This is a genomic window from Paraburkholderia solisilvae, assembly GCF_902859875.1.
GTDB lineage: Bacteria > Pseudomonadota > Gammaproteobacteria > Burkholderiales > Burkholderiaceae > Paraburkholderia > Paraburkholderia solisilvae.
The window spans coordinates 1-43,078 of sequence record NZ_CADIKF010000060.1 but is presented as its reverse complement, the minus strand read 5'-3'; the positions used below and the strand labels follow the sequence as shown (position 1 = coordinate 43,078).

At 58.1% G+C, this 43,078-nt stretch carries 36 protein-coding genes and 4 pseudogenes; 19 read left to right on the top strand and 21 right to left on the bottom strand.

The window, feature by feature from the left end:
* The coding region (locus HV675_RS27385) for a ComEC/Rec2 family competence protein (protein WP_175114585.1) at positions 1 to 744 on the top strand (744 nt) is incomplete at its 5' end.
* On the opposite strand, the gene HV675_RS27380 is transcribed toward HV675_RS27385, so the two are convergent.
* Together HV675_RS27380 and HV675_RS27375 are read right to left on the bottom strand one after the other, a co-directional pair.
* Entirely contained in the window at positions 723 to 1,796 is a 1,074-nt protein-coding gene (locus HV675_RS27380) for a tyrosine-type recombinase/integrase (RefSeq protein WP_175114584.1), read from the bottom strand. The genes HV675_RS27385 and HV675_RS27380 overlap by 22 nt on opposite strands.
* 1,039 nt (positions 1,797 to 2,835) lie before the next feature.
* Entirely contained in the window at positions 2,836 to 3,096 is a 261-nt protein-coding gene (locus HV675_RS27375) for a helix-turn-helix domain-containing protein (protein ID WP_175114583.1), read from the bottom strand.
* Positions 3,097 to 3,586: 490 nt separating this feature from the next.
* On the opposite strand from HV675_RS27375, the gene HV675_RS27370 reads away from it, so the two are divergent.
* The 4 genes from HV675_RS27370 to HV675_RS27360 all read left to right on the top strand — a co-directional run bounded on the left by HV675_RS27370 (position 3,587) and on the right by HV675_RS27360 (position 7,163).
* A complete protein-coding gene (locus HV675_RS27370; RefSeq protein ID WP_246270576.1) occupies positions 3,587 to 4,396 on the top strand; it encodes a class I SAM-dependent methyltransferase in 810 nt (269 codons plus the stop codon).
* 428 nt (positions 4,397 to 4,824) lie between these two features.
* Positions 4,825 to 4,956 (top strand): hypothetical protein, encoded by a 132-nt coding sequence (locus tag HV675_RS32810; protein ID WP_281364148.1) that lies wholly within the window; start codon positions 4,825 to 4,827, stop codon positions 4,954 to 4,956.
* Positions 4,957 to 5,323: 367 nt separating this feature from the next.
* Entirely contained in the window at positions 5,324 to 6,220 is an 897-nt protein-coding gene (locus HV675_RS27365) for a hypothetical protein (RefSeq protein WP_175114582.1), read from the top strand.
* A gap of 196 nt (positions 6,221 to 6,416) precedes the next feature.
* A complete protein-coding gene (locus HV675_RS27360) occupies positions 6,417 to 7,163 on the top strand; it encodes a hypothetical protein (protein WP_175114581.1) in 747 nt (248 codons plus the stop codon).
* A 374-nt stretch (positions 7,164 to 7,537) separates the two neighbouring features.
* Here the strand turns inward: HV675_RS27360 and HV675_RS27355 are convergent, their stop codons facing one another.
* The 3 genes and pseudogenes from HV675_RS27355 to HV675_RS27345 all read right to left on the bottom strand — a co-directional run.
* A complete protein-coding gene (locus tag HV675_RS27355; protein WP_217478279.1) occupies positions 7,538 to 7,891 on the bottom strand; it encodes a hypothetical protein in 354 nt (117 codons plus the stop codon).
* Positions 7,891 to 8,208, bottom strand: a pseudogene (locus HV675_RS33015) (HORMA-1 domain-containing protein); the annotation flags it as partial. The gene HV675_RS27355 and the pseudogene HV675_RS33015, both read right to left, overlap by 1 nt.
* Before the next feature lie 68 nt (positions 8,209 to 8,276).
* Positions 8,277 to 8,765: pseudogene (locus HV675_RS27345) on the bottom strand (LysR family transcriptional regulator); the annotation flags it as partial.
* Between the two features lie 143 nt (positions 8,766 to 8,908).
* Between HV675_RS27345 and HV675_RS27340 the strand changes: the two are divergent.
* Positions 8,909 to 9,661: an SDR family oxidoreductase gene (locus HV675_RS27340; protein ID WP_175114580.1), complete on the top strand. Its 753-nt coding sequence runs from the start codon at positions 8,909 to 8,911 to the stop codon at positions 9,659 to 9,661.
* 116 nt (positions 9,662 to 9,777) lie between these two features.
* Here HV675_RS27340 and HV675_RS27335 read toward each other — a convergent pair.
* The 9 genes and pseudogenes from HV675_RS27335 to HV675_RS27295 form a co-directional block, all read right to left on the bottom strand.
* A pseudogene (locus HV675_RS27335) lies at positions 9,778 to 10,021 on the bottom strand (Kdo hydroxylase family protein); the annotation flags it as partial.
* A gap of 369 nt (positions 10,022 to 10,390) precedes the next feature.
* A complete protein-coding gene (locus HV675_RS27330; protein WP_175114579.1) occupies positions 10,391 to 10,738 on the bottom strand; it encodes a hypothetical protein in 348 nt (115 codons plus the stop codon).
* A gap of 437 nt (positions 10,739 to 11,175) precedes the next feature.
* Entirely contained in the window at positions 11,176 to 11,394 is a 219-nt protein-coding gene (locus tag HV675_RS27325) for a hypothetical protein (protein WP_175114578.1), read from the bottom strand.
* 253 nt (positions 11,395 to 11,647) lie between these two features.
* Positions 11,648 to 13,474, bottom strand: a complete 1,827-nt coding sequence (locus HV675_RS27320; protein WP_246270574.1) for an autotransporter family protein — start codon at positions 13,472 to 13,474, stop codon at positions 11,648 to 11,650.
* Positions 13,380 to 14,552, bottom strand: coding sequence for a hypothetical protein (locus HV675_RS27315; protein WP_175114577.1), 1,173 nt, complete (start codon positions 14,550 to 14,552; stop codon positions 13,380 to 13,382). Before HV675_RS27315 ends, HV675_RS27320 begins: the two co-directional genes overlap by 95 nt.
* A gap of 554 nt (positions 14,553 to 15,106) precedes the next feature.
* Positions 15,107 to 16,507, bottom strand: a complete 1,401-nt coding sequence (otsA, locus tag HV675_RS27310; protein ID WP_175114576.1) for an alpha,alpha-trehalose-phosphate synthase (UDP-forming) — start codon at positions 16,505 to 16,507, stop codon at positions 15,107 to 15,109.
* 147 nt (positions 16,508 to 16,654) lie between these two features.
* A complete protein-coding gene (locus HV675_RS27305; RefSeq protein ID WP_175114575.1) occupies positions 16,655 to 16,852 on the bottom strand; it encodes a ribbon-helix-helix protein, CopG family in 198 nt (65 codons plus the stop codon).
* A gap of 257 nt (positions 16,853 to 17,109) precedes the next feature.
* Positions 17,110 to 17,877: a spermine/spermidine synthase domain-containing protein gene (locus HV675_RS27300; RefSeq protein ID WP_446687011.1), complete on the bottom strand. Its 768-nt coding sequence runs from the start codon at positions 17,875 to 17,877 to the stop codon at positions 17,110 to 17,112.
* 195 nt (positions 17,878 to 18,072) lie between these two features.
* Complete coding sequence (locus tag HV675_RS27295) at positions 18,073 to 18,519, bottom strand: hypothetical protein (protein ID WP_175114574.1); 447 nt, start codon at positions 18,517 to 18,519, stop codon at positions 18,073 to 18,075.
* Positions 18,520 to 18,949: 430 nt separating this feature from the next.
* Between HV675_RS27295 and hyfB the strand changes: the two genes are divergently transcribed.
* The 9 genes from hyfB to HV675_RS27250 all read left to right on the top strand — a co-directional run bounded on the left by hyfB (position 18,950) and on the right by HV675_RS27250 (position 27,922).
* Entirely contained in the window at positions 18,950 to 20,959 is a 2,010-nt protein-coding gene (gene hyfB, locus HV675_RS27290; RefSeq protein WP_175114573.1) for a hydrogenase 4 subunit B, read from the top strand.
* Positions 20,956 to 21,906: a respiratory chain complex I subunit 1 family protein gene (locus HV675_RS27285; RefSeq protein WP_175114572.1), complete on the top strand. Its 951-nt coding sequence runs from the start codon at positions 20,956 to 20,958 to the stop codon at positions 21,904 to 21,906. The genes hyfB and HV675_RS27285 overlap by 4 nt, the downstream gene beginning before the upstream one ends.
* Positions 21,906 to 22,565 (top strand): formate hydrogenlyase, encoded by a 660-nt coding sequence (locus tag HV675_RS27280; protein WP_175114589.1) that lies wholly within the window; start codon positions 21,906 to 21,908, stop codon positions 22,563 to 22,565. The genes HV675_RS27285 and HV675_RS27280 overlap by 1 nt, the downstream gene beginning before the upstream one ends.
* Complete coding sequence (locus HV675_RS27275) at positions 22,558 to 24,018, top strand: hydrogenase 4 subunit F (RefSeq protein ID WP_175114571.1); 1,461 nt, start codon at positions 22,558 to 22,560, stop codon at positions 24,016 to 24,018. Before HV675_RS27280 ends, HV675_RS27275 begins: the two co-directional genes overlap by 8 nt.
* A gap of 3 nt (positions 24,019 to 24,021) precedes the next feature.
* Positions 24,022 to 25,587, top strand: a complete 1,566-nt coding sequence (locus HV675_RS27270; protein ID WP_175114570.1) for a hydrogenase large subunit — start codon at positions 24,022 to 24,024, stop codon at positions 25,585 to 25,587.
* The gene (locus HV675_RS27265; protein ID WP_175114569.1) at positions 25,587 to 26,114 is read left to right on the top strand and encodes an NADH-quinone oxidoreductase subunit B family protein; all 528 of its coding nucleotides are present in this window, start codon (positions 25,587 to 25,589) and stop codon (positions 26,112 to 26,114) included. The genes HV675_RS27270 and HV675_RS27265 overlap by 1 nt, the downstream gene beginning before the upstream one ends.
* Before the next feature lie 17 nt (positions 26,115 to 26,131).
* Complete coding sequence (locus HV675_RS27260; RefSeq protein ID WP_246270573.1) at positions 26,132 to 26,575, top strand: hypothetical protein; 444 nt, start codon at positions 26,132 to 26,134, stop codon at positions 26,573 to 26,575.
* Between the two features lie 75 nt (positions 26,576 to 26,650).
* A complete protein-coding gene (locus HV675_RS27255; RefSeq protein ID WP_175114587.1) occupies positions 26,651 to 26,977 on the top strand; it encodes a hypothetical protein in 327 nt (108 codons plus the stop codon).
* A gap of 366 nt (positions 26,978 to 27,343) precedes the next feature.
* The gene (locus HV675_RS27250; protein WP_246270572.1) at positions 27,344 to 27,922 is read left to right on the top strand and encodes a lipocalin family protein; all 579 of its coding nucleotides are present in this window, start codon (positions 27,344 to 27,346) and stop codon (positions 27,920 to 27,922) included.
* A 443-nt stretch (positions 27,923 to 28,365) separates the two neighbouring features.
* Here the strand turns inward: HV675_RS27250 and HV675_RS27245 are convergent, their stop codons facing one another.
* Both HV675_RS27245 and HV675_RS27240 read right to left on the bottom strand, forming a co-directional pair.
* Positions 28,366 to 30,876 carry an ATP-binding protein gene (locus HV675_RS27245; protein ID WP_175114568.1) on the bottom strand — a complete coding sequence of 837 codons (2,511 nt, stop codon included), beginning with the start codon at positions 30,874 to 30,876 and terminating at the stop codon, positions 28,366 to 28,368.
* Positions 30,877 to 31,307: 431 nt separating this feature from the next.
* The gene (locus tag HV675_RS27240) at positions 31,308 to 32,468 is read right to left on the bottom strand and encodes an IS30 family transposase (protein ID WP_175114567.1); all 1,161 of its coding nucleotides are present in this window, start codon (positions 32,466 to 32,468) and stop codon (positions 31,308 to 31,310) included.
* Between the two features lie 223 nt (positions 32,469 to 32,691).
* Here HV675_RS27240 and HV675_RS27235 point away from each other — a divergent pair, with 223 nt between their 5' ends.
* A complete protein-coding gene (locus tag HV675_RS27235; protein ID WP_175114566.1) occupies positions 32,692 to 33,876 on the top strand; it encodes a hypothetical protein in 1,185 nt (394 codons plus the stop codon).
* 157 nt (positions 33,877 to 34,033) lie between these two features.
* Positions 34,034 to 35,476 carry an IS1182 family transposase gene (locus HV675_RS27230; RefSeq protein WP_175114565.1) on the top strand — a complete coding sequence of 481 codons (1,443 nt, stop codon included), beginning with the start codon at positions 34,034 to 34,036 and terminating at the stop codon, positions 35,474 to 35,476.
* A 318-nt stretch (positions 35,477 to 35,794) separates the two neighbouring features.
* Here HV675_RS27230 and HV675_RS27225 read toward each other — a convergent pair whose 3' ends face one another.
* The 5 genes from HV675_RS27225 to HV675_RS27205 form a co-directional block, all read right to left on the bottom strand.
* On the bottom strand, positions 35,795 to 35,989 hold the full coding sequence (locus HV675_RS27225) for a hypothetical protein (RefSeq protein WP_175114564.1): 195 nt from the start codon (positions 35,987 to 35,989) through the stop codon (positions 35,795 to 35,797).
* Positions 35,990 to 36,904, bottom strand: coding sequence for an abortive infection family protein (locus tag HV675_RS27220; protein WP_175114563.1), 915 nt, complete (start codon positions 36,902 to 36,904; stop codon positions 35,990 to 35,992).
* A gap of 431 nt (positions 36,905 to 37,335) precedes the next feature.
* Positions 37,336 to 38,025, bottom strand: coding sequence for a plasmid partitioning protein RepB C-terminal domain-containing protein (locus HV675_RS27215; RefSeq protein WP_343056878.1), 690 nt, complete (start codon positions 38,023 to 38,025; stop codon positions 37,336 to 37,338).
* A gap of 179 nt (positions 38,026 to 38,204) precedes the next feature.
* A complete protein-coding gene (locus tag HV675_RS27210; RefSeq protein ID WP_281364147.1) occupies positions 38,205 to 39,797 on the bottom strand; it encodes a recombinase family protein in 1,593 nt (530 codons plus the stop codon).
* A gap of 612 nt (positions 39,798 to 40,409) precedes the next feature.
* Complete coding sequence (locus HV675_RS27205) at positions 40,410 to 40,775, bottom strand: hypothetical protein (RefSeq protein WP_175114560.1); 366 nt, start codon at positions 40,773 to 40,775, stop codon at positions 40,410 to 40,412.
* Between the two features lie 222 nt (positions 40,776 to 40,997).
* On the opposite strand from HV675_RS27205, the gene HV675_RS27200 reads away from it, so the two are divergent.
* Positions 40,998 to 42,203: an SOS response-associated peptidase family protein gene (locus HV675_RS27200; RefSeq protein WP_246270570.1), complete on the top strand. Its 1,206-nt coding sequence runs from the start codon at positions 40,998 to 41,000 to the stop codon at positions 42,201 to 42,203.
* A gap of 661 nt (positions 42,204 to 42,864) precedes the next feature.
* Positions 42,865 to 43,078, top strand: a pseudogene (locus HV675_RS27195) (hypothetical protein); the annotation flags it as partial.

Sequence of the window (43,078 nt, the reverse complement as noted above, 5' to 3'; positions counted from 1 at the left end):
CTGCGCTGGGCGGCGCCGCTCGCGTGGCTGCCGTTGCTCGTGCCGCCGCCGTCCGGGCCGCCGCACGGCGCGCTCCGCCTGACCGCGCTCGACATCGGCCAGGGCTCGGCGATCGTCGTCGAGACCGCGCATCACGTGTTGCTGTTCGATGCGGGACCCGGTCCGGAATCGACGCACGCGGGCGAGCGGGTGGTCGTGCCGTATCTGCAGGCGGCGGGCGTGCACGCGCTCGATACGCTGGTGATCAGCCACGCCGATTCCGATCACTCGGGCGGCGCCGCAGCGGTGCTCGATGGCGTCGAAGTGCGTCAGTTGCTGGCCGCCTTGCCGCCGGATCACGCGTTGTGGCAACGCGCGCGAGCCACGGGCGCGCTGGGCGTGCCGTGCGCGGCCGGTCAGCATTGGCAGTGGGATGGCGTCGACTTTGCGATGCTATGGCCCGATGCGGGTCCGTTGCGTGGCAAGCCCAACGCGCACTGTTGCGTATTGCGTGTGAGCACCGCCGCACGCGCGACTGCCGACCCCGGCGCGCCGCCGCGTACCGCATTGACCGCGCTCCTTGCCGCGGACATCGAAGCGCCGGTCGAGCGGACCTTGCTCACGCGGGCGCGCGACGCGCTGCGCGCGCAGATCCTGCTCGTGCCGCATCACGGCAGCAAAACCTCGTCGACCGAACCTTTCCTCGATTCGATTGATCCGCTCATCGCGGTATTTCAGGTAGGCTACTTTAAATACCTTCCCTGAGATCCATACGCCACAAGGGTTTGCGGCGCTTTTACTTCCTGCTGTGACCAGATTGTGACCGCTTCCGCGTGCTGTGCCAGATGGTCCGGCGCAAGGTGAGCGTAGCGCAGCACGTGCTCATATTTTGTCCACCCACCCAACTCCATCAACCGATTCAGCGGCGTGCCTGCCTGGACGTGCCAGCTTGCCCAAGTGTGCCGGATATCGTGGAACCGGAAATTCTCGATAGCTGCACGTTTGCACTGGTTCTGCCATTGCTCACTGGTCACATCCGGAATGACTTTGCCGCGCCGCGAGAAAACGTGCGTAGGGTGCCTTCCGATCCAGCGCCGAATGACGGCTACAGCGTCTTCATTCAACGGCACGCCGATGGCTTTGCGGGCCTTCGCTTGATCCGGATGAACCCACGCGCGCCGCTTCACTAGGTCAACCTGCGACCATTCAAGCCCGAGCAGATTCGCCCGTCGCAATCCGGTTGCAAAACCGAGTGTTGCAACGTCGCGTAGCCATTCGGTATTGATTGCCGCAATCAGCCTTTGCGCTTCCTCACGCGTAATCCAGCGGACGCGCTTGTTTGCTACCCGTGTTTCCTCAAGAATCGGAGCGCGGTCGATCCATTCCCATTTGAGCGCGAGATTGAATAAGTGCCTCATGGTGCCGAGATACAAGTTCTTCGTTTTGACGGCCAGCGGTTTAGGCTGTTTCGCGCGCGCGCTCAATTGGGGCAGTGCTTCGTAAATCTCGTCACGAGTAATCGACTCGAGCAAGCGACCGGTAAAAAACTGCCGGAAATGCCGAATATGGATTTCAAGATTCACACGCGAACTAAGGTGCGTTGATTCTCTCAACATCCGTAATGCGGCTTCATCCCATGTACGTTTCGGTCTTTCACCAAGTTTCGAAACGCGCCACAATTCAGCTTTCAATCTGTCGTGATACTCTTCAGCCTCCTTTTTGTTGGTCGTGCCAGTAGATTGTCTAATTCGCTCGCCACCTGGCGCGCGGATGTCAACGTGCCAAATGTCCGAGCCGTTGCGCTTACGGAGTGGCATTTCTTCTCCTTCGGTCCCGTCCGCGCCGGTCGGCACGAATTATACTCTGTTGTGGTCTTCAGTTTTTCAGGCCAGATTCGCCATTGCTTGCCAATCCGGAAAAAGCCCATTTCCGTCTTATGGGCGAAGAGCGTCGCGTAACTTACGCCAAGCAGGGTGGCGGCTTCCTGTAAGGAAAGCGCTTTGTTGGTCGAAGCGTCGCTTTCGAAGTCTGTATTTTTGTTGTCTTTCGTCATTCGTAGTAATTGTTGAATTGAATAAGGAAAGGTTATAGGTAGTAGGGAGCGCTTTCAAATAATTTTTGGTCTAATTAAATGTACTTTCTTTAGAATCAGATGTTTGAAATTTTTCACATCATTTTATTATTTATAATAACCGTTGTATTTCGGCAACAAAACAAAAAGCCAGCTACTCTTTTCGAATAGCTGGGCCTCTTTGAGCGCGGTGATGCGGTGCGCCTCGCCTGCACACGAGAAGGGCTGATTTGTAAAGGTCCGGGCTTGATATGACAGTCGCAGTCAGATCAGGTCGTAGGCGTGTGATGCGAGTGCGGCGTGCCACCCATTCCTATCTGCCGCCGGATTTTAGACTCCAGCTTGGGATTGTGCGACTTGCCGACGACAGATAGCAGAATCAGATGCGCCAGCGGTGCGATCGATAAGATTGCTTTCTTTTGCGTATCATCGCCTCCGGGCGAGAGCGGCTGACTTTGCTGCACTTAACCGCGCGACGGAATGTGAGGAAGTCGCCGCCTTCGGGTTCGGTAGTTCCGGTGCGTTCGCGGTACATGCGCGTTAAACACACCGCAGCAAACTCAACATCGTGGTGTATCCCACCGTCGTACTGCATGATTGCCGCCCGTTCTTCCTAGAACCCGCTCGAATCCACGGCGCACCCAGTTGCGGCTCGCATAACACGCAAATCTGAACACCTGTTTCGACTTACAATTGGGTCGACACTTGTTCGGCGGTTGCCCTTACCGGCAAGAAGGGCCGGCGCAACATGATCCAATGGAGAGCTCCGCCTGATCCAAACTGCTTCAACGCGGAAGCACTTGAGGCGGTCCCGACGACTCAAGCTGGTCGATGAATTCGTGCACGTCGAATTCGAGCGCTTTCAGTACGTCCATAACTTCCGTGAGGTCCAGTCGTCTGCCGCCGCTTTCGTATCGCGATACGAACGATTGTGGCCGCCCTAGGCGCTCGGCAAGGTCTAGCTGCAAAAGTCCGCGCTGCCTCCGAATTTCGGTCAGAAGCACGGCAATGCGCTGGTTTCGCGGGTCGTGAAGTGGATGAGCCATGCGCCAGATTCTAGGGGGCACTCATGCGATATCTAGAATCTAGAATCTAGATATGTTATATTCGGTGAATGCGGACGGTAATGGCGATCTGGCTGCTAACAGCCATGGTGACAGGGCAGGCGATTGTGTACGACATGCGCCGACTTGCGGTGAACCGCGTTGGATTGTCGCGCACAGCTTGGTTTTTCGTCAGTACGTGTACCGGACCGTTCACAATCGTCGCCTACCTCGTTTGCCGACGCTCGGTTTTCCGCAAACTAATCTGTTCGGTGTGGAAGGTAATGGGTGACAGCACGCACGCCGAGCACATTCGACGGAAGCGGCTGATTGCTTTGCGCACGAACGGGCTCATAGGCGGACCTGTGTTTTGCCGCTGCCTGACGATGCTCGAATCCGGCGACAGGCTGCCGAAAAGCTAGTGTTCCCGCATCGCACTAATGCCGTGCGTGCTGGAATTAATAAATATGTAATCCTAAATAAAATGCGATCAATGCACGAATACACTGTGCTGCAGTCGGTCGAGAGCGCGCAACACAACGGGGATGCTTACATGCTTCTGCAATGCCCGGTCTGCGGAACAACGGGAGCATTGTATTTCGAGCGTAATAGCTATTACCTCGACCGGTGTCCGGCGTGCCTTTTCGTCTATGTGCGTAACGTTCCCTCCGAGCATGCACTGGCGGACTTCTACTTGACCGGCCACTCCGACGAAGGGGTGTTTGTTCCGGTTACGCAAAAACGCCTGAGCAGACGATTCAGCAAGGGAATCGAGAACTGGTGGCATGCATGGAACATCGTGCGTCACGCACGTGGGCGTCGGCGGTTGCTGGAAATCGGATACGGCGAGGGCCATCTTCTGAAAGCCCTGAAGTCGACCGCGCGCTTCGACCTAGAAGGAATTGATTACGCGACAGCCCCCGTTTCATACTTTCGGGCGCGCGGGCTTCGTGTCTTTTCGAGCAGTCTGCACGACCGGCGATATCCGGATGGTCATTGGGAATTCATCGTCGGCTTTCACGTGCTCGAACACGTTCAGCACCTGGACGAATTCATGAAGGAAGTCCGTCGCGTGCTGGCTGACCGCGGTCGCGTCTATTTCGTTGTTCCCTGCGTCACCCACTTCTCTGCGGTTCGCGCCGGACCGCAGTGGAAGCTCTTCGGGCCGCCGGGCCATCTGTGGCACTTCTCGGTTAAAGCAATGAAGCGGTTCATGGCTGACCAGGGTTTCCGCGTGATCTTCGCGCACTGCATTTCGAACCGGCCGCATCTGACCGTGCTGGCCGAAAAGACAACGGGGTAAAAACATGAGTAAGAAATCGACAGGGGTTTTGTCCGGTGTGGCCGCCGCCGCACTGGTTGCATTCACACTTCCGGGCGCACATGCGCAAGGCATTCCAACTGCGTGTGCTCAATACGTTAAGGCGCTGAAGGTTTGCGGCGCTGCGTACGTCCAGATGATGGGACTGACACAGCCGACACAGGCAGCCGAAGGGAAACAGCAACTCGAAACCGCTGAAAAGGGCTCGACGATAAGCCGCGAGCGGCAATCACGCGGGACGGCGCGCTGGCGGTCGCAGAGCGGTGCGCTTCACCCGAGTTCAAGGGCGGTGTGGCGCAGTCGATTGCGACCATCGTTACCATGCTCGGCTTCGGCGGTGGCATGACCGATGATTGCCAGAACGCTTACGCCGCGCTGCGCTGATTCTAGGTTCGGTACTGGAGTCGAACATGAAAGTGATCTTCAAGAAGCGGGACGCGACGGTCAGTGTAAAGACAGGTTTCTCATGGCCATTCCTCTTCGCGCTGATCTGCCCGCTCGTCGGCGCAATCGCATGCTTGCGTCGCCACCTTTACTTCTAGGCGGCGCTTCGTCGCGTGCATCATCGTGCAGACGCATCTGCAGCGCGGCGGCGCGGTGCGGAGCAGGCTGATTGATGTGTTTCCGGTACCCAACCGTTTTGCGAACAACGACAGCTACATGACCGCCCTGATTCTGTGGGTCATGTACGGCGCGTATGCGGCCCGATATGCATTCGCCGGAAACCGGCTCTGACAACGAAGACCCTGTTCAGGCGCGGCTAGGTCTGTCCTGTCGAGGCTCACGTGGTCTTTGCAGAGGCGACCTGAGCCTCTCGAAGATTAGTCCGCGCGTGATGCAGAACAAGGTCGAGCGCATTTACAAATCGACGGTCGCCGAATGACCGGTACCGTCCTGCGGAAGTCCGCGATGCTGAACTACATCTACCAGATTTTCTATTCCGACGAGAGTCGACGCGCGCTCGATCCGGGCTTCATTCCTCTCGACAACACGGCACAGCGTCCCGACTGGCGCGAGTACTGGCCGATGCGTAGGTATCTGCTGAGCAACGCGCTCGATGACAACGCCTGGTACGGTTTTTTGTCACCGAAGTTCAATGAGAAAACGAAGCTCACGTCCGATGACGTGTGCGCGTATCTGGCGAAGCAGCCAGGCGACACCGAAGTGGTAATCTTCTCGCCCTTCTTTGAGCAGAATGCGATTTTCCTGAATGTCTTCGAGCAGGCGAGCCATCATCATCCAGGCATTTCCAGTGCGCTGGCATTGGCGTGCAACGCAATCGCCCCTGCTTGCAACGCGTACCAGCTCGTCCAGTCCTCCGAACAGGTAGCGTTCTGCAATTACGTAATAGCGAAGCCGCGATTCTGGCGCGAATGGCTGACTGCGTGTGAGATGTTATTTGCGATTGCCGAGGCAAATATGGGCGCACTCGGCTCAATGTTAAATGAAGACGTACCGTACGGCGACATGCGACTTCCGGCGAAAGTCTTCGTCATCGAGCGTATCGCATCCCTGCTGCTTTCGATTAGGACCTTCAGGTCGCGAACCATCGAGATCGAGCGTACAACCCTATCGACGCCGGATTGGGCACCGCACACACGGGCCCTCATCATGCTCGATGCGCTGAAATACGCGGCGCTCGGGACCGGTCGCGACGAATACCTAAAGGTATTCAATCTGGAGCGCAATCTCCTGGCTGATACCGTCAACCGCGAGCGCGAGGAGAGAACCGACCCTGGCCGTGCCGTGACACAGATGAATCGTGCTGCCCGTCGAAAGGCAGGAAATGGAAAGCAGAGGAGATAGAGCACGATGTACACCGTACCGTCATCAGGCAACAAGCATAGCCTCGAAAAAACGACACTTACCGAGATTTCGACCGGTTTTACGGGGATTTATGCGCAACAAATAATGATTTGATCCGTGGCAAATCTGGATTGCCTAGCCGCTGACTGAGGCCGTACTATTCGCCCGTGGGAAAATCGAACAGCACGGGGACAAAGTGAAAAGATTCGAGAGGACGGTCAGCTTCTATGACCTGCGGGTTACCGACACGTCGCGAACGTTTGAGGCACCAGCAACCGTTTCCACAGCGACTGCGCTGCAACTCATAGCGTTAATCCCGCCAGAGGCGCGTCTGAAGACTTACAACAACGAGCACGTCTATTACATCAAGGACCTTTCCGTTTCCGACGACGGAACGTATGAAATCCTGATCAACAAGTGCGACAGACGGCTTGCCGATCCGAAGTTTTCCGATCCGGCAAATTACACATGGAGAGCCGCTGCGCGAGAGAGCAATGAAGGACTAGACTTCTCAAGCCATGTACTGATCAGACCATCCGATGACCCGCTCGATGCAAGGATAGCTCTGGTCGAAAATGCCACCGGACTGTCCATTACCTTCATTCAGCGCTTCTTCAATGCGTTACTTCGCGACGTAGAGCTTTTACGACCGGACGAGTTCCGGTTTCTTCATCCGGACGGCTCAGTGGACGCAAATGGGGCCCCCAAGACGTATCGTTGCCGCTTCTTCTTCAGATTCGACGGCCATCCCTCTGACTCTCTTGTCGACGCACTACGCGATGGACGTTTGAAGGCCATTGAACTCATCACGGACAGCAACAGGGAGGGGACGCTTGATGCTCATGGGTTTGTTCGTGAAGTTCGAAAAACGCTTGGGATAAAGCTCGGAAAACGTCGCACACAATCGACGGGTGAGTACGCTCAGAAGTTTTTTTCAGGCTAGAAGTCAGGCTTACGAAAGTGCTCGCATCGCGTTCACTGATTCCGATGGACTGGACCGTACCGTAAACGTCAGTACGGCGGATTTCACCGTACAGGCAGACTCGATCTTTGTGAAGCGTTCGGTGATTGATGGATTCGACGACGCGCTGGAGCAGTCACATGAAGCGCTAAACCCGGATATCAAGGTAAGAATGAGAGCGCTTCTCTGAGCCATGTTCTGCGCCGATTCACGCGACTGAGCAAGCGCGTCAGCTTCGTCGACGAGGAGAACGATTGCCCCACGCGAACGGCCGGTCGATCCCTTCAGCTTGGTTGCTGCCTCGACCGTTAGTCGAAGGCCGCGGACAGGAGCTGCGTCATTTCCCCGACCCGCCCCTAGCCGCGACTTGAGAGGCTCAGCGGGTACAGCGTGATCTCGATCTTCTCCTGTCGCGCGACGGCGTCCCCGATAGTCTCGGCCAACTCGGTCTTGCCGGAACCAACATCGCCCGCCCACACTACGAGCGGCGGACGCCGGAGCACGTGATTAAGCAGTCCCTCCGCGCTGGGGTAATGCTTCTGGGCCCAAGCCTTGAGGCCTGCGGGGGTCATCAGCAGACCGAGGATCTTGCTCAGGCGCTCTTTGTGGTCGTCAAGGCCGACCAGTCGCGCAAGCCGCTCCTGCGGCTCGAAATCCGGGAACGTCAGGCGACGCTCAAACAACTCATCGAGTGAAGGTTTGGTTTGCATCAATAGGCCCTCACGCTTGCGCGGTTCGGTGCCCGGCTGCCGGCCGAGTACGTCTTGTCGTCCAACAAATAGCCGTTCACCGTCGGTTGAGGCATTCCTGTGCGATAGAACGGCATCCGGCGCTTAAAGGCATCTTTCTGACTTTCCGACAGGCGTCCCCAGCCGCCGGGTATGTCACGTAGTTGTGGAAGGTCGCGCCCGAAACGTCGCAGCCCGGAAGCGGCCGGGCCCGGGTCGCCGTCATTAGCGGCCATGCCTGCGAGGTCGCGCGCCGTGTAACGCAGCGTCGGCTCGACCCACAGTCCGCCACGCAGAAAGCCGACCGTGAGCGTTCAAAAATATCCTGCCTTCAGCAACTCGATGGCCTCGCTCTCGTAGTTGACGATACTCGTTCGAACCTACCGATGCGGCGCGCACGCAGCGTGCTGTCCTCCAGATGCCCGATACGGATGGCCAGTTCGGCGCCCTCGTCGACAAGGTTCACGTACCGGTCGCCGATCTGCAGATCGAGCGTGAGGCCGGGGTAGCGAGCGAGGAAAGCCGGCACCAGCGGCAGCACGAACGCGTGCGCCAATGCCGTTGGACAGGCGACGCGCAGCAGCCCTGCGGGCTCTGTTTCATCGCGTAGTGAGGACTCCGATTCCGCGACTGCATCGAGTATCCGCCGGACCTCCGCGTAATAGCGCTCGCCCTCGGGCGTCAGAGCGAGCCGGCGCGTGGTCCGCAGCAGGAGCCGCGTCTGCAGATGTTCTTCCAGCGTAGCGACGTACCGGCTCACATTGGGTTGCCCAAGACCCAGGTCGCGCGCCGCAGCGGAAAAGCTGCCCGTTTCAACCGCGCGGGCGAAGCAGGTCATCTGCAGAAACCGATCCAAATCCCGCCTCCCCACACCTATGCAATTGAGGCATGAATTATATGCCAATTCCCAGTCTTATCGATTCACTGACATAGGTCCATGCTTCGGACTGGCCAGCCGCCACCGTGCCGCTGGCATTCATTTCACTCAGGAGCACTTCCATGTCCCGCCTGCAAGGCAAACGCACACTCATCACCGGCGGCACGACCGGCATCGGCCTCGCAACCGCAAAGCAGTTTCTGGCCGAAGGCGCGCGTGTAGTCATCACCGGGAACAACCCGGACAGGATTGCCAGCGCCCAGGTCGAACTGGGTTCCGATGTACTCGTGCTACGAGCCGATTCGGGCGATGTCACCAGGCAGCACCAGCTCGCGCAAACCATCGAGGCGCACTATGGCCAGCTCGACGTCGCCTTCCTGAATGCTGGCGTCTCCGTCTGGCAGCCGATCGAAGCATGGACGGAAGAGATGTTCGAGCGCTCGTTCGCCGTCAACGTCAAGGGGCCGTACTTTTTGATGCAGGCACTGTTGCCGGTCTTCTCCAGGCCGGCTTCGGTCGTGCTCAACACATCGATCAATGCACACGTAGGTGCGGCCCGATCGTCGGTCTATGCGGCGACCAAGGCGGCTTTGCTCAACTTCTCGAAGACGCTGTCGAGCGAACTGCTCGATCGCGGCGTGCGCGTCAACGCGGTCAGCCCCGGCCCGGTCGACACGCCGCTCTACGACAAACTCGGCATTCCCGACGCCTACCGTGAGCAGGTCAATCAGGACATCGTCCGTACCATTCCGACCGGCCGCTTCGGGAGGCCGGAAGAAGTCGCGAAAGCCGTGGTGTACCTCGCGGCGGACGAATCAGCGTGGACGCTCGGCGCCGAAATCGTGGTCGACGGAGGCCGCACGCTGAACGGCTGACATTAGGGATTGAAAACGCCGACGCCCGCGGAGCAGGCCTGGCGCCGGCGTTCAACGTGACTGCGCGAAGGCTCGGCATCGCCGCCAACGGCGACACCGGCGCACATGGGTGGCAATCAGTCACGCGGAACAAGATGTCGGCCGGACAGTCTCTCCAGAATCGCGAGCGGTCCGTAGGCGGACTGGAGCAATGCCATCGCATGCAGGAAGGATGTTTGCTTGAACATAAGCTGTCCGGACAGGACGGCGTGTGACGTCTGATCCGAAAAACAGACCCACGTACTACCCGCCTGGAAACTCGACAATTTCTTGTGCGCTGTCCTTCTGATAGCTCATGTCTGCCTTCATTGCATCGTGAATAGGACATGCGCAGGGCTTGGCTCGTTCATCGCCTGGAGCAGTAGAAATCGCACGGCGAAGCATTGATCGACTTTGGAAGCGGGGCAAGTGATGTCGAGGGACCGCCTCTTGGTCCAAAACGGCCGTTAGACATTGTCGTTATTGATGTCCCATATGGGTTGGTTACGGAAGCTCGAGACTGATGTGTCGTAGTGACCACTCGACCGACTTTGCCTTCCGAATTCGGCCGATAACCGATGTTCGTCCTGTCGCCTCGAATGTCCGATTTGTGTAGGCGCTGCAGCGCTTGATCGAGCCTGGACAATTGAAAGCGAACCGCGACAGTGTCTGTTTGTGGAAGTCGGATGCTTGCGACATGCAGTGGTCAGGTCAGCCCTCCTTTGGTCGTTGCTGCGACTTCTTGCCACCAGTCGTATTGTCGGTCTCGCGCAGTGCTGCGTTGGCCGTGACTAACAATGCTGCATCATGGTCGCGCAGCACCGCGTCGACCGCGTCGAAAGCTTTGTTCAGTTCCTTGTTCCCAGCCTTCGTCACATTGTCGCCTGCAGCGACGATGTCAGCCTCCTTCTTCAATCGCTTTACGAGTTTCGCGGCAAAGCGGCTATCTAGCGATCCGTCCTGGACGAGTCCCTTGACCTGTATTGTCAGCGCCACCAACGCCAGAACCGTTGTTGCATTCGAGTCGCTGTCATTGGCGGACGACATTTTCTTGCTCATCAAAATTCTCCAAAGTGTATTTGCTCTTGTCGAGCCAGAGCGACGTGGACGCACGAAGTTGCGATTCCGAAATGCCTCAGAATTCCATTGGTCGCGATTTCAAGTGGTCACCGCGCGGGCTTGTACCCCAAGCGCCATCGACGAGCGCGGAAAAGCGAATATTGCCCACCGCACTCGCCCATGCATTCACCCAGCGAGTAGCGAGCGTCTTCTCAACGTCCGCATCGGCGTGCATCAGACGGTCGGTCGCGAGTCGCAGGCGACCCGACGCGTATTGCTTGCGCGTGCATTCCCGGCAGCGGAACGAGACATCTTTATGCATCGCTGACGAGTGAAGGAGGTGGAAAGTAGCGAGGTCGATAGTATCCGAATGAAATGCCCTCCGAAGGCGGCCACCGTCTGCGTGACGGTTCGTGACAAGCTGCGTAACTGGCGAATCAGCTGCGTATGTCGACGTCTGAAAGCTCTGCTATCGCTTGGTTCCCATCAGCACGTGCGGCGTCCTCGACCGGAAAAGTTTTCTCACTGAAGGCAATCAGTTTGAATCCGCATCCCCTCGCTCGCGGAACGGTGATGCCCCAATGCCAGCCTCCGGCCTGCTCAAACACGTGCAATTCAAGGGAATCCGGGTGATGTGAACGCTGGAAAATCGACATGGCGCATGCTCCATATCAGAACTGCAAGCGCGCGAATAAAGGCTCGTTTTCCAGTCTATACATATTTTGCTGCGTCGCAATATGGAAATTGTGGCGGCAGTCAAATCATTGCGCTCCAAGTCCTGGATATCCGTTTTGCTAGCATGTACGGGCAGTCGAGCCCAGGTCGACAGCGTCCGCTTTCGGTCGGAACGTGCTCGTCATGTCAGTGGCGCACCGAAGAGTGGACAGTGCAAACCGCGATGCTTTTAATTCAACTGTTCTCATGTTTGTCGCCGGTGCACGCCGAAACCACGTCACCACGTGTAACGCACGCCGAGATCACCCTGTATGCCCTGACGTCGTCCCCGTCCGTGCCGCCAAGCGCGAACTGATATCCGGCCTGCGCATAAAGACTCATTCGCCGGCTGATTTTCGCGGTTATGCCGCCAGCGAACTCGAGCCGCGTCGCTTCTTCCGCGAGCGGCACAGCGTCGTTACCAAACAGCGTAGTCGCGTCGCCACCCCAATCACGCCAGAGGTTCGCACGCGCATACGGCTGCCAGACCTCCCCGTCGGTGCGCTCGATGGTCCACTGACCGCGTACGCCGATGCGTCCGGTCAGGCCGGTCGTCGTGCCTGGATCGATGGGCTCCGTGCCATCGCTTCGCGCGCTGAAATCGACGCGTTGCCAGATCAGTTGCATTTGTGGCTCGAGAATAAAGCTGGCCCCAAGCGGCAGCGGGATCGGGTAGCCGCCCTCCAGGGACGTGATGAAGCCGTGACCGTTCGCTGGCAAGGTCGAGGTTTGAGTCGTCGCTTCGCCGTCGTAAGCCGTGCCCTGGAACACGGCATCGAGATACCAGCCGCCGGGGCCGTAATGCGTCCAGTAGGCGCCGCCCGAGTATGCATTCAGATTGAGCCGTCCCGTACGTGTCATTTCGTACGCGGTGGCCGCGGCGTTGGTCACGAGACCATCGACGCTGACATTGCTGTTGCCGTACGCGAAGTAGAGACCCGCGACATCACGATGGCCGGGCCATAAGCTGCCGCGCCACAGATCGAGTCCTGCTTGCAGGCCGAGCAACTGGCCGCCTGTTTCCGGATTGGCGTAGGCGCGATAACGGTTGTCGATCTGTTGCGCAATGATGCGCCCCCAAGCGGAATCGACCCAGCCTTCGCGATCGGCAGCGACGTTCTGACTCGTGAGCGTGTCGCCGATGCGCTCGTGCAGCGTGCCGAGCATCGTGACGCCCATTTGTCGCGCGATCGGTTGAATCACACCGTAGGTCGCGAGCTCAGGGCCGACGATCGGGTAGAGCTGACCTGGCACAAGCTCGGCAGGCGGCGGATCTTCCGCGAACGACGGCGGCCCGGGCTTGACCTCGGCTGGCGGAATAGTTTCGCTGGGCGGTGTCGTCGTGCCCGGTGGCGTTGTCGTACCCGGTGGCTGTGTCGTCCCCGGCGGCTCGACAGTGCCGGGCGGCACCACCAGAGGAGGTGGCGCAACGAAAGCCGACCGCAGAAACCAGTCGTTGGGGCTGCCACCGGTGATGCTGCCGCGAAAGAGGTCGTAGTAGTAGGCGCCCGCGCGCAGCCGCTGCGGCAGCGAAAATGCGCCTGAAGCGCCCGTCGCGCCATTGATGGTCTGCACAACCTGAATTCCGTCGGCTTGTGTCATCGCACCGGGGCCGGTCGTGTTGTGGACGACGAGCGTCGTCGCGCCCGTCGCGGTGCCGCCATTGACGATCAGACGGTCCGACGGCGAACCGTCACCGCCGAGGTACGTGTTGATCTGCATCAATGCGCTCGTGCCGCTATAGCTGCCCGCCGTGATTGTCTTGTAGCCGGCCGCCTGCGTAACGTCGCCTGTTGGCGCGGCAAAGACGATCGTGCTTGCGTTGCTAACGAGGGTGGTCGCCGACGAATTGCCAGTCACCGTCCAGACAGAACCGTCATGCAGCGTGACGTTGTTCGTGCTGCCCGCGCCCGTCGTGATCGCGCCGCTAAGTGTAGATTGTCCCGCGTCGAATGTAGTGACCGACGGCGCCTGCGTGCTCAACAGCACACCGTTGTTGTCGACGGCGGTCGTGCCAGTCAACCTGATGCTCGCATTCGCGCCTTGCACGCGGAAGGAGTCCGCCGTTGAACTCACGGTCGTATTGGCGCGTGAGCGAATTGGCCACGCCAGCCGAACCGTTGACGAAAAAGCCGACTGACCCGCTTCCCGTCGCGCTCACGGAGCCGCCGCTGATCGACATCGTGCCGCCGTTTTGCACCGTCCCGGCGGACGACTGGCCGCCGGTGACGCCGATAGCGACATCGTTCGCACTCAGTGCCGCGCCCTGAGCCATGAGGGCTGTTTCGCCGCTCGTTCCCGTCATCGTGACGGAGCCGCCGCTCAGCTGCACGGTGCTTCCGCTTGCCGATTTCACCGCGACGTTGTTGCCCGACGCGGAGATGTTGATCGTCGTGCCGCTTGCCGTCAATGAACTCCCGTTTTCAGCGAGTATGCCCGTGAGGCCGCCGCCTGGTGAACTGAGGGTAACGCTGCTATCCGCCAACGCGATGCTTGCACCAAGCGTGCTGTGCACGCCGAAGTCACCACCTCCGGTGGAGCCGCTGATCGTAATGTTGTTCGCAGTGATGCGGCTACTGGTGCCCGTAGCGAGCAGTACCTGGCTGCCGCCACCGGACTGGATCGAGATCGACGTGCCGCTTTCCAGATCGATGAGTGCGCCGTTCGCGGCTTCGGCCATGATATTGCCGCTGCCGGGCAGGTTGACGACCAGTCCTGTCGCCGAGATCTGGCTGCCCCCACCGGTTGCGAACAGGCCGATCAGGCCGCCGGCTCCGCTGAAGCGCTCGACGATTTTAGAGTTGCCCGCCGCAGGGTCGATGCCGAACAGGATCGACCCTCCATTCTGCGCGATGGCTGCAGTGCCGAACGGGACATCGACGGTCACGCCGTTTGCGGTAATTGCCCCGCTGCCCGTTGCGGTAATACGTCCGGCGCCAGGTCCCGGTGGCACGGTACATGCGCCGCCGCTATTGTTGTATTCACCGCCGGACGATGAGCAATTTGCGGCATGTGCTATGGAAATAGCAAAAAATACAACGTGAAGATCAGCAAAAGTTTTAATGCTAAAAGCAGCTTCCGGCCAATTGAAAATGGCCACGGCTTTAGACTGAAATCGATAGATGCTTTTCCTGAAGCCATGACATGACCTCGTCGAGGGCTGTCTTGTCGCTCTGGAATTCTTGTCGACGATTACGGGTTTTTCAATAAAAAAATAAATTGATTCCTATTTATAGGCAGGCGCCTGATGCTGCTTCACAATTTGATTGTTCTTGCTTTATGCGAAATCGATGACTTGCTGAAATGGCATCTCGCTTGCGGGAGAGCACCCAGTGATGCAAATCGGGAAAATCCCCTTGATACGCCACACCAGAAAATCCCGCAATGCCACGGCTGGTTCCATGACCGCGCAGTGCGGCCTACACAGGGTTTCGCTTTACGTGCGGCTGCGAAAGCGTCTTCTCGCTAGTAGTTACGCTTCGCATTGCCCCAGTCGATGGTCTGTGAATAGCAGACCGGTGGCACTTTCCCGGCGGTTCGCGTGATGCATTGAGAGTTTTTCCGCGCCCGATGGAGCGTCATATGATCTCCCGCGCGGGCTGGTGCCACGACCGCCGAACACCGGTTTAAACAGTATGCGTTGCCGGTCGGCGTCTAGGAAGCCATGTCGGTCGTTGCCGTCTGTGCAAGTGCATCCAGGAAGCTGGAAGACCACCAACGCACATCGAACTGGCGTATCTGGCTCATCAGTGTCTTATGCCGCCTGATGCGCTCGTCAAGCGGCATCGTGAGCGCGCGCTGGATGGAGTGAGCCGTTCCTTGTGTGTCGTACGGATTGACCAGCAGCGCGTCCTTCAATTGCTCAGCCGCGCCGGCAAAACGGGACAATACCAGCACACCCGGGTCGGTCGGATCTTGCGCGGCGATAAACTCCTTGGCTACGAGATTCATGCCGTCGCGCAAAGGGGTAACGAGTGCAACGCGGCTTGCGCGATACAGGCCAGGTAACCGCTTGCGAGCGACATTGCGATGGATGTAGCGCACCGGCATCCAGTCGAGTTCGCCATACTCGCCGTTGATTGCGCCACACAGACTGTCCATTTGCGAACGTAGAATGCTGTATGCGCTCACGTCCTCGCGGCTTGGCGAAGCGATCTGAATAAGCGTGGCGCTGTTGCGGTTCTCCGGGTAGAGGGCGAGAAGTTCTCGAAACGCATTGACCCGCTGCGGTAGACCCTTCGAGTAATCGAGCCGGTCGACTCCGAGAAGGAGGCGGCGTCTCGAGTACTCCTCACGCATTCGGTTGAACATCTCGATACCGTCCTGCGCAGTGGCAAGGTCTGAAAAGCCGTCCACATCAATGCCGATCGGAAACGCGCCGACGCGCACAGACCGGTTAAACGCCAGAAGGCGGTTGTCTGGCAGGGGAGAGGCACCGGCTTCCGATTCGACGTAGCTGGTGAAATGTGCGACGTCCGCGGGACTCTGGAAGCCGACAAGATCATAGGCAAACAGCGAGCGCATGAGCCATTCATGCTCGGGTATGGCTGCCATGATCAAAGGCGGTGGCATTGGAATATGCAGAAAAAAGCCGATCCGGTTTGTGCATCCCATCGCACGCAACTCCGCGGCCAGCGGAATCAGATGGTAGTCGTGAACCCAGATGAGATCGTCGGCCCGCAGCAGGGGCATCAACCTGCTGGCAAACTGGCGATTGACACGCCGGTAAGTTGCGGTGAACCGGATATCGAAGTTTGCGAGATCGAGCCGGTAGTGAAACACGGGCCACAGGACATCGTTCGCATACCCAAGATAGTATCCGGCGTAATCTTCCTGCGTGAGATCGCAGGTGGCCAGTTTGATGTTGCCGACCGTTTGCAGTCGGACTTCTCCATGAGTGCCCTGGCCGGACTCGGTGTCATGGATGTTTCCGCTCCAGCCGAACCAGAGTCCACCTGTCTGCTCCAGGCTTTCCTTGACAGCTACTGCAAGTCCACCGGCAGCGGCTTTACGAGGATCGGCGACGCGATTCGAAACAACGACCAGACGACTCACAAGCTATTTCCCCCAAGCTGAGCAGACTACCCCGGGAGAGTCGATTCCAAAGAATTGACGGACTGCCAGGCTGGCCGTTCCGTGATACTGGTTCGAGATACTTACGATCTGATCTGATTTTTATCTGAAGTCAGACGGTGTGAGTTGTCAGGTACCCTTCCGGCGCGGGTGCGGCCCGACCGTACTTCGTGTCCGATAAGTGACGCCGTGCTGCTCAAGATACTCGCGGATCAGTTGTCGCACCACCTGGGAAGGTGTCAGATCCTGTGACGCACACAATTTCTCGAACGCTTCTTTCTTCACCGGATCGATCAGCACCGTCAACCGGGCAGTTTTCGTTTCCATGTCAGCAGCATCTTCTTCAGCGTATGTTAATCCAATTATAATACACCGACTCGAAGTTGCATGTCACGGGTGTCCAGAGTGAGGTTTGCCATTAACGCCTGGCAGACTCATTGCGTTCTGGAGCACATTGCGTCGGCTGTCGGCGGGATGGGAAAGAATGCCACTGGCTCTGCCAATCCGGTTTTCGGTCGTTACTGCTGTCATGTCCTGTTTCCTCGAGGCGACATTGTCGATTCACGACGACCATAAAATCGACGCTATCGGCTGGATGGCGAACGGCTACGCGGTGCCGCGCCTGTCGCGCGGGCATTCCAGTCGATGTGCATGCCGTATTCGAGTCGCACCGCAGTTTCCCGAAGGTCCAGCGTGTGAGCGCGCTGAAGACTATCGGCTCGCGTAAGCATGGCGTCAAGAGTAGGCCGCGCAATCGACTCCTTCCACGCGAAGACGGCTACGTTGTCAATGCTGTCTTCGGCTGGAGCAAGCGCTACTGCATTGCCGAACACCTGTCTGATCGAGCTTACGCAGCGGTGGAAACAGGGGGCGTCGCTCATCAGATTGACCACAAGCACACCGTCATCGGCCAGTCTGCGGTGACATTGCTGGTAGAAGGACGTGCTGCGCAACTCTGCTGGCAGACCAGCGGCATGAAAGCCGTCGACCAGCAGTACATCAGGATGGCGACCCGGGAGCGTGACATAGTGCGCACCGTCGGCGCAAACTACCTGGAAACGGTCGTCGTCGCGTGGCACACGGAAGCGCTCGCGCAGAGCAATCACTTCAGCGTTGATCTCGACGGCAACGATCGATGTATCCGGCAGGTACCGATAACAATACTTCGCCAGCGAACCACCTCCCAGACCTATGATCGAGATACGACGGGGATACGGCTGGAACAGCAGAAAGCCCATCATGGTCCGCGTGTACCCCAGAGCGAGCTCGTACGGCGCATCTTTGAGCATGCAGCTCTGCACGCCGCGCGCATCGAAAAGAAGTGATACTGTCCGGCTTCCTTCCACAACCAGTGGTCGGCGCGCCGTCACTTTTTCCTGATGGTTCGCCTGGTCACCGTGACGCCGGTTGCTTCTCAGGCGTCTGCTAGCGTGCATGACGCAGATCCGGTTGCGGTTTGTCGATCACAGGTGAAACGATGTGGGGTGCAGCGCTTTCGCGCTGGGCGCCAGAGGCCGCTGATTCGACGAGGCGGTGTTCTGCGTAGATCAATGCAGGCATCGTCCAATCACGCTCGCAAAGAAAGTACGCAGCAGTTCATCCCAGGTCTCATCGAGTAACGCCAGGTCGGTTGTCGCGATCGACTGAACCCCGTTATCAAGCTGCACCACGCGCAGCGATTTTGCGGGGAGCGGTCTGCGAAAGAACCGGCCGCCTTCATCGAGGAACAGGCACTCTTTCTGCCGGTAGTGTGCCCCGCGTATCGACGTGGCGTCGAAGACATGACGCACCGATTCCTTCGGATAGACGAAGATGACATTGATGCCGCATGCCTCGAGGCGGTCACAGACATCGGCAAACCGGTACAGCATCTGGAAACCGCGTTCGCCAGCCTTGCCTATGCCGACGACGATCAGGCCGCGGGCACCCATCACGTCACGGACGTGGCGATACAGATGGTTGTGCGACATCAGGGGAACAGAAACATCAATCATGTTGACCCTCTTGCCAGGCGCAGGCATACCCGTTATTGAGCGCCGGAGATTCGTTCATTCGCATGCTTCAACCGGTTATCTGCAGAATATGCGTTAATGATAACGACATTATCATAGTATGTGCGTTATGCATACCGCAAGAGAGCGACCCCCGATTGTGATGATCGGCTGTGCCCGCATCACCGGGTGCTCTCCTCTCGCCCATCGGAGCTGCTCATTCCGTGTATGGATTGCTGCGAATAAAGCTGCTAGGATGATAACGGCATTACCATGTTCTGATAATTTCATGATCCTGCAGGGTAGGGCCGATGATTCCGTAACCACCGGGCAACCGCAGGCCACGCCGGATGCGACATGCATCCTGGTGGGAAAGGCACCGTCACATGCCTCGCCCGGCGACCGGTAGGTGGAGGAAAGAGAACAGGGCGCGATGGCACATCTATCCATACTCCAGGGAGCGTTGCTGGTCGTTGCGGGCTGGCTGACCCTTGCTGTCCTCGGGCTCGCGGGCTTGCGGCGGACCGGGTTTGTCGCATGGGTCCTGTTTCCAGCGGGAGCGGTGTGCGGGCTGCTTCTCTGCCTGCTCGGCATGGCTGGTGTCTTCTGCGGTCCCGAGGAAGCCGTCCTGCCACTCGGGCTTCCGGGGCTACTGTTTCACGTCAGGCTGGATGGACTCTCTGCCTATTTTCTCGCCGTGCTTGGGATGGTCACCGCAGGCGTGAGCGCGTTTTCGGCAGGCTATTTCCGCAAAGGCGAGGGCACACCGCCGGGGCTGCTGTGCTTCGGCTATCACCTATGCGTTGCGAGTCTTGCGATGGTTCTCGTCGCAGACGATGCGTATCTGTTCATGGTTGCATGGGAAACGGTGTCGCTCACCGCAGCCTTCCTTGTGATGAGCAACCATCGCGTCCCTGAGACACGGCACGCCGCTTACCTGTACTTCCTGATATCGCACGTCGGGGCGCTCGCGTTGCTGCTGTGTTTCGGGTTGTTGCAGGCGAAAAGTGGCGACTACACGTTCTCCGGCATGCGTCAGCAGCACCTGGACATGTTCTGGGCATCGTTGGCCTTTGTGCTGGCGCTGTTCGGCTTCGGTGCAAAGGCAGGAATTTTCCCGCTGCATGTGTGGTTACCGCAGGCGCATCCGGCAGCGCCGTCCCCGGTGTCGGCTCTGATGAGTGGATTCGTACTGAAGGCCGGGATCTACGGCGTGTTGCGCAGCGTATTTGACCTGCTGCATGTGCAGATTGCGTGGTGGGGTGTTGCAATCCTCGTGCTCGGCCTTTTTACTGCACTGTCGGGCGCCGTGTTCAGCGCGATCCAGACGGACATGAAACGGCTGCTCGCGTATTCGTCCATCGACAATATCGGCCTGATGTTCGTCAGTATGGGGCTTGCGATCCTGTTCCGCGCGTATGACATGCCGGCGCTCGCAGCGCTCTCGCTCACCGCGCTGCTCTATCAGGTCGCCAGCCATGCTGCCTTCAAGAGCCTGCTTTTCGTCGCGACCGGCTCGGTGTTGCATGCTACCGGCGAGCGCAATCTCGGCCGGCTCGGTGGCCTGATCCGTTTCATGCCCTGGACCGCGTGGGCGGCGCTGCTCGGCGCGCTATCGAGCGCGGGCCTGCCGCCGCTCAGCGGCTTCGTGTCCGAATGGCTGTTGCTGCAAAGCTTCCTGTTCACGCCCGGGCTGCCCAACTCCTTCCTGAACATGATCGTCCCGCTCGTTGCTGCGCTGATCGCGCTGGTTGCTGCGCTCGCCGGTTATACGATGGTGAAGTTCTTCGGAATCATCTTTCTCGGCCAGCCCCGCGAGGCGAAGCTTGCCGCTGCACACGACGCGGGTCCATGGGAGCGCATGGGCTTTGCATGGTTCGCGGCGATGTGCGTGCTGCTCGGCCTGTTACCGGTGCAGTTCGCTGTGGTGCTCGATCGCGTGACGCAGGCGCTGATCGGCGCGGGAATCGGCCAGACTGTTGCGCACAACGGCTGGCTGCTGCTCGCGCCCGTCAACGCCGGGCGTGCGAGCTACATGCCGCTGGTGTTCCTGCTTTTCTTCCTCGGTTGCTGCGCGCTCGCATGGGTGCTGGTGCGGCGCTTCTATCATGGACGGCTACGCAGGGCAATTCCGTGGGCGTGCGGCTATCCGTTCGTCAATGCGCGGATGCAGGATACGGCGGAGGGGTTCGGCCAGCCGATACGCGAAATCTTCGCGCCGCTGTTCAGGATAGAACGGCAGCTGCCGTCTCCGTTCGATACGCAACCCGTCTATCGTGTCGCCGCGACCGACCGGACGTGGACACTGCTATACGCGCCGGTCGAACGTGCGGTCAGGCGTGTCGCCGCACTGGCCGGACTGCTGCAGACGGGGCGCATTGCCATCTATCTGATGTACAGCTTCCTGGTGCTCATCGTCCTGCTGGTGCTGGTGAGCCGATGATGACGCTATCCGGACTGCTCTCCCAGGTGCTCGAAGTCGTGCTGGCGCTGTCCGCCGCGCCTTTGCTGACAGGCTGGATCAACATGTGCCGGGCGTGGCTGCAAAGCCGCCGCGCGCCGTCCATCTGGCAGCCGTACCGCACGCTGCACAAGCTGTTTAACAAGGAGTCGGTCGTCGCCGTTCATGCGAGCCCGATCTTCCGCGGCGCACCTTATGTGGTCTGGGCATGCATGACGCTCGCGGCTGCGATCGTGCCGACGCTGTCGACCGATCTGCCGCTGTCGCCAGCGGCCGACGCGATTGCCCTGGTCGGGCTGTTTGCGCTTGCGCGTGCCGCGCTATCGCTTGCCGCGGTGGATGTCGGCACCGCGTTCGGCACGCTGGGCGCGCGCCGGGAGATGCTGGTCGGTTTTCTCGCGGAACCGGCGCTGCTGATGGTGTTGTTCTCCGCATCGCTGATTACGCATTCGACGTTGCTTACGCGAATCGTCAGCACGCTGAGCCATGAGCAGCTCGCGATCTATCCGAGCCTCGCGTTCGCCGGCATCGCGTTCACAATGGTATCGCTTGCCGAAAACGCGCGGTTGCCGGTCGATAACCCGGCCACGCATCTTGAACTGACGATGATTCACGAGGCGCTGATCCTCGAATACTCCGGTCGCCACCTCGCGTTGATGGAATGGGCGGCAAGCCTCAAGCTGTTCACCTACTCGTGCATCGGACTGGCGCTGTTCGTGCCCTGGGGGATCGCCGAAGCTGGCAATCCAGGTGCGCTGCTGTTCGCCATTCCCGCGCTTTTCATCAAGCTGCTGGTCGGCGGCGCGGTGCTCGCGGCGATCGAGGCTGTCAACGCGAAGATGCGCATTTTCCGGGTGCCGGAATTTCTCGCAACGGCGTTCCTGCTTGCCGTGATAGGCATGCTCGTCCACTTTCTGCTGGGGGCATGATGCATGGGCTAGCCACGCAGATCATCAATCTGCTCGCCGCGGTTCTGCTGATGCTGTCGTTCGCGATGCTCAGCCAGCGCCGGGTCCTGTCGCTGATTCACCTCTACACGCTGCAGGGCGTTACGCTGGTGTTCGCGAATTTCGTGCTCGGCTACGTGACTGCGGATATACAACTGATCGTGTCGGGTTTGCTCACGCTCGCGCTGAAGGTCGGCGTAATTCCGTGGATTCTCTACCGGCTCGTCCAGCGACTCAACGTGAGGGCCGATATCGAGCAGCTCATTAACATTCCGACTACGCTGCTGATCGGCATCGCACTCGTCATTGTCGCGTTCAATGTCGCGACGCCGATCAGTCAGCTTGCGTCGTCGGTAGCCCGCGGCGCGCTCGGCATCGCGCTCGCATGCGTGCTGCTGTCGTTCATGATGATGATTACGCGGGCGAGGGCGATTCCGCAGGTCATCGGCTTCCTGTCGATGGAAAATGGTCTGTTTTTCGCGGCTGCTACAGCGACCAACGGCATGCCGATGATCGTCGAACTAGGTATCGGCCTCGATGTGCTGGTGGGTATTCTGATTCTCGGCATCTTCATGTTCCAGATCCGCGAGCAATTCGATAGCCTCGACATTCACCACCTCGAAAAGCTCAAAGATGACTGATGTCTGGCTCCTGCCGCTGGTATGCGTCATTCCGCTCGTCGCCGGCGGATGCCTGGCGCTCGCCGGTCAGCATCGTCTCGCGCCGGAGCTGAACATTGCGTTCACTTTCCTGACGCTCGTGGCGGCCATTCTGCTGGCTGCGCGCACGGTCGAATTCGGACCGGCGTTCGCTTTCGGAAAGCTCTTCTTCGTCGATCCGCTGAATGTGTTTCTCGTCGCGCTGACTGCGTTCGTCGCCTGGACCACGTCCATCTTTTCCCGGCCCTACATGCGCATCGAGCGTGACCGCGGCAAGATGACCGGCGCGCGAATGCGCCTGTATCACAGTATGTATCAGCTGTTCGTGTTCGCGATGCTGCTTGCGCTGCTCACCAACAACATGGGAATCCTGTGGGTCGCGATGGAGGCAGCCACGCTTGCGACCGTGCTGCTCGTCGGCGTGTATCGGACCGCGGCGAGCCTCGAAGCCGCATGGAAGTATTTCATCCTGTGCGGTGTCGGCATTGCGCAGGCCCTGTTCGGCACGATCCTGCTCTATCTCGCGGCGAGCCGGGAACTCGGAGGCGGGGATGCGCTGTTGTGGACCAATCTGAACGCGATGAAGGGCGCGCTCGACCCGACCATCGTGTCGCTCGCATTCGTATTTCTGCTGATCGGCTACGGCACCAAGGTCGGCCTCGTGCCGATGCACAACTGGCTGCCAGACGCGCATGCCGAAGGGCCGACGCCTATTTCCGCGGTGCTCTCCGGCCTGCTGCTCAATGTCGCGCTGTATGCAGTCCTTCGTTGCAAGGTGCTTGCCGATGGCGCGCTGCAAAACGGGTTGCCCGGGCGTCTGCTGGTCGGCTTCGGGCTGGTTTCTGTGATGGTCGCGACGTTCTCGCTATTGCGCCAGAAGGATGTCAAGCGTCTGTTCTCGTATTCGTCAATCGAGCACATGGGGCTGATGACGTTCGCGTTCGGAATCGGCGGCCCCGCAGCGACCTTCGCCGGCCTGTTGCATATGACCGTTCATTCGCTAGTGAAATCGGCGATTTTCTTTGCGGTTGGCCATGCGGCGCAGAAGGTTCGTACGCAGTTGATCGACGACATCCGGGGATTGCTGAGCGTGAGCCCGACGGTCGGATGGGGCATGATGCTCGGCGCGCTCGCCATTGTCGGCATGCCGCCGTTCGGCGTTTTCGCAAGCGAGTTTCTGATCCTGACGAATGCGATCAGGGAACTGCCTTGGACCACACCTTTCCTGCTGCTCGCGCTGGCAGTCGCGTTTGCGACGATCTTCTCGCGCATGCAGCACATGGTCTTCGGCGGTACGACCGCGACGGTGCTCGAGCATCCGCCGGCGCTGCTGCCTGTGTTCGTGCATCTGGCGCTCAGCCTGATGTTGGGGCTCTATATTCCGCCGTATCTCGCCGCATGGTACCGGCAGGCGGCAGCGATGATAGCGGGGTGATACATGCGGATCGACGCACTCGGGCTTGACGGTATCGAACGACTGCCTCGCGTTGCCCGGACGGCAGCGGCCTTTTTCGCGTATGTCGATGCGACGACGTGGGTGCGCGCGGCCGTCGCGGCACGCGAGCAGGGCGGCAGGTTGATTTCGCTGTGGGGCGCGGAAGATGTGGCTGGCACATTTTCGATCTGCGCTGCCTATGCGTTGGAGGACGGTTTGCTGTGGCTGCGGTTGCCGGCCGCGGCCGATGCGACTCGCGACGGATACGGCTATCCCGATCTGTCTGTCTTCTTCGCGTGCGCGTCGCGGATGCAGCGAGCGGTCTTCGACCTGCTCGGCGTGCGCGCGATCGGCGCGGCGGATACCAGGCCATGGCTCAATCATGGTAACTGGCCAGCCGACTATTTCCCGCTGCGAAAGCAGTCGTCCGGACATGAGCACTTCGAGTCTTGCGAGGCGGACTATCCGTTTGTGCAGGTTGCAGGCGACGGAGTTCATGAAATTGCGGTCGGCCCGATTCACGCAGGCATCATCGAGCCGGGACATTTTCGTTTCTCGGTCGTCGGTGAAAAGGTGTTGCGCCTCGAAGAACGGCTTGGCTACGCGCACCGCGGCGTCGAGCGGCTTTTCGAAGAGACGCCGCTGCTGGCGGGCCATCGCGTCGCCGGACGCATTGCGGGCGACACATCGGTCGCGTTCTCCTGGGCATACTGCATGGCGCTGGAAAACGCGCTGGGCGTCGCCGTCCCGCGCCGTGCGCAATGGCTAAGGGGATTGCTGCTCGAGCGGGAACGCGTCGCCAATCATCTTGGCGACCTGGGCGCGCTCGGCAATGATGCCGGATTCGCCATCGGCCTCGCGCAGTTTTCCCGGCTGAAGGAAGACTGGCTGCGGTTTAACCGTGGCATTTTCGGCCACCGGTATCTGATGGACCGGATCGTGCCAGGCGGCGTCGCACATGACATTGCCCGCGATGCAATCGGGGCCGTGCGGGACCAGTGCAGGCGGATCGAAGCCGAGGTCCGCGTGATGCAGCGCATCTACGATGAGCAGTCAGGGTTGCAGGACCGCTTTGCCGGCACTGGCAGACTCACGGCAAAAGTGGCCGGGCATTTCAGTGTTTGCGGGCTCGCGGGACGAGCGAGCGGCATCACGGCGGATGTGCGCGTGGACCACCCTTATGCGCCCTACGACGAAGTACGCGCGCAAATCGTCAGCGATGCACGGGGCGATGTCGCGGCGCGTGTCGCGGTGCGCTTCAACGAGGTCTACGAATCGCTTCGCCTGATCGAGGCGTTGCTGTCCCGTTTGCCCGAAGGCGAACTTCTCGAGCCCGTTGACACGGATGTCCCGCCATCTCGCGGCGTCGGCTGGATCGAAGGCTGGCGCGGAGAAGTATTCGTCGCACTCGAGACGGGCGGGAACGGCACGATCAGGCGGTGTCATTGTCACGATCCTTCCTGGCAGAACTGGCCGGCGCTCGAACATGCGATTGTCGGCAACATCGTTCCCGATTTCCCGCTGATCAACAAGTCGTTCAACCTTAATTACGCGGGGCATGACCTCTGATGTGGCAACTTCTCAAGCAGTATGCGCGAACGCCTACGCCAGATGAGCCCGTCCCCGAGCCCAATGACGCGTGGCAAGGCGGCAGCCGGCATATCCATCAGGAAATCCTTGACGTGCTCGGCCGCGCACTATGCATTCGGCAGATCGATGCCGGTTCGTGCAACGGATGCGAGTTGGAAATCCATGCGCTGAATAACCCGTACTACAACATCGAAGGTCTTGGTATCCGTTTTGTCGCGAGCCCTCGCCATGCCGACATGCTCCTCGTGACGGGGCCACTGACCCTGAATATGAGGGAGGCAGTACGGCGCGCGTGGGAAGCTACGCCTGACCCGAAGCTCGTCGTCGCCGCAGGCGATTGCGCGTGCACAGGCGGCATCTTCAGGGACAGCTACGCAGTATGCGGGCCGTTGTCGACGCTGCTTCCAGTCGATGTCTACGTGCCAGGCTGCCCGCCTGCACCGATTGACCTGCTCAAAGGCATTCTGACGGCGCTGCGAGCGAGACGCGCGATGCCAGCGCCATGACCGGCGAGGGAGGAAGCTTGGACCGACCGAAGGAAGTTTGCGAGGCGTTGGTGCGAAGGGCGTGGCCACAACTTGTCACACTGGTCGGGTTTGTCGTCGCGACCAGTCTGCGTTTTCCAGTCTGGTTTATCGTCGTCTGCGTCGCGGTTATCGGCACGGCGGTGTGGCGGATCGCGCGACGCATCCCTGCCCAGCGACCACACATCCATCGCGAACCAACATTAGGTCTCGTCCTGATAGGTGCCGGCCTGGCATCGATCGCGCTCACGATGAAGTGGTGGTTTGTGGAAAAGCAGATGCGGCTCGCGGCTGGCACGCTGCTGAATCTGGCTGGCCACACCGAAATGGCATCGGGCCATGCGTTAGAGGCGTGGGCGAGCGTGCTGACCCAATGGGGTTCTTGCGTCATCTTTCTTGTCATCGCTGTGGTCTGGGGACTGGCGAGCGACATGGGAGAGTAAGGCATGCAAGTCGAGAGAACTGTGCGCGGAGTCGGCCGTCCGGGCATGTTCTGAGTACTTTTCGTGAAGTTTGCTATGACGCCTGTCAGATTTGTTCTCAGTTATACAGCCATCCCGATGGTCGCAATCGTAACGGTTGTGATCTTGATGATCTCCCATACCGCGGCGGAAATCGACGCACGACAGTACGCGTCGTTCTCGGACTCCTATGCAAGTTTTCCACCGGACCTCAGGCGCGATATCGCGCACGCGATGAAGTCGGGGAGGATAAGCAAGTCGGACTATTCGTCGCTTGTCCGTGAGTCGCTCGACGACGGAGTGGTGCTCGACTGGGCCAACGAAGGCGTTCTGGACACCGCTCGGGAACGGGCGAGACTGGCCAGACTCATCAAAGATGACTAGCCTTAGGCCTCAATGCACCTCCATCCCGGTTTCCTCGCCGATCTGCAGGCGTCCTCGAAGCACTTACGAGCTTAGTCGTATTGCCGCTTCATGTAGTGGAAACCGAAGGCCTGGTGATTTGCGGGACGCACGCCCACGCCAATCAGTCGAACGGCCGCTTCTCAGCAGGATGAGGACATCCGCCGGAAATCAGTCCAGTGACTCAAACAGGTCGATCTGAGCCAAACGCGGGCAACCAGCTGTCAAGCGGGAGTCGAAATCGGCTTTGCACTAGCTTCTGTAAGCGTCGAATTGGCTATCAGGCATGATTCTTCGTCCGGGAGATTAGTATATTCATCGCTCCGGTGTCGAAGGGACAATGCAGCCATGCAAAGAAAGATTATTGCCACAGCGCTAACTGGAACAGCACTGCTTCTGGGAGTATGCGTGTATATCCGCCGACCCGGACCGGTCGGCAACCACGCGGTGCCGCAGCCGGTCCGATCGGTGAACCTCGCCAGATACATGGGCCGGTGGTACGAACAATTTCGCTATGAGGCGTGGTTCGAGAAGGACATGGACGACGTCACAGCGGCGTACTCGCTCAACGACGATGGCACGGTCAAGGTCGTCAATCGCGGCCGCCGGGGCTTCGGCGATTTCAGAGAATCGGTCGGCAAAGCGAAAATCGCGGACCCAGAAAATTATTCAAAGCTGACGGTGTCGTTCTTCGGGCCGTTCTGCGGGAATTACTGGGTGCTAGATCATGGCGACGATTATGACTGGACGATTGTGGGCGAGCCGTCGGGTCGCTACCTGTGGGTACTGACCGCGCACAGCGCACCCGGCACCCGAGGTTCTCGCCAGTCTCGAGGCTCGCGTGAAAGCGCTCGGTTACGATTGGTCGCTCGTCAGAATGACGAAACAGAATGGGTCATATTAGAGCTCACACCGTTACATCATTGATTGTGTCGAGGCACACTAACAAGCGGGAGGGCATTTCGGCGGGCAGGGCCGACTTGCGAATGCGCGGCACCGATGAGGGCCGCAGCGCGTCCTGCAACTGCCGGTTTCGATACCTCTCACACGTGCGCAGTCTTGCACATTTGGCGATCGTTCACTGTCGAAGGTGATGGAGATCCCGCCATCACCACCCGGACTGGGAGCGGAAACAGTCGCCGAAATCCCCTGCTTGCAGAACTGGAGTTCTCCGGCGTGGCCGAGCCGTCCGGATTCACTCCAATCGCAGGATTCGAGGCGAACGTCCACCTTTGAAACACGAGTCTCTGGCTGGCCTGGGTCGCGTGTTGCCGATCGTCGTCGGGCAGTAACCGGCCAACTTCGGCCGTTTGGCCATGCTATCGGATGGACATTCGAATGTCGGCTCCTCGCAGGGAACGGACTTTCCCTTAACGTGAATTGCCACCTCGAAGGCTCTTGCGTGCAACACCAAACTGCTTTGCGCGTACGCCACTGCCCCGACGATTCTGAGTACTGGATTGTTGGCGTGGTCCCGGTCTATCAAGCGTCCGGATGTCCCTGACAAATGCCCTCGCTTCGTTCAATTGCCTGTACTGACTCGTCTGGGGGATAGAAACCCGAATTGAGTCAAGTTTGAGCAAATAAGCAATAAAAACGTCGCGCATTTCTATAAAACTTTGAGTGTTCGAGCCATATGATTTTTGCTTCAATTCGTCACGCACTAGGCGACTGTTAATACCTGTCGTTAATGCCATTTGCTCCATGTAAACAGACGAATTACCTAGCAGTTCGATATGCGCAATTCCACTCTCCTTTATTGCTATCCAATCTGCAAGAGTAGGCCTCACGACATTTGGATCGAGTGTTTCCAATAAACGCCGATCAAAGAGGCGAGTCACGATTACCAAAACAGATTCAATTGACACTCCGCAGGCCTCAAAGAAATCACATAGCTCCGAAACTAACCAATGCCGCGCTTCTACCTGGTCTAATCGGGCGTTTACCGAACGCTGGCGTAATATCCAGAGCACATAGAGCGCTAGCAAAGGGGACGTCGGCTTCCGTGGGTCTGTATAAAATAGATTGCAAACATATTGATTCTCCAATTCTGAAAATCGATCATATTCTCCTTTTATAAGTGCGCGATGAGTTCGATACTTATCAGAAGAAACAGATGGGCCGCCATAGTGAGACTTGACTATGTCATCAATCTTTATTTCCGGAGAAACAAAAATTCTCTCGGCCAACCTCAACATGCGACGGATGTCGAAATTTGCAAGTCGCCCGATGAGGCCGGACACATAGTCGCTGTCAACAAATATTCGCTCGACTGCATCTGCAAACATCGATAAATCATCGATATTTACAGAGAAGCCCTTTTTTGAAAAATAGGAGGAATTATTTGCTTTCTCGACGTTGATCTTTTCTTTTACAAAACGTACTCGGCGCGACAATATCTCCTTAGCCTCAGGCACGGGAAGATAGAAACTTTTGGCTGCATAGCTTTGGAGCGCCCCAGCCTTACTTAGCCTCCAAACAGTACGGTCTGTTATTGGGACGATAATGAAAACTGAGGACGCGCTCTCTAGTGAGTGTGCAAGCTGGTAGATTCTGTCCTGGATCTCAGATGAGAATTGATCTGTGTTATCGAAGACAATACATGGGAGGCGTTTCAGCCCCACAGCTGACCGGTTCAGTAAGAGACGAACATATTCTTCTGGCTGGCTCTCTCTTCGAGCCTCCATATGGTCGCCGAAGGCAATCTTGAATTGGTCTTTGTTTGTTTCGTACAATGGTTTTTTGGGGCCGTCTTTCCAACGAACATATTCATTCCAGAAAATACCTTGCAGATCGTCATAACTGGGCGGTTGGTTGGTACAAATCTGAATCTCTAGCAACCCTCGAAGCTGCCGAATTGACCATTCGACTATGCTCGATGGATCGCCAGAATATTCACCAAGATCAACTCTTGCTATCGAACATCGTTGCCTGACACTTAGTGGCAGTATTTCACCAAAGAAACGATCTATAAATGTGGATTTTCCAGAACCTTTGTTCCCAACGAGCAGAACTGTTTCCGACCTCTGAGAAGTCAGCGTCTTCTCGATTTCGGCCTGAAGAGCAGAGCTTTCCGCAGTGTCAAGCGAAGCTATACCGTTCAATACGTTTTGGACGATCTTTTGAAGTTCAAAATCGGCGCGTCGACTTTCCGGTGTTTCGACAAAGCACGCGCGCACCATTTCTTTGTCTTCGGTATTTGATAGGCGGGAGAAAAACTGAGAGAACAGCAAGGATGCATCGGTTGCGAGGGCGTCGCGTGGCTTCATATGGGCGTCAGCTGGATTTGCAACGAAATACTGTTCTTCGGCCTCACCTATTGAGACTCCTTCGGCTGAATTGAGATGCGCTAAATGGCGTCGTTCAAGTACGTATGGCAGCGCCAGCAACTCTGCAAATCGCGAGAAATCATCTCTAACGGATTCTATAGTGGGGAAGAAGATTCCTTTTCCCTGCAAGGGAGGAAGGCCATCGGTCCTTGAAGCTTTGAAAAACAACCAGCAACGACCATCAGTAAGCGCCGCCGCGGGCGTACCTTGCTCGGTTGCATACGCTAGTGCTTGGCGGATGCCGTCCTTCAGTGGTTGCAGAACAGGACCGTTAAGGGACAAAACTGTGGCCTTGTTTGCGGCGGTATTGGCCTTGAGAAAACCCGACCGCTTAGCCTCAATGACGATAGCACCTCGTTGTTCCCCGACTGTTAGCAGGTAATCGATATATCCAGATGGGGTTATTGGCTCTGTGAAAACAGATTCATGTCGCCATCCCAAAACCTCAAACAAAACCCGATCAAGGGCTTTCAACCGCGTATCGCTCTCGTTGGGAGCCCCATTGAGGGCTGCAGTTATATCCGATTCCAACGCGGTGAAGCTCTGAAACATCTGGTCGATGCCTGTCGCCATTTCTCCCCCGAATGTGTCGGCAGAATTTTCAACTGACTCATGGTGCGCAGTAAGTATATGCCGGACTGACGCAGGCGAGATTGTCTTGGTCGGTAGAGCGGTGTTGGCCGACGCAACAAGCGTCGATGACTGCTGAACCTTGGAAGCTGCCGTTGATACGGCGCGAGATCCACCGGCCGAACCGGGCCGATGCTGTGTGAAAACGCAGGCCAATTGGTCTATTCGAAAACTCGACTGTTCAGATCGCGCTGTATTGGCTTGGCAGGGACTCGGTAAGGGTAAAGTGGCACCCGAAAACTAGGTAGTTTTCGCGTTTTCACACAACCTCGGTCGTGTTATGCCATTTGCATCAGAGGCCGTGCCCGCTGTCATTGCCACGCTTGGTCATCGGGCGGCAGTTGGCGGCGCATTCAACCGGTCAACGCAACGATTCGGTTAAATCGCTCAGCCGGCGTGTCGAAGTTTAGTGTTTTTCGGGGACGTTCGTTGAGCCGCCTGGCTACGGCATTCAGTCTGGCCTGCGAGTAGACGGAGAGATCCGTGCCCTTAGGGAAGTACTGCCTCAGAAGACCATTCGTGTTTTCGTTTGAGCCACGTTGCCAGGGGTGCTGTGGATCGCAGAAATAGACCTCAATGTCGGTAGCGACCGTAAATCGATTGTGGTCGGCCATTTCCGAGCCCCTGTCCCAGGTCAGCGATTTATAGAGTTCCCGAGGTAACTTGCTGGCGTGTCGTATCAGCGCGTCAACCACAGCCTCAGAATCCTTGCTGGCGACTTTTACCAGCATCACGAATCGACTTTGACGTTCGACGAGCGTCGCAATCTGGCTCGTAGCATTGCCATACAGCAAGTCACCTTCCCAGTGCCCGGGTATTGCGCGATCCTCCGCCGTAGCGGGGCGTTCACTGATCGACACAGCGTCGCGAATGTTCGTGCGGTCCTCTGTTTTCAGTGTGTGATGACGGGACCGGCGCATGATTCGAGAGTGTCGCAAGTGCTCGAGCAATTCCTTCTTCAGGGCACCGCGAGCTTGAATATAGAGGCTCCGATAGATTGTCTCGTGCGACACCAGATAGTCCTTGTTGACCGCATAAGCATGTCTGAGCCAACCAGAAATCTGCTGAGGGGACCACTGCAGCTTCAGCTTTGCAGCGACAACTCGCGCCAGCGTCTGGTTTTGCACCAATTTGCAAACTTTCGGGCGGCGTGCCCGATCCCAGGCGAGCGCATCCGCTTGATTCGCCCGATAACCTTGACCACCTCCGTTGCGCTGCAGCTCGCGGCTAATCGTGGAAGGAGCACGGGCCAGCCTGGCTGCAATAGCCCGAATCGAGCATCGCGCCACCAGGCAGCGAGATATCTCTTCGCGCTCCGCAAGCGTCAAGGCCCGCGGCGCACGGTGTCTTCGCCGTGGCTCGATGCCACCAGCCTCCGCGAGTATCCGCTGTACCGAAGAGTGGCCCCGATCGAACAGTTTGGCAATCTGATGAATCGTTTCGCCTTTGCGCCAGCGCTCCCACATCAATGCCTTCTGGCGTTCGGTATAGTAGATCCCTGGTCGCTGTTTCATTGCAACACCTCCACCGCTCACGCAGATTCTAGGTGTTGCGTTGACCGGTTGAATGCGCCGCCAGAAAGCGTCGTTCGCGCAAGTGCTCAGGGAGACAATTGGACGTCGCCTCCTTCCTCAACATCGGCCGTTCGTACACTTGGCTCGCTAACTGCGTCATTGAACAAACGATCAGTCGGATAGAATTGTTCTCAAACAATATCGAGCCAACTTGAGGGAAACCATGTTTGAACACGTCGTTCTGCGAAGGGCTGAAGGCGGGTCTCCCGTGACCGCCGGTCAAATCGCAGAGTCGTTACTCTATTATCAGAAAGTGCACGTCGTGATTGACCGGGGCACGCTGTTTCAGTTGGTCAAACAGATCGGGATCGATCATCTCAAGTTGCTGTTAAAGCGCCCGGAATTGTCAGCCGTTTATTGCGAAGAAAACCTCGCCACGCATACCAAGTCTGTGGGTGTCACCCAGTTTCACGACTATCTCGCGTTCTCGCTAGGTGGCGACCAAGCCACCAAGCTTAATTCACCGGAAGAACGAACGGCGTATGAACTCGAGCGCCAAGGTACGCCGCGAAAAGTCGCTAGGGAGTTTTCGAAATGGTTCACTAACCGCGTTCCGATGCGCAAGTACACTGGAAACCATTTTGTAAAAGGAGGCATTCCTGCGGCAGCGAGGCGCGACCTATCCGACGCTGAGTTCGTACGGGATGCGGTTCGGCAGGCGATCGCTGCTTTGTCTGAAGGGCGAACAGTAGACGACAGTTTGCACTTCGAGCTAATGCACACGGAGCAAGGTTATTGCGCTTTCTCGAACATTGACTTCGATGCGATCAACACGCGGCGGGCAGCTATGGTGCCGCCATTGGACCCCGTCACCGTCGCGTACCTTTTGAGTAACATTCTTGATGCGCGGGCAGATCTCGCGATGGCCTCTTACTACGGGGGTGATTTCGTAACCTCGGCTGTCACATCGGCGATCATCCGTACACGGTACTCGGAAGTGTTGCGACGTTCGCAACTGAACCTAGAATCGCGTCAGCAATTTGTTGACGTCGTTCTTCCCGATGCCCCAAGTTTGTCCGAAGCCATCGATGCGGGCGAGCGCTCGATCGACGACTTCTTTCGTTTGCTAGATAAGGGTGGCCGATTCAAAAGCTGGCTTGGAGCAGTGAATCCCGATGAGAACCTAGTCCGCGCTTACATTCGTGAAATCACATCGGAACCTTCAATTCAAGGCACTGTCGCTAAGACCCTGCGATATGCTTTGACTACCGCGCTTGGATTCGTGAATCCAGTCGCTGGCTTAGTCGCGGGGGGCGCGGACAGCTTCGTTGTCGACAAACTTTTCTCTGGGTGGCGGCCGAACCATTTCGTGGTCAAGAAACTGTTGCCTTTTGTACGGGGTTATTGATCGATGAAGTCGACGCTGACCGTTGCACCGTTGCACCGTTGCACTGCAAAAAGCTGCCGCCCGTCCCATAACGCGACGAACGGCACAACCGGGTCGAGGCTGTGTGAAAACCCACTGATCGCCTAAACTGAATCAACGCATCGAGCCCAGGTGACTCATGAAGCGATTCGTTGAAGGCGATGACCGCAAGCAGGTTTCACTTCTTCCAGAATGCGTTGATGACTACATCGGAGAGGACAACCCGGTCAGGGTGATTGACGTCTTCGTCGACGAACTGGAGCTTGAAGATCTTGGGTTCAACGGTACGGTCCCGGCGCTCACGGGACGCCCGGCGTACCACCCTGGTGTGATGCTCAAGATCTACATCTACGGCTATCTGAATCGTGTTCCCTCCAGCCGGCGCCTCGAGCGTGAATGCCAGCGCAATGTCGAGCTGATGTGGCTGACAGGACGGCTTGCGCCGGACTTCAAGACGATCGCCGACTTTCGCCGGGACAACGGCGCAGCCATTCGCAACGTATGCCGGCGTTTTGTTGAACTATGTCGAGGCCTGAAGCTGTTATCAAGTGACATGGTCGCAATCGATGGCAGCAAGTTCAAGGCTGTCAACAGCCGCGACAAGAACTACACGGCGGGCAAGATCGACAAACGTCGGCAGCAGATTGAGGAAAGCGTTCAACGATATCTCGACGCGATCGAGACTGCAGACCGGATCAGTCCGACAGGTTTCGATGTGAAGACCATGCGTCTGTACGAGAAGATCGCCAGCTTGCGCCGGGAGATGCGGGAACTCGCACAGATCGGCAAGCAGTTGCAGACGCAACCGGACAAACAGCTGTCGATGACGGACGCCGACGCGCGGTCCATGGCGACAAGCGGCAGAGGTTCAGGCATCGTCGGTTACAACGTTCAGGTCGCGGTGGACGCGAAGCACCACCTGATCGTGGAACACGAAGTGACCAATGTCGGAAACGATCACGGTCAACTTGGCAGGATGGCGGTGTCTGCCAGGAGAGCGATGGCCAAACCGAAACTGAAGGTGCTGGCTGATCGTGGCTACTTCAGTGGCCCGGAGATACGCGCATGCGATCTGAACGACATCAGCGCGTATGTTCCGAAGCCACTCACTTCTGCCTCAAGAAAGAAGGGGCTCTTCACGAAGGCCGACTTCGTCTATGTTGCGAAAGACGACGTGTATCGATGCCCTGCCGGCGAGCGTGCCATTCATCGGTTCAACACCGTTGAGCATGACATGAATCTGCGGGTGTACTGGCCAAGCGCCTGTCCGCGTTGCCATCTGAAAGGGCGATGCTCGACTAGCGACTATCGCCGCATCCGACGGTGGGAGCATGAAGGCGTACTGGAGGCCATGCAGCGCCGACTCGACCGGAAGCCCGATGCAATGACCATCCGTCGAAGTACCGTCGAGCATGTCTTCGGTACGCTCAAACACTGGATGGGGCCCGCGCACTTCCTGACCCGAACGCTCGGGCGGGTGAGTACGGAGATGAGCCTTCAGGTGCTGGCCTACAACCTCAAGCGAGTCATGAACATACTTGGCGTTGCGGGGACGATGAAGGCCATGAAGATGACTGGCTAGAGCCTCAGGGGGCTTTTTTATGCGCGCGATGTTCGATTAGTACAAGCTCGACGTATCGGACTCAATCGAGCGGGCCGGCAATCTTGCCCCAGTGGCAAAAATGGCGTTTCCACACGACCTCGGTCGTCGTCGGTCGATCACCTCCATTTCCTGTCATTCGTTTGCGTGCTGCAGGCTCGGTTTGAATGCCCATTGCTGAGCCGGAAGCAGAACAAAGACATGTTGCGCGAGCCCCGTGTGGTTTGCGTGTTTGGCTTTAATCCAAGCTTGTCGATTGTCGAGGTGAAGGACGGGGCCTTGTCTGAGCGCCAACCAGGCCTACCCGTTGGCCTTGCCCGTCGCCTTCACGTTGCGCGCTTTGGCGCTCTGCCCCACCCCATTGCCAAGCTCTTTGTCGAGTTGATAAAGCACGCGATCGGTGTGTGAGAAAGGCAATGCCTCGCTGCTGATCTCGTGGAGCGCGTCGAGGTAGCGGAAGTAAAGATTGCAACAACGATCGAGATAGCCAGGCACTCATGCGGAATCCTTGTTCGTATTCGGGCGAGCGCTAACTGCCGGCGCGACTGGTGCCGGGGTGGCCGACGTCGCGATGAAGCCCTTGGCCTGTTGATACGCTTTCGTCTCGAAGAGGAAGTCCGCAAGCGTCATGGCGCAGTTGACCGCGAGCTTGGCGTGGTGACGAGCGGGCTTGTAGGTCGTGCCATGACTGTCCGACATCTTATTGCGCATCGTCCCGAGTCCTTGAATAATCGAGGCGAGGCCGGTGATCACTTGCCGGAGCGCGTTGGAAATGTCTTTTCGTCTCGGGTCAAGATTGAGCAGCGAGCGCACACGATTGAAGAGGCGACCCAAGTCGCCGTCGAACGTAGGTGGCGGCTCGGTCGAGAGCTCCGCCTCGATCGCGAGCAGCAAATGTTCGAGCAACGCGCGAGCGTTCGTGATCGCGCCATCGTAGTCGCCAGCCTCGATCTTAACGCGGCATTTTTGAATCTGCGCGTCGATCGACGCGGCCGACGCCGCCGGCAGATCCTCCGGAATCGACTCGGCCAGAATCAAGGTTCCGTCGAGGCTCCGCACTTTGTAGCCAAAGTCCCCGCGCACAAGCTGCACTTTGTCGAACGCGAGCAACTCGTTGAGTTTCGCAACGCAGTCATCGTGCGTCGGTGTGCCGATCGGCAGATTCAAATCGAACCACAGGCGCGGGTCGGCGATCGCGCAGAGCAAATCGGACATCGCCGGCTTGCCCGCAAGGGCCGTGAGCTTTTCCTTCGCAAAAACGGCGCGACTCGGAAATCCAGACTCGTAGACATCGCGGAAGCCAAACTCGTTGAAGAGATCGACCAAATCCGTCCCGCGGCGATAGGGCCAGCCGTTGCCACCGCAGACTACGTCGGCGAGTTCTGAAATAGTGTATGCAGAGAGCTTCATGAATGAGACCCCGAGCGAAGGCTTCACATACCGATGGTCCCAAAGGCATTGGGGCCCAGTGTTGATCTTGATTTCGCGCGAAACGCCCGCGCGTTCCGGCCATTTTATCGTCCCTTGGCGGGCCGTCCGAGAATTGGCGGTTAGGTCGGCGCGCGACGGCGAGAGGCATCAAGGGGCGTGGCCGAGGCGCATCCGAAGGCTTGGGCCGATGCCTTCGGAAGATTCGGAGCTTAGTCGCATCATGAAAGCGGTGAATCACCGTTCTGCCTCTCATAACGGCCTTTCGATTTCCATCACCTTGATAGTCGGCTTTGGGTCGAAAAATGACGATCGCGATGTCCGGAAGCGGTCAATCAACAAATGACTAAAGTCCAAGTATTCATTTATCCGGTATCCGTCAAACCGACGCTAACGACACTTGCGCCTAGCCTCTAGGTGTACGAGAGCTTTAAAGCGCGCCGTGAAGCTTTCGCGGCGCGCCCGGCTTCTACAGTGAGTTTCTCGAGGAATGCAGCGTGTCGAGGATATCGCGCAAGCAGCCACGTTATGATTTCGCCGTTAGCTGTCCAGGCGCGAGCGACAGTGCCGCCGAGTGCAAGGTAAAAGAGATTGTCGGTATGGCCTGGTTCGAGCATTCCTGCTCGGACATATAGCTTCCGGAGGGACTGCTCGATGCTGGACAGGGCGATAGCACGAACTTCGACAGCCCGATAAACTCTTGCTCCGACAGCTCTCATATGCTCTGGTGTTGCAGCCAAGAGCGCTCGTGCGAATTCCGCGGTGTAGTTGTGGCCAGCCAGCATCTCGTGCGCGACTTCAATCTGTCGCCCAGATGACATCGAACGCATGGCGACAATGGCCATCGCCGGCAATTCACGACCCGAAAGAATGTTCGCTGCTTCTGCGCAGAGGTCATTCAACCGATTATCGGCGCCTCCGTTCTCGCACGGATACGCGACAGCATCCGACTTCGCATCAACGATTCCCGAGAGATGCTCCATCAGCATACGCGGCATCGTGGTAAATCCCTGTTCCCCCAGCACACGGACGAACGCTTCGTCTGACAGGAGTGTACTCAACAGGTCGACGAACTCCTTGTGTTGCACCTCCGTCGCTCTCATATTGTTCACGTGTTTGCGCATTCGACACCGTTCAGCGATCAGAATCGCGTAGTGTCTGTCACCCGAGAGGTCTGGCGAAGCATTCCTCGTAACATCTCGCCGGTGCGCTTGTGCCTCTGGAGACATACTTTTTCTCATACAGGGACGTGACCGCTTTGGTGCGACGACCGGACGTCCCATCATTGCACCTGTACCGCCGATGTGAGGCCAACATCGACGACTGGAACCGTGTCGGAAAGTGCGAGCAGCATCCTGAGGTCGCGATGCCGGAAGTGTTCAAAGAATGATCTTCCGTTCCTGTAAATCACTGTGTAGACACCAGGCTTCAAGCTTCCCCGGGGAAAGATATGGAAGTCGAGCAGGTCCTTTCCCGAGCGCTCAATGCGAGCATAGACAAGGAAATCGATTGCAAAGCAGTCAGGCCAGCGCGCAACCCAATATGGCAATTTGCCGTGTATCAGCCACGTGCTTCTGACCACAAGCTGAACCCTGAGTGTCCGGTCAATGCAGAGCGTCCCCGTATGCTTCGCATATTCGGCATGATGTCCCCGGCAACGCATCTCCTCGAGCAGCAGGTCCGCCAGAAGATGCTCTGTCTTGCGCTCAACGTTTCGATTCTCAGACCGTTCCGGGTCGAGATTCGGCGGGTAGCCGATTTCCTTGTAGGCGTCGTATAGACTGCCGAATTCGTGCACGACCTGTTCGACGGACGGAGCACTGCGATAGTGGCGCAAGAGTTTCTGATTGAGGCGCCCCTGCTTTGTCACGACCTTCTGTAGCCCTGCGATGATGTCTTCACGTGTGGGCCGCGCGTGCCAGTTCCGCAGCTTTTCCTGAGCCTTCCCGAACACGTGTTTATCGATGAGCGGCAGATACGCGCCCGGTATGCGTATCCAGTCCGCCGGCGGTATCCGCTTCCAGCCGGAATCGAGCTTCGATGATGTCCTGCTATAGACATTCGTCCCGATGTACGTCTCGTTACGAAGGATGTCGAGGATGACCTGGCCACACCAGGGACGACCGGCGCGATTGACGATGCCAATATCATTCAGGCGCCGGGCAATTGACGCTCCACTCGCATCCTTCTGCATGTACCACTCGAAAATCTTCCTGACGAGAGCAGCCTCATGCGGTGGTCCGGGCGTCAGAACGATGCGGTCTGTCTGGATGTTCTTGTACTCGTGGAGAGCAAGAGTCCGCTTCACACCATCCTTGCTGTTGACCAGTAACCGTTGCATTCCGTACGGCGGCGGTCCTCCAGCATGAAATCCACGCTCGACGTTGACGCAGATGCCAAGAAACACCTTGCGCGACATATCACGGCTGAACTCACCCGCCATGGCCCGCTTCAGCGCCTTCATGATGCATGCAACCGGACTTCCATCATTCTCGAACGGCTCCGCAACGTAGACTACTCTTACGCCGGCGCGTCGACACGTGTACTCATAAAAGGCGCTCTCGTCAACGTCCTGAAATCGGCCCCACCGGGACACATCGAAGACGAGCAGGACGGAGAACCTGCGCGCGGGGTTGATGACGTCGACGAGCAGCTTCGTGAGTGCCGGGCGCTCCTTGAGCGTGAGGCCACTGATGCCCGCGTCTTCATAAGTCTCGACGACGCGGAGGCGATTTCTGGATGCATACTCCGCTATCGCGTCGCGCTGGAAGGACAGCGAGTATTCTTGCATGTCTGTTGACATGCGAAGGTATTGGGCAGCGCGTATGGGAGGGAACGGCGTGTGCGCGTGATTCCCGCTGGCAGAGGAAGCCATATCTGGCCGGAACGTCGGTCCCGTTGATAGCGGATTGATTATCTAGTGATATGTCGCGCCGCCATGATGTTCAACCCCCCGGGCATTTCAATAGCGAACAGGCCACACTCCCGCTGCACCGCCAGCGTCATTTCTGATTTGATGTCGGTAAGACCTTTACTACAATCCAATTGCGACTCCCTCCAGTTTTCCACCGTGTTCACGAATCGACCACTGAACCTTGACTTGCCAGTTCGCACAGAACTGCTCACGTTTCTTGTCGTCTCGCATTTGCTGGCAAGGTCAACGACCGGAGAATGGCTGTCGCCAGAGCACGTCGTCGAATCGACACGCATGTGGCTTACCGCGAATGGCGCCAATACGGATTGGCTGCAGAGGGTCATGTTGTCAAGCCGGGCACTCGACGTTGCAAAGCATGTCGCAACCGCCTCACCATCGATGGCTGATATCAGGTCTGTCTCGTCGATGCTGTGTGAGAACCTGCGGCTGGATTTCCGTTCTGCCGCGGTCAGGTCTCTGTACGGCGTCTGCCTGAATTACCTTGTGGGCAGGATCTCATTCACCTGGCTTTAAATGAACCACTTCTCCATGCCTTGGCCGCGTGAGTGCCCGTTACCACCGCCCCCAGTAGCCGAAGCGGAATGACACCGACGGCCCCCACCAGCCTGGCCAGCCATACCATGGGTAGGGGGCATAGTATGGAGGATAGTACGCGGGCGCGACGTACATTGGCACCGGATAGACGTATGCCGCGCCAGCCTGCGACGCGGGCGGGATGTTCTGGGCGTCGGCGCCGTTCGCCAGGCCATAGCTTTGAACAGGGACTTCGCGCTGTGTCGCGTAAGCCGGCACGACCGGATAGTAGCCGTACGGGTAATAGCCGTATGGATAGTAGCCGGGGCCAACGTAGTAGCAGCCGGACAGTGCAATTAGCGCAATGGCGCTAATTGCACGCATCGCTGCCAGGAAGGGTCCCATGGCATGTTCCTGGATGGTTGTACTCACGGCCTCTCACAAGCTTAGCCTGGCCGGATGTCGGCTGCCTGTTTCCCTTTGGGCCTTGCCTGGTATCAACCGTCATCGGGTACACCGCCGCCGGTTTCCCGACACGCATGTCCATTGCACGGGCTCTCGGAGCGGACTTTCTGCTGCAAGCACATCGGGTGTACGATACTGTATAAATATACAGTTCTTACGTAAATGAGTCCGCTCGCGGTTTCCGCTGAAGAAATTCATCCGTCGCTATGGCGCGCATCGCAGCTTGCGCGCGGCCGGGGACGGACGGTGGATACGGGGTACCCGGCGCTTTCTTCCGAGTTGCCGGGGGGCGGCTGGCCTCTGGGCGGCCTGGTAGACTTGCTGGTGGAGAATTCGGGTATCGGCGAAATGCGATTGCTGCGCCCCGCGCTGAGTTCTATTGGCGAGCGGTCGATTGCGCTGGTTCAACCTCTGCACACGCCGAGCGCGCAGGGCCTGCAGCATATCGGTATGTCTCCCGATCGGGTGCTGCTCGTCAGGTCGTCAACGCTCACGGACACGCTTTGGTGCGTCGAGCAGGTTCTGCGGGCAGGCTGCTTTGGCGCTCTTGCGGCGTTTCTCGAGTCCGTTGGCGAAGAGGTCCAGGGAATTCGAGAACTCATCGAGCAATACAATGCTTCAAAAGCGAGTTCGCTCGAGCAGGAGTTGTTCAAACAACGCGCGCGCCTCGTAGCAGCTGAGCGAACATTGCAAACAAGGACAACGAGGGTCGCTAATGAGAGCAGGCGCATCGCGACGGAAAAGATAGACGCGACACTCCGACGTCTTGAAGACATTGCGCGTGCCGAACTGGAGCCACGCGACTCGCGGATATTTCCCGGCTACTACGCACCGGTCCTTATCGTCGAGAACGGGGAGCGCGTCATCAAGCCAATGCGCTACCAGTGTCGAATCGCAGGGAAACCTGCCAGCTACGATATCAAATATCCAGGAACGTATAACGCCAGGCGCGACAGCTTGAGCGGCTTCTGGAAGCCTTGCTTCGGGTACACGCACGGCATCATGGTCGTCGACGTTTTTTACGAGAACGTCTCGCGCGCCAGAATGGAAGGAAGGCAGCTGGCCGCAGGTGAAACAGATGAAAACGTCGTCCTGGAGTTCCGTCCGGGCAATGGTCAGCAAATGTTCGTAGCGTGCCTATGGTCGCGATGGACAGCATCAGGCGAACCTGACTTGCTGTCTTTTGCGGCCATTACCGATGAGCCGCCGCCCGAAATTGCAGCGGCCGGCCATGACCGTTGCATCATTCCCATAAAGCCGGAACACATTGATGCCTGGTTGAACCCTGACCCGAACGAACTTGCTGGGCAGTACGCAATTCTTGATGACAGGGACAGGCCTTACTACGAACACAAGCTCGCCGCATAGCTCATGCTGATCTGAAGATGTGTCACCTCGTATGCTCTTCTGGATACGTGAAAAAAGCCCCGCACGTACACGCCGTGCGGGGTACGGACGTTTGCCCGATAGCTCTACATACCGGGCACATTCACTCTAGACCATCAATGCCCGACGGCAAAGGTTTAGCAACCAGCCCGTGAGCTGCCACCGATTTCAATGCCGGCGCTCAAGACGGTTGGTCCGGTCTACTGCAGCTTGAGATTCCCGTCTTTGGCATGGATGCCGGCCGCGAGGCAATAGGGGAAGCCCGTGACGACGCACTCGATATGGCAGATCAGACCGAAGTCTAAGCGGCAAGTGGCTCGACCGTCGTCGGACGATGTCCGGCCACGAAGAGACAGTCGTCCAGCACCGACGAATGGCCGGTCATGGCAGCCATTTATAGCGTCGGAGATTCGGGCAGAACGCTGGCAGCTACTTGCCGTCCGACTTCCAGCGCGCGTGCTTGCTTGCAGATCAGAGGTCTGAGCAGCCTTAGAAGGTCTTGCCCGTGCGCTCCGCCTTTTCCCCTTGCGGGCGATCTTCGCGAACATGCGGCTCCGATCACCGTTGATGTGCCGCTCGCACAGCGCCTGACGACCGACAGTCTGATGCGCATGATGACACTCGCCAGCAACCGAGAAATCGCATGAGCCACGACGACCTCATGAAGCGGCTGGCCGATGTGACGCCGGAGCAACTCGCTGCGTACCTCACGATGAGCGGTTGGATACTCGAACGCCACGCTGCCGTTTTAGCCGCGGGCAGGTGCACCTCGTCCATACGGCACATGAACGCCCTATCCGGGGCTCTCTTCGTCATCGTCTCTGGTAACTTTGCAGGAAGGCATATTCTTGATACCG

Bases quoted from the DNA above. Each gene is read 5' to 3' on its own strand.
- HV675_RS27380 (WP_175114584.1), bottom strand. From the start codon at position 1,796: ATGCCACTCCGTAAGCGCAACGGCTCGGACATTTGGCACGTTGACATC.
- HV675_RS27375 (WP_175114583.1), bottom strand. From the start codon at position 3,096: ATGGCTCATCCACTTCACGACCCGCGAAACCAGCGCATTGCCGTGCTT.
- HV675_RS27370 (WP_246270576.1), top strand. From the start codon at position 3,587: ATGCACGAATACACTGTGCTGCAGTCGGTCGAGAGCGCGCAACACAAC.
- HV675_RS32810 (WP_281364148.1), top strand. From the start codon at position 4,825: ATGAAAGTGATCTTCAAGAAGCGGGACGCGACGGTCAGTGTAAAGACA.
- HV675_RS27365 (WP_175114582.1), top strand. From the start codon at position 5,324: ATGCTGAACTACATCTACCAGATTTTCTATTCCGACGAGAGTCGACGC.
- HV675_RS27355 (WP_217478279.1), bottom strand. From the start codon at position 7,891: ATGCAAACCAAACCTTCACTCGATGAGTTGTTTGAGCGTCGCCTGACG.
- HV675_RS27340 (WP_175114580.1), top strand. From the start codon at position 8,909: ATGTCCCGCCTGCAAGGCAAACGCACACTCATCACCGGCGGCACGACC.
- HV675_RS27330 (WP_175114579.1), bottom strand. From the start codon at position 10,738: ATGAGCAAGAAAATGTCGTCCGCCAATGACAGCGACTCGAATGCAACA.
- HV675_RS27325 (WP_175114578.1), bottom strand. From the start codon at position 11,394: ATGTCGATTTTCCAGCGTTCACATCACCCGGATTCCCTTGAATTGCAC.
- HV675_RS27305 (WP_175114575.1), bottom strand. From the start codon at position 16,852: ATGGAAACGAAAACTGCCCGGTTGACGGTGCTGATCGATCCGGTGAAG.
- HV675_RS27295 (WP_175114574.1), bottom strand. From the start codon at position 18,519: ATGATTGATGTTTCTGTTCCCCTGATGTCGCACAACCATCTGTATCGC.
- hyfB (WP_175114573.1), top strand. From the start codon at position 18,950: ATGGCACATCTATCCATACTCCAGGGAGCGTTGCTGGTCGTTGCGGGC.
- HV675_RS27285 (WP_175114572.1), top strand. From the start codon at position 20,956: ATGATGACGCTATCCGGACTGCTCTCCCAGGTGCTCGAAGTCGTGCTG.
- HV675_RS27280 (WP_175114589.1), top strand. From the start codon at position 21,906: ATGCATGGGCTAGCCACGCAGATCATCAATCTGCTCGCCGCGGTTCTG.
- HV675_RS27275 (WP_175114571.1), top strand. From the start codon at position 22,558: ATGACTGATGTCTGGCTCCTGCCGCTGGTATGCGTCATTCCGCTCGTC.
- HV675_RS27270 (WP_175114570.1), top strand. From the start codon at position 24,022: ATGCGGATCGACGCACTCGGGCTTGACGGTATCGAACGACTGCCTCGC.
- HV675_RS27265 (WP_175114569.1), top strand. From the start codon at position 25,587: ATGTGGCAACTTCTCAAGCAGTATGCGCGAACGCCTACGCCAGATGAG.
- HV675_RS27255 (WP_175114587.1), top strand. From the start codon at position 26,651: ATGACGCCTGTCAGATTTGTTCTCAGTTATACAGCCATCCCGATGGTC.
- HV675_RS27250 (WP_246270572.1), top strand. From the start codon at position 27,344: ATGCAAAGAAAGATTATTGCCACAGCGCTAACTGGAACAGCACTGCTT.
- HV675_RS27245 (WP_175114568.1), bottom strand. From the start codon at position 30,876: ATGTTTCAGAGCTTCACCGCGTTGGAATCGGATATAACTGCAGCCCTC.
- HV675_RS27240 (WP_175114567.1), bottom strand. From the start codon at position 32,468: ATGAAACAGCGACCAGGGATCTACTATACCGAACGCCAGAAGGCATTG.
- HV675_RS27235 (WP_175114566.1), top strand. From the start codon at position 32,692: ATGTTTGAACACGTCGTTCTGCGAAGGGCTGAAGGCGGGTCTCCCGTG.
- HV675_RS27230 (WP_175114565.1), top strand. From the start codon at position 34,034: ATGAAGCGATTCGTTGAAGGCGATGACCGCAAGCAGGTTTCACTTCTT.
- HV675_RS27220 (WP_175114563.1), bottom strand. From the start codon at position 36,904: ATGAAGCTCTCTGCATACACTATTTCAGAACTCGCCGACGTAGTCTGC.
- HV675_RS27215 (WP_343056878.1), bottom strand. From the start codon at position 38,025: ATGAGAGCGACGGAGGTGCAACACAAGGAGTTCGTCGACCTGTTGAGT.
- HV675_RS27210 (WP_281364147.1), bottom strand. From the start codon at position 39,797: ATGGCTTCCTCTGCCAGCGGGAATCACGCGCACACGCCGTTCCCTCCC.
- HV675_RS27205 (WP_175114560.1), bottom strand. From the start codon at position 40,775: ATGGGACCCTTCCTGGCAGCGATGCGTGCAATTAGCGCCATTGCGCTA.
- HV675_RS27200 (WP_246270570.1), top strand. From the start codon at position 40,998: ATGAGTCCGCTCGCGGTTTCCGCTGAAGAAATTCATCCGTCGCTATGG.